General features: G+C 53.1%; 41 protein-coding genes (1 of these 41 running past the window's edge). 33 read left to right on the top strand and 8 right to left on the bottom strand.

What is annotated here, in order from left to right; genetic code table 11:
• Positions 1 to 56, bottom strand: partial view of a PBP1A family penicillin-binding protein gene (locus tag OXH16_05215; protein ID MCY3680774.1) — the 5' portion only. The gene continues 1,999 nt to the left of window position 1, outside the view; only the first 56 of its 2,055 coding nucleotides appear in the window; it begins with the start codon at positions 54 to 56; the stop codon falls past the left edge of the window.
• Positions 57 to 67: 11 nt separating this feature from the next.
• Positions 68 to 922 (bottom strand): hypothetical protein, encoded by an 855-nt coding sequence (locus tag OXH16_05210; GenBank protein ID MCY3680773.1) that lies wholly within the window; start codon positions 920 to 922, stop codon positions 68 to 70.
• Between the two features lie 212 nt (positions 923 to 1,134).
• Here OXH16_05210 and OXH16_05205 point away from each other — a divergent pair, with 212 nt between their 5' ends.
• From OXH16_05205 to OXH16_05130, 16 genes are all read left to right on the top strand, one after another.
• On the top strand, positions 1,135 to 1,806 hold the full coding sequence (locus OXH16_05205; GenBank protein MCY3680772.1) for a hypothetical protein: 672 nt from the start codon (positions 1,135 to 1,137) through the stop codon (positions 1,804 to 1,806).
• A gap of 15 nt (positions 1,807 to 1,821) precedes the next feature.
• Complete coding sequence (locus OXH16_05200; protein MCY3680771.1) at positions 1,822 to 3,060, top strand: enolase; 1,239 nt, start codon at positions 1,822 to 1,824, stop codon at positions 3,058 to 3,060.
• A gap of 21 nt (positions 3,061 to 3,081) precedes the next feature.
• Positions 3,082 to 3,894, top strand: coding sequence for a sugar phosphate isomerase/epimerase (locus OXH16_05195; GenBank protein MCY3680770.1), 813 nt, complete (start codon positions 3,082 to 3,084; stop codon positions 3,892 to 3,894).
• Positions 3,895 to 3,896: 2 nt separating this feature from the next.
• Positions 3,897 to 4,970 carry an amidohydrolase family protein gene (locus tag OXH16_05190; GenBank protein MCY3680769.1) on the top strand — a complete coding sequence of 358 codons (1,074 nt, stop codon included), beginning with the start codon at positions 3,897 to 3,899 and terminating at the stop codon, positions 4,968 to 4,970.
• A 34-nt stretch (positions 4,971 to 5,004) separates the two neighbouring features.
• Complete coding sequence (locus tag OXH16_05185; protein ID MCY3680768.1) at positions 5,005 to 7,317, top strand: GWxTD domain-containing protein; 2,313 nt, start codon at positions 5,005 to 5,007, stop codon at positions 7,315 to 7,317.
• Positions 7,318 to 7,355: 38 nt separating this feature from the next.
• On the top strand, positions 7,356 to 9,785 hold the full coding sequence (locus OXH16_05180) for a GWxTD domain-containing protein (GenBank protein MCY3680767.1): 2,430 nt from the start codon (positions 7,356 to 7,358) through the stop codon (positions 9,783 to 9,785).
• An 8-nt stretch (positions 9,786 to 9,793) separates the two neighbouring features.
• Complete coding sequence (locus tag OXH16_05175; GenBank protein ID MCY3680766.1) at positions 9,794 to 10,675, top strand: hypothetical protein; 882 nt, start codon at positions 9,794 to 9,796, stop codon at positions 10,673 to 10,675.
• A 34-nt stretch (positions 10,676 to 10,709) separates the two neighbouring features.
• A complete protein-coding gene (locus OXH16_05170; GenBank protein ID MCY3680765.1) occupies positions 10,710 to 11,648 on the top strand; it encodes a cyclase family protein in 939 nt (312 codons plus the stop codon).
• Between the two features lie 61 nt (positions 11,649 to 11,709).
• Positions 11,710 to 13,173, top strand: coding sequence for an Nramp family divalent metal transporter (locus OXH16_05165; protein MCY3680764.1), 1,464 nt, complete (start codon positions 11,710 to 11,712; stop codon positions 13,171 to 13,173).
• Between the two features lie 10 nt (positions 13,174 to 13,183).
• Entirely contained in the window at positions 13,184 to 14,002 is an 819-nt protein-coding gene (locus tag OXH16_05160) for a phytanoyl-CoA dioxygenase family protein (protein MCY3680763.1), read from the top strand.
• Positions 13,995 to 14,843, top strand: a complete 849-nt coding sequence (locus OXH16_05155; protein MCY3680762.1) for a phytanoyl-CoA dioxygenase family protein — start codon at positions 13,995 to 13,997, stop codon at positions 14,841 to 14,843. The genes OXH16_05160 and OXH16_05155 overlap by 8 nt, the downstream gene beginning before the upstream one ends.
• A gap of 43 nt (positions 14,844 to 14,886) precedes the next feature.
• Positions 14,887 to 16,086 carry a Gfo/Idh/MocA family oxidoreductase gene (locus tag OXH16_05150; protein ID MCY3680761.1) on the top strand — a complete coding sequence of 400 codons (1,200 nt, stop codon included), beginning with the start codon at positions 14,887 to 14,889 and terminating at the stop codon, positions 16,084 to 16,086.
• An 18-nt stretch (positions 16,087 to 16,104) separates the two neighbouring features.
• Positions 16,105 to 17,166, top strand: a complete 1,062-nt coding sequence (locus tag OXH16_05145; protein ID MCY3680760.1) for an oligogalacturonate lyase family protein — start codon at positions 16,105 to 16,107, stop codon at positions 17,164 to 17,166.
• 106 nt (positions 17,167 to 17,272) lie between these two features.
• On the top strand, positions 17,273 to 19,015 hold the full coding sequence (locus tag OXH16_05140) for a phytanoyl-CoA dioxygenase family protein (GenBank protein MCY3680759.1): 1,743 nt from the start codon (positions 17,273 to 17,275) through the stop codon (positions 19,013 to 19,015).
• Positions 19,016 to 19,031: 16 nt separating this feature from the next.
• On the top strand, positions 19,032 to 21,452 hold the full coding sequence (locus OXH16_05135; protein MCY3680758.1) for a tetratricopeptide repeat protein: 2,421 nt from the start codon (positions 19,032 to 19,034) through the stop codon (positions 21,450 to 21,452).
• A gap of 7 nt (positions 21,453 to 21,459) precedes the next feature.
• Positions 21,460 to 24,075 carry a GWxTD domain-containing protein gene (locus tag OXH16_05130; GenBank protein MCY3680757.1) on the top strand — a complete coding sequence of 872 codons (2,616 nt, stop codon included), beginning with the start codon at positions 21,460 to 21,462 and terminating at the stop codon, positions 24,073 to 24,075.
• A gap of 61 nt (positions 24,076 to 24,136) precedes the next feature.
• Here OXH16_05130 and OXH16_05125 read toward each other — a convergent pair whose 3' ends face one another.
• Complete coding sequence (locus tag OXH16_05125) at positions 24,137 to 24,826, bottom strand: dockerin type I domain-containing protein (GenBank protein ID MCY3680756.1); 690 nt, start codon at positions 24,824 to 24,826, stop codon at positions 24,137 to 24,139.
• Between the two features lie 318 nt (positions 24,827 to 25,144).
• Here OXH16_05125 and OXH16_05120 point away from each other — a divergent pair, with 318 nt between their 5' ends.
• The 4 genes from OXH16_05120 (at position 25,145) to OXH16_05105 (ending at position 32,897) form a co-directional block, all read left to right on the top strand.
• Entirely contained in the window at positions 25,145 to 25,888 is a 744-nt protein-coding gene (locus tag OXH16_05120; GenBank protein ID MCY3680755.1) for a hypothetical protein, read from the top strand.
• A 27-nt stretch (positions 25,889 to 25,915) separates the two neighbouring features.
• The gene (locus OXH16_05115; GenBank protein ID MCY3680754.1) at positions 25,916 to 29,263 is read left to right on the top strand and encodes a TonB-dependent receptor; all 3,348 of its coding nucleotides are present in this window, start codon (positions 25,916 to 25,918) and stop codon (positions 29,261 to 29,263) included.
• Positions 29,264 to 29,326: 63 nt separating this feature from the next.
• Entirely contained in the window at positions 29,327 to 31,825 is a 2,499-nt protein-coding gene (locus tag OXH16_05110; protein ID MCY3680753.1) for a hypothetical protein, read from the top strand.
• Between the two features lie 58 nt (positions 31,826 to 31,883).
• Entirely contained in the window at positions 31,884 to 32,897 is a 1,014-nt protein-coding gene (locus OXH16_05105) for a PorV/PorQ family protein (protein MCY3680752.1), read from the top strand.
• Positions 32,898 to 32,938: 41 nt separating this feature from the next.
• Here OXH16_05105 and OXH16_05100 read toward each other — a convergent pair whose 3' ends face one another.
• Entirely contained in the window at positions 32,939 to 34,771 is a 1,833-nt protein-coding gene (locus OXH16_05100; protein ID MCY3680751.1) for an ammonia-forming cytochrome c nitrite reductase subunit c552, read from the bottom strand.
• A gap of 148 nt (positions 34,772 to 34,919) precedes the next feature.
• Here OXH16_05100 and OXH16_05095 point away from each other — a divergent pair, with 148 nt between their 5' ends.
• From OXH16_05095 to OXH16_05075, 5 genes are read left to right on the top strand one after another with little or no spacing between them, the layout of a single operon-like run.
• Positions 34,920 to 35,261 carry a hypothetical protein gene (locus tag OXH16_05095; GenBank protein MCY3680750.1) on the top strand — a complete coding sequence of 114 codons (342 nt, stop codon included), beginning with the start codon at positions 34,920 to 34,922 and terminating at the stop codon, positions 35,259 to 35,261.
• On the top strand, positions 35,240 to 36,409 hold the full coding sequence (locus tag OXH16_05090; protein MCY3680749.1) for an ABC transporter permease: 1,170 nt from the start codon (positions 35,240 to 35,242) through the stop codon (positions 36,407 to 36,409). The genes OXH16_05095 and OXH16_05090 overlap by 22 nt, the downstream gene beginning before the upstream one ends.
• A gap of 1 nt (position 36,410) precedes the next feature.
• The gene (locus OXH16_05085) at positions 36,411 to 37,073 is read left to right on the top strand and encodes an ABC transporter ATP-binding protein (protein ID MCY3680748.1); all 663 of its coding nucleotides are present in this window, start codon (positions 36,411 to 36,413) and stop codon (positions 37,071 to 37,073) included.
• Between the two features lies 1 nt (position 37,074).
• Complete coding sequence (locus OXH16_05080; GenBank protein MCY3680747.1) at positions 37,075 to 39,453, top strand: FG-GAP-like repeat-containing protein; 2,379 nt, start codon at positions 37,075 to 37,077, stop codon at positions 39,451 to 39,453.
• 18 nt (positions 39,454 to 39,471) lie between these two features.
• On the top strand, positions 39,472 to 41,424 hold the full coding sequence (locus OXH16_05075) for a hypothetical protein (GenBank protein ID MCY3680746.1): 1,953 nt from the start codon (positions 39,472 to 39,474) through the stop codon (positions 41,422 to 41,424).
• Positions 41,425 to 41,426: 2 nt separating this feature from the next.
• Here OXH16_05075 and OXH16_05070 read toward each other — a convergent pair whose 3' ends face one another.
• Positions 41,427 to 43,043 carry a CRTAC1 family protein gene (locus OXH16_05070; GenBank protein MCY3680745.1) on the bottom strand — a complete coding sequence of 539 codons (1,617 nt, stop codon included), beginning with the start codon at positions 43,041 to 43,043 and terminating at the stop codon, positions 41,427 to 41,429.
• Positions 43,040 to 45,058 carry a tetratricopeptide repeat protein gene (locus OXH16_05065; GenBank protein ID MCY3680744.1) on the bottom strand — a complete coding sequence of 673 codons (2,019 nt, stop codon included), beginning with the start codon at positions 45,056 to 45,058 and terminating at the stop codon, positions 43,040 to 43,042. The genes OXH16_05070 and OXH16_05065 overlap by 4 nt, the downstream gene beginning before the upstream one ends.
• A gap of 170 nt (positions 45,059 to 45,228) precedes the next feature.
• Between OXH16_05065 and OXH16_05060 the strand changes: the two genes are divergently transcribed.
• The 4 genes from OXH16_05060 to OXH16_05045 are packed head-to-tail and all read left to right on the top strand — an operon-like array spanning position 45,229 to position 51,059.
• Positions 45,229 to 47,646 carry a GWxTD domain-containing protein gene (locus tag OXH16_05060; GenBank protein ID MCY3680743.1) on the top strand — a complete coding sequence of 806 codons (2,418 nt, stop codon included), beginning with the start codon at positions 45,229 to 45,231 and terminating at the stop codon, positions 47,644 to 47,646.
• A gap of 8 nt (positions 47,647 to 47,654) precedes the next feature.
• The gene (locus tag OXH16_05055; GenBank protein MCY3680742.1) at positions 47,655 to 48,524 is read left to right on the top strand and encodes a UbiA family prenyltransferase; all 870 of its coding nucleotides are present in this window, start codon (positions 47,655 to 47,657) and stop codon (positions 48,522 to 48,524) included.
• Positions 48,525 to 48,538: 14 nt separating this feature from the next.
• The gene (locus OXH16_05050) at positions 48,539 to 49,495 is read left to right on the top strand and encodes a fatty acid desaturase (protein MCY3680741.1); all 957 of its coding nucleotides are present in this window, start codon (positions 48,539 to 48,541) and stop codon (positions 49,493 to 49,495) included.
• A gap of 13 nt (positions 49,496 to 49,508) precedes the next feature.
• Positions 49,509 to 51,059 (top strand): tetratricopeptide repeat protein, encoded by a 1,551-nt coding sequence (locus OXH16_05045; GenBank protein ID MCY3680740.1) that lies wholly within the window; start codon positions 49,509 to 49,511, stop codon positions 51,057 to 51,059.
• A 1-nt stretch (position 51,060) separates the two neighbouring features.
• On the opposite strand, the gene OXH16_05040 is transcribed toward OXH16_05045, so the two are convergent.
• A complete protein-coding gene (locus tag OXH16_05040) occupies positions 51,061 to 52,053 on the bottom strand; it encodes a hypothetical protein (protein MCY3680739.1) in 993 nt (330 codons plus the stop codon).
• A 101-nt stretch (positions 52,054 to 52,154) separates the two neighbouring features.
• Here OXH16_05040 and OXH16_05035 point away from each other — a divergent pair, with 101 nt between their 5' ends.
• Genes OXH16_05035 through trmB form a run of 4 tightly spaced genes read left to right on the top strand, consistent with a single transcriptional unit; the run spans position 52,155 to position 57,061 of the window.
• Positions 52,155 to 53,942, top strand: a complete 1,788-nt coding sequence (locus OXH16_05035; GenBank protein MCY3680738.1) for a HEAT repeat domain-containing protein — start codon at positions 52,155 to 52,157, stop codon at positions 53,940 to 53,942.
• A gap of 30 nt (positions 53,943 to 53,972) precedes the next feature.
• Positions 53,973 to 55,181 (top strand): Tm-1-like ATP-binding domain-containing protein, encoded by a 1,209-nt coding sequence (locus tag OXH16_05030; GenBank protein ID MCY3680737.1) that lies wholly within the window; start codon positions 53,973 to 53,975, stop codon positions 55,179 to 55,181.
• 17 nt (positions 55,182 to 55,198) lie between these two features.
• Entirely contained in the window at positions 55,199 to 56,029 is an 831-nt protein-coding gene (locus OXH16_05025) for a phosphoenolpyruvate hydrolase family protein (protein MCY3680736.1), read from the top strand.
• 3 nt (positions 56,030 to 56,032) lie between these two features.
• Positions 56,033 to 57,061, top strand: a complete 1,029-nt coding sequence (gene trmB, locus OXH16_05020; GenBank protein MCY3680735.1) for a tRNA (guanosine(46)-N7)-methyltransferase TrmB — start codon at positions 56,033 to 56,035, stop codon at positions 57,059 to 57,061.
• A gap of 66 nt (positions 57,062 to 57,127) precedes the next feature.
• Here the strand turns inward: trmB and OXH16_05015 are convergent, their stop codons facing one another.
• Positions 57,128 to 57,520, bottom strand: a complete 393-nt coding sequence (locus tag OXH16_05015) for a hypothetical protein (protein MCY3680734.1) — start codon at positions 57,518 to 57,520, stop codon at positions 57,128 to 57,130.
• Between the last annotated feature and the right edge of the window lie 151 nt (positions 57,521 to 57,671).

Raw genomic sequence — 57,671 nt, 5'->3', positions numbered from 1 at the left:
ACATCGGCAATGAGTAAAATGATGAGGAAAAGACCGCGATGTACGATTAATTTCATAGGATATGCCATTACTCCACAATTTCGGAAACAGCACCCGCCTCAATTTCAAAAACAACGGGCACCTGACTTCCCTCGCGGAAAAGTTCACCGCGAAAACGCCCAAGATCGCGATACAGGAAAATTTTTGCGATCTGCCCATTTTGATACGCGTCAATCAGAGCCTCTTTCTCGCGCCGTCTCAAATCGGGAATAACCGCGGCAGCGAGTTCGGAAAAAACAGCAGCCTTGAGCGAATCGGGATCGGTTACGCCCAGCGTGTCTGGCGCAACAGCCTCAATATCGCCGACCTGGGCGTAGAGATAATCGATCTGTCTGCGCACCTCCGCGTGGAAATACACATCCGGCAAATACAATGCCTTGACAATCGCAAGCCCCTGGCGGTAAACGCGCAAACTGGCAATCACATCGCCGAGCGGTCTGGTATTGAGATCAACGCCGGGCAGTGGTATCTTGTAGATCGCGACATAGCCTGGAACACCAGATTCGGGCACACGCGAACCCTCAAAACGACTGTATGTAACAGCATCGGGCAAACCCGCTCGTGGCACAGGCAAAGGATCCGAGGCATCAATAGCTTGTCGGGTTCTCACCTGTGCTTGAATATCTTGCCAGAGCGCACCCGACTGAGGGCGCAGTGCATTGATCGAAAGCAAAAACGCCCCAAGGCGTCGCGCAAACCAATTGGTCTGATATTCGCTCCAGGCAACGCCTGCACCGAGCAAAGCGATGAGAACCAGCGTCACCGCCAACGGCCGCAAATACTGTACTCGCCCCAAAGCCGCGCACGCAGATCTGATCCAGCGCTGAAAACCCGCACAAAAATGAAAAAATGCCGCCTTGATATTTTCGGGAAATCGAATCATGTGAAAACTAAAATGGCACTCGAAAGTCAGCAAGTCAAAGAAAATGTAGCATAGTACAATGTCTTGCTTCAAACCAAAGATGTATTACATTACGTCATACGTGGTTTTAGGAAGGAGAAACTTACTGCTAACAATACCAATTAAGGGTTGAAATCACATCAGTCAGCGGGCGACCACAAGGGTCGCCCCTACTAACAAACAGGAGCCATACCATGATAAAAATAGCAAAGGTCGAAACATGTTTCAAGAGTCCGGGACCGCAGCCAAATGGATTGCAAGCCGCGCCGGATGGCCTGTGGATTATCGACCAGGTAGATCTGAAAATATACAAAGTAGATTGGGAAACGGGCGACGTATTATTTGAAGCGCAAACGGACACAGAGCATTCGAGCGGGATAACAATCGGTGGCGGATATGTGTGGATCGCATCCACATTTGAATTGCAAATAGCAAAACTCGATATAAAAACCGGCAAAACCATTGCAAAATACGATTCTCCCGGCGTTGGCGTCGCATCCTGGCGCGAGGGCATGCCAGGAGCCTCAGAAACCGGCGCACACGGATTGGAATGGCGCAACGGCAAAATTTACATTGCGTCGCCCCCCTCGCAATTTGTACATGTGGTAGATGCCGAAACCTGGACAGAAGAACACGCATTCCGAACACCTGGCCTGCGCAACCACGGCGTGGCCTGGCAAGACGACAAACTATGGGTGGCGGACACATCTGCAGGCACGGTAAACTTACTCGGCACAGCAGATGGCCGCGTGTACGACGTCATCCGCGTAGAAGCACCCGACGAAGTACACGGCATGACCATGCACGACGGCGTCCTGTGGTACTGCGACGCTCACAACTGCGATATCGGCCGGTTAATCGTATAACAAAGAGAGTTCAAAATGACCTCCAAAGACTGCGAAGTTGCGGATATTGAACACATCCTTCTGCACGTCCCATTTCACCCGCGGTGTGCAAAAGTAAAACAAACTCGAGTACCATTTTGGTCACTTGTGGATGTGTGCAAAATAACCACCTCTGCGGGCGTAACCGGATATGGCGAAACCCTGACGCGATATACGTGGGGACAATCCAATGAAAAGCAATTTGCCCGCGTGCGCGGAAAAAACATATTCGATCATTTGTGGGACGACAGCCTGGGCGCGGGCTTGCAAATGGCACTCTTCGACGCAGCGGGCAAAACACTCGGCGTGCCGTGCCACAAACTGATGGGCGTACAATATCGAGACGCGTGCCCCGTATCCTGGTGGTCGCAGGACCGCACCCCCGAAGAATGGGCTATGGAAGCACAGGCAGCAATAGACCAGGGATTCACCACAATGAAAGTAAAGACACGCCCCTGGTTTTACCCCGAAGAACAATTCGAAGCCATAAAAAAATCCGTACCGAATTATTTCAAAATCGATGCGGACTTCAATGGCCTATTGCTCGGTGTAGATCATGCAGCACCCTTGATCCGACGGTTAGAAGACACATATAGCCAACTGGCAATAGTCGAAACGCCAATCCCGCAAAACGACGTAGCGGGCAACGCCTTATTGCGACAAAAAATCGCCAGTCCAATCGCCATGCACTTTGGCAATCCACCCTTTATGACAGCAGTGCGCGAAGGCGTATGCGACGGATTTGTCATAGGGGGTGGCGCGAGTCGCGTAATGAAACAGGGCACCCTCGCCGCCGAAGCCAACATGCCATTCTGGCTACAACTGGTGGGATCGGGATTGACCACCATGTGGGGCGTACATCTGGGCGCAGTATTATCTCACGCGCGCTGGCCCGCGATCCCCTGTGTGAACATCTGGACGCATCCACTCGTCAAAGACTTCAAAGTAGAAGGCGGGCATATTCGCGTACCCAATACACCCGGACTGGGCATTGAACTGGAATGGGACGTCATTGAACGCTATCGCGTCGATCCAGATTTCAAACTCGAAGAAAAGCGACAGATTCACACAATATGCTGGCCCGACGGACGACGAACGCATTATCCAGACGGAAGCTATCGCGAGGACTTTTTGGCGGGCAGACTAACGGGCTTTCTACCCGGCATTCGCCTGGAATTAAAACTGGATGACGGAACGGAAGAATACGACCGAGAATATCGGGAATTATTTGGATAAAGCGAGTAAAAGGAGATTACCATGTCATTTAAACTCGGATATTGTGCATTGCGATGGAGAAATCCAGACCTGGAGCCTGCCCTTGAAGCCCTCAAAAAGTCGGGATGGGATGGCTGGGAATGTCGGTTGCCGCTGGACTGGTTGGGACCAGCGAGTCGAATTCGACAAATATGCGACAATGTGGGATTGCCCATGGCGGTGTACACAGCGCAGGGATCGCCCGAAATATCTGGTTGGGAACACCAGGAACGCAACAAACGGCGAATCGATTTTGCCGCCGAAATGGAAGTGGATTGTTTCATGTACATGAGCGGTCCCAAACCCAAAGACCGGGACATCACCGAAGACGATATCAAACAGGCGGCTGAAGCAGCGGACAATTGGGCTGATTACGCGGCGCAATACAATTTGGAATTGAGTTATCACATCCACACCAATCTGCTGGTAGATTCCAAAGAAGACTGGACGCTGTACATGCAACACCTCGAAAAAGCAAAACTGTGTATCGACGTATCACACGCACAACTCTGGGACTATGACGCCGCGCAATCATTGCGCGACTTTCAACACCAGCTCAATTACGTACATTTACAGGACTGGGCAGATGAAAACATCACGCGGGATGCAGAGGGACGATTTACGCCCCAATGGGTCTCTGTAGGCGTCGGCGAAGCCCTGGACTTTCCCGACCTGGCAAACGTACTTGAAGACACGGGATATAACCGGTGGGTAACAGCCTGTCCCGGCGCGCCGATTTACGAAGGCGAAGACGCGATAGATGAAGCGACCCGAAGTGCCAAAATGTATCAGTATTGTCGCAATGCGGGATATTAACCATGCCGCGCAATACACCAGACAACCCCTTTTATCACCCCATCATCGATTGCGATATTCACAACGAACTGCCCAATTTAGATCCACTGATTCCATACCTGGAAGAACACTGGGTTGCGTACATCAACGAATCGGCATTTGTGGGACCCAATGCAAGTGATTATCCCGCCCGAGCGCCCACATCTGCGCGAAAAGGCACAAAACCGAAAAACGGTCCCCCGGGATCCAATTTTGAATTGCTAAAAAAACAGACACTGGACGCATGGGATGTCGAAATCGGGATCTTAACCTGCGCTTACCGCGTACAAAGCGTACACAACGAAGACCTATCTGCATCGCTTGCAACCGCGGTCAACCAGTGGCAAATCGACGCGTGGTTAAACCGGGATGACCGATTGCGCGCCTCCCTCGTAGTGCCCAGTCAAAACCCGGTACTCGCCGCGCGCGAAATCGAGCGATTCGGCGACCACCCGGGCTTTGTTCAGGTCATCGTGCCGGTTAGATCATATCAACCTTATGGCAAGAGCTTGTACGACCCATTATTTGAAGCAGCCGTAAAACGCGACCTCGCGATCGGGATACACTACGGTGGAGCATCCAGTCTGCCGCCCACACCCGTTGGTTGGCCTTTGACCTACGCCGAAGAAATGGCCGACATGGCGCAAATATTTCAGTCTCAGGTCATGAGTCTGGTTGTGGAAGGCGCGTTTGATCGGTTCCCCGAATTGCGCGTAGCACTCATCGAAGGCGGCTGGACCTGGATGCCCGCATTAATGTGGCGCATAGACAAGGAATGGAAGGGCTTGCGGCGCGATATCCCCTGGGTCAAACGCCCACCGTCGGAATACATCCGCGAACACATTCGGATGACGCTGCAACCCATGGACGCCCCACCCGAAGCCGAATACCTGTTGCAAATTATGGAACACCTGGAATCGGATGACATGCTGATGTTTTCCACAGACTATCCACATTGGCATTTTGACGAGCCAATAGACGCAATCCCCAAAGGCTTATCGGACGCATTACTGGGAAAAATTCTGTACGAAAATGCAAAGACATTCTACAGATTTTAAGACCCCACCAGCATCCACCACAAGGAGCCTCCCCATGAAAGTCCTCGTACTTTTGATCCTCACCTGCCTGATCGCAGCACCGGCATGGACCAGCGAAGTAGATTCCCTCTATCACGCAGCCCTCTCCCGCATGAACGAGATCGAACCCAAAGAAAGCGTGGAAGAATTCAAGCAAGTACTAAAAAAAGACGGCAAACACGCCCCGGCACTTGCACAACTGACTCGCCTCTACATTCGCCTGGACACACCCGAGTTTCGACGCCGCGCAGTAGAAGCCAGTGAAAAGGCCATTAGGAATGAACCGGAAAATCTGCAATATCAGCTCTTGCACGGTGAGGCATTGTGGAACAGGGGGTTTCAGCGCGAAGCAAAGGCGCACTATGAAAAAGTCATAGAAAAATTTCCCAATGCGGCCGTGGCAGCTTATGACGCCGGTCGTCATATATTCGGCGAATACATGATCACGAGAGATCGGATCATTCAGCGGCGAGGTGCAATTCGGACCTTTGCCAAGAACGAATACGACCAGGCCGTGATGCTATTGGAAAAAAGCCTGGAGGTTGATGCGGACTATCAGGACTCCTATTATCTGTTGGGACTGGCGCATCTGGAACACAGAAGAATCCCCGCCATGCAACGGGTGATGCGGCGAATGATGCGAAGATTTCCCGGTGACATCAACGCACAATTGTTCATGGCCTACTCGCATCAGCTTCAGGGAGAGCTTTTAGAAGCGAACAAATTGTATGAAACAGCCATTGCAGCCATGGATCCCGAACAGCGCAAAATGATGGAATCTGTAGATCTCATCGCATCAAAAGAAGACAGTGCGCGCATCGCAAAAGCCATGCAGGTCGGCGACGATGGCGAATGGAAGGACTCTGCGGCACTGACGCAATTCTGGAACAAGAACGATCCGCTATTTTTGACCAATCACAATGAGCGGCGCATGGAGCACTACGGCCGTGTGGCCTATGCCAATTTGCGCTTTAGCGTACCCGCGCGGAATATTGAAGGGTGGAAAACCATCCGCGGCCATACCTATATCAAATACGGAAAATATAATCGTCGTGTAACAGGCGTATATCCCCTGTTTAAGGAGGCGTGGTACTACGACGGATACCACTTCGTCTTTCAAAGTGTGAATGGCGTTGACGGTTGGGGATTTGCAGGCGAAGTGGGCCCCAGCAGCACGGTCGATGTGACACGAGCAGCCAGCAGAGGCTCGTTCGGAAGCAGCCCGAGGAGGTCGAGAAGCTCGAGGCCGAGAAGTTCGATACCGAGGAGCCAAAGAATTCTCGACGAGTATTACGACATACAAAATCGAGCGGCATTTAAGAAAGTGGAAGCGCGATTTGTCGATCCATTCCACAGTCGGAAATACACCCTGCCGCACCAGATCACCGCCTTCCGCTCGGGCAAAAATATGCGCCTGGAAATCGCTTATGCCATTCCCACGAACAAACTAAAAGCAAACGACGACCAGATGATCGTCATGGACGACGGGCTATTTATGTTCGATTACCGGTGGCGAGATATTTATCGCAATGTGCGACCTCTTGGACAAAAAAGACCATCGGGGAGAAATGCACAGCAATATCTATTAAGCCAACGTCCCCTGGAACTTCCCCAGGGCATGTATAATATCGTGGTCGAAGTGGGAGACAGGATCAGCGGCTCCATCGGCACATTCCGCACAGAACGCCTTTTGACAGTATCTGAATCAAGTCTGGACATGAGTGACCTGTTACTCGCCCAAAAAATTGAACTGGTCAATCCCTTTCCCGAAAAGCGAACCGATCTGCGCATTGCCCCCAATCCACTCCGAGCGTATCGCACCGGACAATTGGCATCGGTATATCTGGAAATTTACAACCTGAAAAAAGACGAATTCGGACGCACCCAATATCAGATAGTCTATAGCATCAGCGTACCCGAAAAAGGAGAAGTAGATCCTGCGATGTTCGGTGCCATAGACCTCACAGAGTTGGACGGATTGCTAATTGTATCGCCGCCTGGGCAATCGGCCAAAGGACAAGAAAGTTCGGACAATGCAAAGAGCGGCAATGCACAAACGCGCACAAGGCGAGCGAATTTGAGAGTCCGATACGTACTGGCCGAACGCAATCAGATGGCCGAATCCCTCGAAGAACTGCGCCGAGCCGGACAGCAGAGCAGCACATCGATCAGTTCCGTATATGCCGGCGACAAATCCGACGACTTTACCTTCCTGGAAATCGACCTATCTACAATGCCGCGTGGCATTTACAAACTCGAAGTCGCAATAACGGATTTGAAGGAGAAAAAACAAGTAAAGCGCAACGCCGTGTTCCGAGTTCGCGAGTGAACCACCACTCACCAGCATCCACCACAAGGAGCCTCCCCGTGAAAGTCCTCGTACTTTTGATCCTCACCTGCCTGATCGCAGCACCGGCCTGGTCCAGCGAAGTAGATTCCCTCTATCACGCGGCCCTCTCCCGCATGAATGAGATCGAACCCAAAGAAAGCGTGGAAGAATTCAAGCAAGTGCTCAAGAAAAATGGCAAACACGCCCCGGCACTTGCACAACTGACTCGCCTCTACATTCGCCTGGACACACCCGAGTTTCGACGCCGCGCAGTAGAAGCCAGTGAAAAGGCCATTAGGAATGAACCGGAAAATCTGCAATATCAGCTCTTGCACGGTGAGGCATTGTGGAACAGGGGGTTTCAGCGCGAAGCAAAGGCGCACTATGAAAAAGTCATAGAAAAATTTCCCAATGCGGCCGTGGCAGCTTATGACGCCGGTCGTCATATATTCGGCGAATACATGATCACGAGAGATCGGATCATTCAGCGGCGAGGTGCAATTCGGACCTTTGCCAAGAACGAATACGACCAGGCCGTGATGCTATTGGAAAAAAGCCTGGAGGTTGATGCGGACTATCAGGACTCCTATTATCTGTTGGGACTGGCGCATCTGGAACACAGAAGAATCCCCGCCATGCAACGGGTGATGCGGCGAATGATGCGAAGATTTCCCGGTGACATCAACGCACAATTGTTCATGGCCTACTCGCATCAGCTTCAGGGAGAGCTTTTAGAAGCGAACAAATTGTATGAAACAGCCATTGCAGCCATGGATCCCGAACAGCGCAAAATGATGGAATCTGTAGATCTCATCGCATCAAAAGAAGACAGTGCGCGCATCGCAAAAGCCATGCAGGTCGGCGACGATGGCGAGTGGAAGGACTCTGCGGCACTGACGCAATTCTGGAACAAGAACGACCCGCTATTTCTGACCGATCACAACGAGCGGAGGATGGAGCACTACGGCCGCGTGGCCTATGCCAATTTGCGCTTTAGCGTACCTGCGCGGAACATCGAAGGATGGAAGACCATTCGCGGTCAAACCTACATCAAATACGGAAAATATCAGCGACGCACAACGGGCGTATTCCCCATGTTCAAAGAAACCTGGTATTACGGCGGATACAGATTCACATTTCAAAGTGTGAACGGCGTTGACGGTTGGGGATTTGCAGGCGAAGTGGGACCCAGCAGCACGGTCGATGTCATAGTCGGGGACCCCAACGCCCTGAGAACGCGCAATGTGGATTCAAGACAAGTAGCTCAAACGCTCTTCAGAAAATCTACTAACCCGCAATGGGCGAGTGACAAAATGCGCGAAGAGTATTTTGAAATACAAAACCGCGCGGCATTTAAGAAAAAAGAAGCGCGATTTGTCGATCCATTCCAGAACAGAAAATACTCCATGCCGCACCAGATCACCGCCTTCCGCGCAGGCAAAAATATGCGCGTGGAAATCGCCTATGCCATTCCCACGGGCAAATTAAAAGTAAACGACGACCGGATGATCGTCATGGATGAGGGTTTATTCATGTTCGATTACCGGTGGCGAGACATCTACCGCAATATCCGACCAATTGCGCAAGAAAAACCCAAAGGGGGCAATGCCCCGCAGTACTTGTTGAGCCAACGCCCCATAGAACTTCCCCAGGGCACGTATAATATCGTGGTCGAAGTGGGAGACAGGAACAGCGGCTCCATCGGCACATTTCGCACAGAACGCCTTTTTTCTGTATCCGAATCGCGCCTGGATATGAGCGATCTGCTACTCGCCAAGAAAATTGAACTGGTCAAACCCTTTCCCGAAAAGCGCACAGACCTGCGGATTGCCCCCAATCCTCTCCGCGCGTATCGCAGTGGACAATCGGCATCTGTATATCTGGAAATCTACAACCTGAAAGAAGACGAATTCGGACGCACCCAATATGAAATCACCTACACCATCAGCGTGCCCGAACAAGAGGAAGTCAATCCCGCGATGTTTGGCGCCGTAGCCCTTAAAAAGGTCGGCGGATTGCTAATTGTGCCAACCGCTGAAGAATTGGCGCAACCGGAACCAGAAGATGATCGCTCCAGCAGTGATATACTCGCCGCAGGCGACGCGCTCGACGGTTTAGATAGAGAAACTGCCGAAGGTGAAATGCCAGATCAAGAAGACCTGTCAGGCGATGCCATGACCGGCGGTGAAGAAAATCTCAAAGCCAAAACTGTGGATTTTGAAGTGCAATACATGCCAGCCGAACGCAATCTGATGGCTGAATCCCTCGAAGACCTGCGCCGAGCCGGACAGCAAAGCCGCACATCGATCAGCTCGGTATATGCAGGCGACAAACCCGACGACTTCACCTTCCTGGAAATCGACCTGTCCAAAATGCCGCGCGGCGTCTATAAACTCGAAGTCGCGGTAACGGATCTGCACGAAAAGAAAAATGTCAAACGCAGAGCCATATTCCGCGTACGCAACTAAACGATCACATGAATAACAACACGCTGGCAATAGCGGAACAAAATTTGTCTGCTGTCTCATGTGACAATGTATTGCGCAATCTCGAGACATTCTCGTCGCAACGAGAAGAAGACAATATCGTTCTGGATCTATCGCAATTGGGATTTGTCGATCCCTATGGTATGGGAATGTTGTGTTTGATAGGCCGACACCTGAGTGCCAAATACTGGGATATTACATGCCGACTGCCCGAAAATTCAGACGTCGAGCGCTATTTGACCCGCATGAAAGTATTTGATGCCCTGAAGACTTATGTAACAGTGGCGCGCGTACCGCAAACGGGACGGTCGAGGACACACAACGAAAGTTTGCTGGAAATCACGACCATCGAGCAGAGAAGCGATATCGAGCAAGTTCTAAGCGTAATTGAATCGCGGGTCGGCGCCATCTTGAGCGAAGAACTGCACTATACCGTAAGGGAAATTACGGGATTTAAAAATGTCGTAGCCGAATTGTGTCACAATATCCTGGACCACAGCGGAGACAAAGGGTTTGTGGTTGCACAGCGCTATACCAATCACAGATTGAACAGAAAATTTGCGATCATCGGCGTATGCGACCTGGGCATTGGCATTCGCGAAAGCCTGTCAACGGGACACGATACAGCGCACTGGTCGCACGGACAGGCAATAAAAATGGCGATACAAAAAACCGTCTCGCGAGGCAACACGCGGGGACTGGGTCTATACATCGTGAAACAAATCTGCCAGGAAAACAGCGGGCGTTTACACATTCGTTCGGGAGATGAAAGGGTGTACATTCGAGAAGACGAAATGTGGGTGTACCCATCTGCACGATTCCCCGGCACACAGGTAAGCATCGCGCTATATGAGAAGCAGGCTGATCGCTGATCGCTACATAATCATCTTTTTCAGGGAGGAAATCATGAAACGCATTTTTTGTATAACACTACTGATCACTTTGATGCTGGTGCCAGTATATGCCCAGCAATCGCCATCGGAATGGGGTCCCGAAGATGAACGGGGTGCTGCAAACCGGTTGACACCTGCCAAAGTCCTGGAAGCGACCAAATTGATCAAAACCGGCAAAGTCTATCAATTGGGAAAAGTATATGAACACGGAATACCGCTATTTGGTTCCCGGCATTACAGTCTCACAATCGTAGGCAACCCAAGTGGTGGACCACTCGGAGAAAACAAACTCGTGTGGTACGATGAAATGTTCAGTGGTGAAATCGGCCAAATCGGTACACAATTCGATGGATTGGGGCATATTGGCACGCGGGTAGGAAACGAGGATGTGTATTACAACGGCTTCAAAAGCTCGAACTTCAGCAAACCCTATGGCCTGGAAAAATTGGGTGTAGAAAAGGCGGGGTCATTTTTCACGCGCGGCGTACTGATAGACATCGCGGGATACAAAGGTGTCGAGCGATTGGAAGTCGGATACGTAATCACAGTGGCCGATACCGAAGGCGCGCTCAAAAAACAGAATGTATCCGTGGGAGAAGGCGATGTAGTAATCTTCCGCACGGGACACGGCACCCTGTGGATGAAAGACAATGAAACATTCAATAAAGGCCAGCCGGGCATTGGAATGGCTGTGGGCCAGTGGCTCGTAAATAAAAAAATTGTAATGGTCGCAGGCGATACCTGGGGCCTGGAAGTCGTACCCGGCGAGGACGCCGCGCTGGCTTTTCCCGTACATCAACTGCTCATCGCCCAGCACGGGATATACATATTAGAAAACCTGGACCTGGAAGAACTGGCAAAAGATCAGGTATATGAATTTGCATTTGTATTTTCGCCACTGCGCCTGAAAGGCGGAACGGGTTCTCCGGGAAATCCAATAGCCGTAAAATAGCACTCCGATCCCCAGTCCTCCGTAAGATCGGTTGGACTGGGGTTTTTCGATAGGAGAAATCATGGCAGAAACAAAAAAATTGGAATTTCCGGAACTGGCGGCAGCATTGCGCTCGCGGAAAATCGGCGACTTCTTAAAATTCTTTGGACCAGGTGCAATCATCGCATCGGTAACCATCGGCAGTGGAGAAACCGTATGGGCATCGCGCAGCGGGGCGATCTTTGGCTATGCGATGTTCTGGGCATTCAGCCTGTTTTGCATCACAAAAGTCGTTCAGGTGTATTCCGCAGCGCGATATATGACACTAACCGGCGAGCATCCCATGGAGCGCTGGGCGCAATTACCCGGACCGAGGGGATTATTCCCAGCAGTTGTAGGTGTGGTAATGGTCGTGAGCTTTCCATTTTATCTGTCCAGCTTACCCATCATGCTCGGCACAATCTCGTCGTGGATATTATTTGACGACCCGGCGCGATATCCGCATTTAATCGCCCTGATATTTATCGCATTTTTGATAGCATTAACTCTGAAACAGAGTTATGGCTTGTTGGAAAAAGCGCAGACCTCACTCGTGGGATTGATGTTGCTGGTCATGTTAATCGCGACAATAGCGGCAAACCCCGATTGGATCGCCGCGCTAATGGGTGCAGTAGTACCCACATTCCCGGTATATCCAGAATGGGTATCGCGCAATCCGCTATTTGCAGACCGCACGCTAATCGTCGAAATGGTCGCGTACATGGGCGTAATCGGCGGTGGAGTACAGGACTATGTGGGATATGTGGGCATGCTGCGCGAAAAGGTGTGGGGAATGATTGGCAGACGCAGCAATGAGAAAGAAACAATCCTGGAAACTCAGGAAAATCTCGAACTGGGAAAAGCGTGGTTAAAAGCACCATTGGTCGATACACTCGTATCATTTGCCAGCGTATTATTATTTACAGCGGCCTTTTTGATACTGGGTGCCGCCCTATTGCATCCGCAAGAAATCGTACCATCCGGCATGGACCTCTACAATCACCAGGTCGTATTTTTAACCGCATTACACGAAAGCTCGGGCGTCAAGACATTTCTCGCGGGACTGTACAAACTCGGCGTATTCTTCGCAATTTTTGGCACCGTGTACGGCGCTTATGAATTATACGTCCGCACCGCGCATGAAAGCATACGCGCAATAACCCCCAAATGGCGCAACCTATCATTGAACGACGTGCGAAAATGGACACTGGGATACACCGCTATTGCGGGTGGCGCGCTGGTACTATACGCCTGGTGGACAGCCACCCAGGACCCGAATGGCGTAGGCTGGAACCCAATTTCAATTATGACAATCCCCCTGCACATCACCGGGGTACTTCTCGCTGGACCCTGGTGCTTTGCGATGATCTATATCGACCGCAAATACGTCCCACCCCCATTGCAAATGGGCTGGTTCCTCGTCGCACTCAATATAATCTCGGGCCTCGCCTTTACCTATTTTGGTGGCCTTGCCGTATATGAGGATATATTGGGATTAATAAAATAGTGAGATAACAATGTACACCACAAACAGCATAATCGACAAAAACGCCAAACCTTATGACGCAGACAAAACCCGGGACCTCGTCGTGCAATTTCAGCGGGATGGGTATTTGTTCTTAAAAGGCGTATTAAACGAAAAAGAAGTACTGGCATTGCGGGAAGTAATGGAGCGAAAATATCAGGACCCGAAAATGCACGAAGCCGAAGGAGACCATATTCGGGGCATCAGTATGATGCGAATGTATGAATATGACATCAACTTCCGGGACCTGATCGCGCGGGAGCCCTTCGTGAGCCTATCAGAAGCGATCCTGGGTGACGATTGCCATATGATGTCGCAAAATGCCCTGCGTTACGAACCCGGTCAGGGCGGAGGATGGCATCTGGATGACCGCATAATTTTCCCATTACCAGACAATATCCCCCGGCACAACAAAAAAATCCCGTTACCGTGTTTTGTGTTAAACGTCTTATTCCCCCTGAGCCGGGCCGACGCCATCGAATACGGCGTCACAGAAGTGGTCCCCGGCAGCCATTACGCGGGCAGGCGACCGGACAAAACAGAAGCCCCCGAGTTTGACGGCCAGGGTCCAGTATCCATGATTGCCGATCCGGGTGATCTATGCATGTTCCACAATCAAGTGTGGCACCGGGGATCGCAAAACAAATCCGATCAAGTCCGCTATGTAGGCTCCGTCGTGTACAGCCAGCGGATCATCGCACAGCGATTATATCCATTCATCGATTACCGCATGCCCGAATACGTCTGGGCAGGAACCAACGCGCGAATGCAGCGGTTATTGGGACGGCATGAGAAAGGTGCTTATGGATAATTCTGACCAGCAATTACAGGATTATTTATTCGACTTACAGGGTTATCTGCACCTGGAGAACGCGGTATCGAAAAACGATGTGCAAGAAATGAACCAATGGGTAGATGACCATTGGGAATATGTACATGGCAAAAGGCGTCGGGGTGCGGGTGATGATACGGGTGCGTGGATCGGCCATGTGGAAACGCATACCTACCGCGAAAAAGACGGATTGAACTTTCAGAACATCATCGAAGCCGGTGCGGTATTCGAGCGGTTAATCGATCATCCATCCTGGATTGACCTGGCCAAACGCTACATCAACGACGACGTAAACGGCATCTCGATCCACGAAAATTTTTTAACCGTACGCGGACCCGGCGGATTTATCTATATCCACAGTGGCGGTCATGCGCCCCGGTGCTATTTCACCTTTCGGCAACACAACACAGGCGCGTGGATGGTGGGTCAGATCAACGTGCTGATTGCATTGACAGATATAGAACCGGGAGATGGACCAACAGTCCTCGTACCCGGCAGCCATAAAAGCACAGAAATACATCCCAAATTGCTTGTCGATGACAAGGGCGTGGTGAGTTCTGGCACAGAACCCGCTGGAACTGCTGTAGGTATGAAAGAAATGTACATGAAAGCGGGCGACGCGTTATTTTTCACAGATTCGGTCGCACATGGATCAGCCGAACGTATGAACAAAGGGTATCGCCGCACCGTGGTCTATCGATATTCCCCGAGATTCATCCGCACGCGGTTTCACTACGTCCCATCGGACGGATTATTGGCGCGATTGACCCCCGAACAGAGAAAAATTATTCAACCAATACCACCGCGACTACCGCCGTAGGTCCATTTACACAAACCCTTCAATCCGATGAGAAAGGACCGCCATGGCCGCAAAAGAAAAATTGAGAATCGCCCTCGTGGGCTGCGGTGGCCGTGGGCTGGGGGTGCGACTCCCCGCAATCTTGTTGATGTCGGATGTATTCGAACTGGCGGCGATATGCGATGTAGATGGGGAAAAAGCGCGAAAAATAGGCGCTGAACACGGCGTACCCGCCTATTCTCGGTTACAGGACCTGGTCGCACATGAAAAATTGGACATCGCGGCAATAAGCACACCCGCCGACTCACACCACGCCATCGGTGCATATCTGGCTGAACACGGCGTAAACCTGATCGTAGAAACCCCCATTTCACCCACCCTGCAAACCGCAGACGTATTGATCAACGCGGTGGCACGCAACGGCGTAAAACTCGAAATAGCAGAGCAATACTGCCGGGACCCTCTTCACCTGATCAAACGACAAGCCATCGACGCCGGAGCCATTGGAGACGTACTTCGGGTTTTTGCCCTATTTCAAACCGGCGGCTATCACATCGTCAGCAGCGTGCGGATGATGGTAGGCGATGCGGCGCCCATTCGAGTAACGGGATTGGTGATGGATTCGCCAATTCCACGCGTGAATGTAAGCGAAATTCGGCAATTCACCACCGAACACTGGACAATGGACCTCGTCGAGTTTGAGAACGGCGCACTGGCGATAATGTCCTACTCCTCGATGTATCACGGTCGGGCGCTCGGGCGAAAAAGCCAGACATTATTCCAGGTGGACGGCACAACTGGAACCATTGTAGAAAATGAAATACATATAACCACACAAGCACAGCGATTGAGCGGAGGACGAGCCACCGCCTACCCCATCCACACAGAAACCCGTGAAAAAGATGGGGTACAAGTACTGGAACGAATGGTAATCGAAACCGATCCCCCACTGACGTGGGAAAATCCATGGCCCCAATACAAAACATCGCCGGGAAGACTGGCGATTGTAGAAGAAATGGACAGCATTGCCCAGGCAGTTCGGGAAAACCTGCCCACGCGCTATGACGCGCAAAGAGCGCGACGGGACATCGAAGTCCAGGTCGCAGTAGAAGAATCCGGACGCATAGGGCGAAAACCGGTCGATCTGCCATTAAAAAAACCGACAATACACGAAATAGAACACCTCGAAAAATTTAAACGGGAATATGGATGTGACCCATTTGATGTGGAAGCGTGTGTGGATGTGTTCTTTCCAAAGCGATGACCAATGGAGGCATCAGACATGGCAAAAGGACAGACGTATTCTTCGGAAGCAAAAGCATTAAAAGACAAAAAAACAGGCGCGGCGATCCGGCAAATGACGGACCATCCCGCAGTCAGTCACAACCTGTACTTTTCAAATCCATCCTGGATGCCGGATGGAAAAACCATTGTATTCACCTCATACCGCTCTGGACACCCCAACCTCTTCAAAATGGATGAGAACAGCGGAGAAATGACGCAATTGACCGACATGGAGGGATTCGGTGGATTTTCCGCCTGTCCTGCCAAAGACGGACACCGGGTATTTTACAACACAGGTGGACAGGTTCGCGCCGTGAATATCGAGACACTGGAAGAATCCATCCTGGCCGATTTTGGCGAAGGCCGCGTGGGTGGATGCAGCCTCTCGGCAGACGGAGAACGGCTGGTGACCCCCTTGCAACACAACGGGCATTCGGCAGTCGTAGCGGTGAACACAGACGGATCGGGACACCGGATCGTCCGCGAACCCCCTCGCGCTGTGGGCCATGTGCAGGTCTGCCCGACTGATTCAGACCTCATCCTGTATTCCAGCGATATCAATCAGCGAATGTGGGAAGTGCGAATTGATGGGAGCAACGAACGCCCGCTATTCAAACACGACAAAACCGTGTGGATTACCCACGAAACATTTCTGGGACACACCGACGAAGTCATCTTCGTACACTGGCCCTACGCGTTGCGGGGCATTCGGGTGGGCGAAGACAAAGATCGAAAAATCGCCGAATTCAACACCTGGCATCCATCGCCCAGCCCAGATGGATCGCGCATTGTATGCGACACCACATGTCCAGACATCGGGCTGCAACTGATCGATCCAGAAACAGGTGAACACAAAACCCTGTGTTATCCCCGTAGTTCCAATGGGGGAACGCAATGGGCCGAAACAGTGCCCGAGGACGACGACAAAGTCCAGGCCGATACCTATGGACCCCAGTGGTCTCATCCGCATCCATCGTTCAGCCCAGATGGAAAACGGGTCATCTACACATCGGATCAAACCGGTAGCAGCCAGATTTACGTCGTAGAAGTGCCCGATTAGACGGTATTTCTCTTGTTTTTTAATATAATTTAACACATGTTTTAGACTAATTAATGACTGATACTCTGTTTCGTCAACAGGCATTCCAACCTGACGGAGGTTTGAAATGGATCAGGAACTCATGAGCAACGAAGAAAATTACTGTTTTGATATAGCTGGCTATCTCCATGTGCCGGGCGTATTGAACCGCGGCGAAGTCGTGCAACTGAACCAGACCATTGACAAAACCGGTCAACTATCGGGCATGCTGGGATGGGAAGGCGAATTGAAAGAACCATTCCGGGAACTGCTCATCCATCCGCACCTCGTGTGGTATCTCAATCAAATTGTAGGAATCGGCTTCCGCCTGGACCGCGAGCCTGAAATCTTGTGCGATGAGACCAGCGATACCACAGCACCACTAACAGGCGGCAACGAACCGAGAATGCCGGGCATTGCGTATTACCACCAGAACGGTCGGCGCTATTGCGAAGGCGTGCGCGTAATCTGGGCACTGGAAGACGTAAACGAAGGAGATGGCGGCTTCGTACTGCTCCCCTGCTCGCACAAAAGCAATGTGGCATCGCCAGAAGACATAACCACGGGCGAAGACGACATGGGCCTGACATACCAGCCCGTGCTAAAGGCAGGAGATCTCCTGATAGTAGCACTATCCGCATTACAGGGAATGCGCCCGTGGCAGGGAGACGGACAGCAGCGACTGCTATCTTATGAATACGTGGGCAGAGGCGTGATCCGATCTGCCGGAACAGGCCCAATGACTGAGGAAGAGCCACATCCAGAATGGCACGACGCTTTAAGTGAGGAACAGCGCGCATCGCTTTACAAGCCCGGTTACAAATCCACGACACCTGCGCCGACCATTGTGACAGATGGAAAAACAGTAAAGATGGACGAATCGCGCGAGGTCTTTCATCCCTCAATTTACAAACTGGACCCGGACTCGGGAATTGATTACAAAGAATTTTATTTCTGGGACTTGAACGGATACCTGGTACTTCGCGGGGTAATGGACGAAGAATGGCTGGCAGCAGCCAACGAGACCATCGACAAATTTGAAGATCGCATTGTAGTCGGCGAAGAACTCGCACGGGGATCGAAAAGCCTGGCTGGCACGGGGCGACCGCTCCTCTCTGGATTGCTCGAATTGCCAGAACCGTATAGCGACCCATTCCGACGGATGATTGCCCATCCAGTAGTCGAACACCGCTTGAACTGGATGGGCACCAGCGGAGGGCGGTGCGGAGGCGCCACGGCATTTTGCTCGGTCCTGGGCGGCAGCGGACACTCGCTCCACAGCAACAACGAACCGCTCTATCCGCCGATGGGCTATGTGTTTCAAAACGGGCGCAGCTATGATCAGGCAGTAACCGTAGCCTGGCAACTTCGAGACGTAGAACCCGGTCTGGGTGGATTCGCCTGCGTACCGGGCAGCCACAAAGCGTTTTATCCCATGCCGCCGGGCATCCGCACCTGCGACGACGACATGGGGCTTGTGGTACAGCCAGTGATGAAGGCGGGCGATGTGCTCTTTTTTGGGGATGGAGCGACGACCCACGGTGCTCTCGCCTGGAAGAACCCCATCTCGAGACGGGGTATCCTGATCAAATACACATCCCGGAACTTCCACCGCAGCGGAGGCGACATGGTACACCCAGAAAGCCGGTGGGGCGGCCTGATAGCGGGCATGAGCGATGCACAACTCGCTGTAATGAGAGGTCCAGACCGCGATGTCGGCACCAACAATGTACCCCGTTTACAGGTGGAAAACGGACAGGTGGCAGTATCCTACGAGCGGGGAAGCGCGCTCTACAGCAAAGAAGCACCCACGGGACCGCTGGCAAAATAAACACAGGCGATTGAGCATGTCAAAAAAAGGCTGGCATATCGGGTGCATTGCACTCGTCCTGAATTTTGGAATATTCTGGACGAGTGCACCAATTTGGGCGGATCCTGCTGCTGTGGACTCTCTCTATCTCCTGGGTAATCAGGCACTCAAAGCAGGAGAAATAGACCGCGCGAAAATTTTGTTTGAGCAATCACTAAAAACAAATAAAAAACACGCCCCAACCCACTGTGGATTGGGACATGTGTATCTGACCCAGGATCAGCTTAGCAAAGCCAGAAAAGCCTTTCGAAACGCGGAAAAATACCGGCGAAAAATGCCCGAAGCCTACTTTGGCATGGGCCTCGTCTATGCCCGTGAGAAAGGCCAGTGGGTGCGTGCCATTGATTATTTTTGTCGTGCCCTGGCCGAAAAGCCCGACTATGTAGAAGCCCAATACCACATTGGCCTGACGCACCTGAATCTCATGAATCGCGATGCCATCAGAGCTTTCGAACAGGTGGTCGAGATGGACCCGGACCATCCAGATGCGTATTATCGCCTGGGCTTTATGTATGAATACGACCTATTAAAAAAAGACGGCGCAATAGAATATTACGAAAAACAACTGGCGGTCAATCCCGCACACAAAGACGCCATGTGGCGACTGGGACAACTCTACCGCACCTTATCTCGTACGGACCAGGCCGCGCGCACCCTATCGCGGCTCATGCAAACTCAGGGCACAAACCAGCGACAATACATGCTGGAACTCGCCGAAGTCTATCTGGAACGAAAAAATTACGAAAAAGCCGAGACCCTTTTCGAAACCTATATAGCTGGCCTGAGCACCAGAGAGCGGACGCCTTATGAAGATATTTCCCTACTCGCCTCAGAAAGGGAAACAGAGGCATTTCAGCAGGCAAAGGACAGACAAGTACTACTGCAACAATTCTGGAAACGCCGAGACCCCACACCCATTACAGACGTCAACGAGCGAAGGGTCGAACACTTCCGCCGGGTAGCTTATGCACGAGAGCATTTCGGGACAGCGGTTTTTCCGTGGGATCGACGGGGTGAAGTCTATGTGCGCTATGGCACGCCATCCCACAAAAGCGCGTCCGAGGATCGGCAACGCGAATCCCATCCCGAAGATTGGGATGTCAAACAGCGGCTATTAGACCGCGTAGATTGGGCAGCCGAAATACTGCTATCAGATTACGCCGCTGATAGCGACAGCGCCAATGTGACCCACCGCGGAGCCGGCGCAGAACAGGCACAACGCCAACTCGAAAGGCAGTTCCAGAGACTGTACAACCGATCATCCGAGCGGAATCAGAAAAGCGAACAGATCCGAAAGCGGGCCGAATCGGCGATGGCCGTGGGAGGACTGGGTGCATTTCTGGGACGCCCCATCTTCCCGATCCAGGATCGCCGGGCGTGGGAATACTGGATCTATCCGGGATTGGGAGAAGGCGTGGAAATCGCGTTTCGCCAGATGCCCGGCGCGCCCGATGGCGTTTTTGACTACGCCGTATTACCCGCGGAAATGGCGACCAAAATGCGCCACCTCTGGGAGCCTCTCATACCCGAACAAATTATAAGCCAGGCTCCCAGAGAAATCTACGTACCCGCATTTCTCGCCGAACCCCTGTATTACGCGGCCTATCCCGCCACATTTCGGGGACTGGGCGACAGCACGCGCCTAGAGATCTACTATGGATTTCCCGCCTCCGCATTGACGCGAGATGGCGGGGATGTTCGGATAAATCGGGGAGCCGTTCTCTACAATGCAAAAGGCGATCCGGTATTTAAAGCAGCACAGCGAGCAGTGCTGCGGGTAGATGGAAAAACCGGGATCATTCCCGATGTAATCGCACTGGATGTAAAACCCGGATCGTACTACCTCGCCGTACAGGCCATCGAAGAGCGATCTGGACGCACGCAGGTCTATGGCATGCCCTTGCGGGTCCCGTCTTATCGGCACGGCAAACTCTGGCTGAGCGATATCGAAATGGCGGCTTCAATTGAACAGACCACCGGAAAAGGACATTTTGTCAAACAGAATTTGGAAGTCATTCCACTGGCCACGCGGCATTATACACAGCGGCATCTAATTTATCTTTACTACGAAATTTACGGACTGAGCCAGGACGCATTCGGACAGACGGACTACCAGATATCCTACCGCTTAAAACCGCGTTCCGGACAGTCGTTTGGCGCAAAAGTACTCGGTGGCCTGGGAAAACTGGTAGGCATAGACCAGAACGAAGAACAAATTGCGATTTCTTATGATCAGACGGGCGATGCCGACAACGTAGTCAACTATCTGGCACTTGACCTATCTGGTTCCGAGCCGGGGGAATACGTCATTGAGGTCGCTGCAATGGACCGCAAAGACGGACAAAAAGTGACCAAAACCGCGAGCTTTAAATTGGAAACACCCGACGAGATCGAGTGAGGACACCATGAAAAAATGCGTTCGGTTTTTTGCAATTCGACTGATTCCCATATACATCTTTCTGATTGCAAGTGGATCAAAGGCAGAACAGCCCTTCATAACCCTGATGACCCGGCCGGACTCTCTCGTGATGGCTGCAGATGTGAGGATTGAGATGGACAGTGCGCGGCACGCGATAGACCTATTGCAAGAAGCTGTACACCTGGACCCGGAATTGGCCGAAGGCTACGCCCGCCTGGGCACGGCATATCTGGAATCTCGCGAGCGGAAAAAACAATGGAAAAAAGCCAGACAGGCATTTGAAAAGGCACTGAGCTTAAACCCAGACCTCGCAGAAGCGCACGACGGACTGGGACAGATCGCACTCTACCAGAAGGAAGATATCCGCGGAGCCAAAACACATTTCGAAAAAGCAATCGCTCTCGCCCCCAAATCAAAAAAAATACGCTACCACCTCGACCTCGTGCGACTCATGGAAGAAGACCGCTCCTTGAAAAGGGCATCCGAACGGGCACTTGAACGGGACTCAACAGATATCGCAGCCAGCAAAATCATGGCGGAACACCACAAAAAAAAGGACGAGTGGAACCGGGTAATCGACCTGTACAAACGCTGTGTATGGCAGGCTCCTGAAGACCTGGATATCGCCTATCAATTGGGCGTAATTTACGCCATGAACGAACGCTTTGCCGAACTGCGAGACCTGTTTACCTATTTGGGCAATGCAGTCGAAACGCGACGTTTTTTACCTCTGATAGCCCAGGTCTTTCTCTATGAAGGCAATGGCGAACGGGCCGTACGCATCTTTCGCAACTACATCACCCTCCTCGATGCCGCAGAAGCAGCACTTTACCGGGACATCTCCCTATTAGCCTCCATACCCGAACTGGAATCCCTTTCCAGAGTCACATCGGCTATCGAGCGCGAAGCCTTTCTGCGCCGCTTCTGGATTCGGCACGACCTATCGCGCGTATCCGGTGGATTTTTGCGCCAGGCCGAACACTACCGTCGGGTCTGGCACGCACGCACACACTTTTCAAAAGCGATATATCCCTGGGACCGACGGGGCGAAGTGTACATCCGCTACGGTGAACCCGACTATCGCTCAACATCCGACCGCCTGAATGCCGACATGCCGGCCAAAGCACAGCGCATCAAAGAGCGAATGGCCGTAGATCTCTACGGCCCGGACGCCGTGGGTGAATTTTTCACAGGACCGGTATATCCCGTTCGAAGCAACCGGGCTTTCAGCACCAAAGCACCCGATCCCCAAGACCTGGGCTTAACCTCGGACGAGATCCAACTCATATTTGTGCTGGAAGATGCCCAGGATGCCGAACGCACCGAATTGTCAGAACGGGTGCAGGCTGCAGACGCGGGTGAAGGCGACCAGGTGAACCGAATTGTGGATCAAGAGCAAACCCTCGCCGCACTGGGCGATGTGAACACGGGTGACCTGAGCTTCTCCCCGTCGCGGGTGCGCCAGGAGCGGTTTGTCGAGCAGGCGATGGGCCTGTTCATGCCCGTAACCAACCGCGAAGACGCCAGCATTGTACCCTGGGAATCCTGGGTATATACCATGGTCGCGGAGGGCCTGGAGGTCACATTTACCGACGAGTATTTTCAGGGCAATTTCGAGTTTGCCCCCGTACCCACGCATGTACCCAACGAATTAAAAGAGCGCTATGTCGCCGTGCGAGACCTCACGGATTTTCTGTACCATTCTCCAGAACTGGTACTAAACAAAATGGCCGGGCGGATACCCGACTTTCACGACTTTGCCCGGGGTGCCCAACCCCTGGATTTCTGGTACCGCACCGCCAGCTTTAAGGGAAAAAACGGCAGCACGCGCCTGGAAATCTACAGCGGCATCCCGCCGGATTCGCTACTCAAAAAGCAGGAGGGCACATGGGTCATACGCAGTGCCGCACTAACAGATCCCGAAGTGGATCAAACCTACCGGGACGAGCGAAAATTTTTCCTCGATGAAACCTTTTTACAAGCCTCCGTCGATACATCCAGAGGATGGCAAAACCTGGTATTGGACATGGCCGCCATAGAAGCACCGCCGGGAACCTATGAACTCGGCCTGCGGGTTCGGGAGGCGGAAACGCGGCGGTTTCAGATTTACAGACAACAGGTGGTTTTGGAAGACTATGCCAGAGCCGACTTGAACTTGAGCGACATCGAGTTGGCCTGGTCAATCTCAGATGAGACACCATCAGAAGGGGTTTTTGTCAAACAGGGATTAAACATAATGCCCATGTCGGTATGGGCATTCCCGGAAAAACATCCGGCCTTTCTCTATTTTGAGATCTATCACCTGAGTAAAAATGAATTTGGACAAACGCATTACCGCGTGTCCTATGACATCCGATCTAAGGACCAGAAGGGCCAGGGTGCCCGCGTCCTCGCCGGACTGGGGCGTCTGCTGGGAAAAGAGGAAGGGGAACAGGGCGTGAGCGTAACCTATGACCAGACCGGAAATACCACAGACGGTCTCTCTTATGTGGAACTAAATCTCGACGGAGCCGGAAAAGGCGACCATGAAGTGCAGGTCACCGTAGAAGATCTGGTAAGCGGCGTGCAGGTCACGAAAAAAACGACCTTTGGGATTCGGTAAGCGGGAGATGTTTGATTTATTAAATGATATTATTTAGATCAAGTTCATATTCTACGAACCGCTACCCACCAAACGCAGTGACAAAGAGTAAAAAGTCGAACATATCAACGGTCCCGTTGCGATTCATATCCGCCAGCACATTGTATTTGGCATCTCCCGAACGGGTATTAAACGCAGCAACAAAAAATAAGAAATCGGTCATGTTGACAATCTCGTTACCGTCAAAATCGCCGGGAAAAAGGGGAGTTTCCATAAAGGATATCGCCGCGTCGGACGCATCCATATCTTGAATCCCATCCCCATTTGCCCATGCTGCTGCTTGAATAATCAGAACAATATCTGAAGTTAGCGGATGTGCCACGTTCAGTGTAATCTCGCCTAAGTAGCCGTTCTCCGGAATCGTTACCGAGGCGAGAGACAGCATAGCTAAAGTCGGATTGCCCGACCTGGCGCGAGCAAAACGCATATTTTTTTCAGTCCATCCAATTCCGTTGATATCGCCGATATAACTGTCAAACGCTTTGCCCGGCAAAGCCAGTTCAACGACGTAACCGTGACTCTTGTGCCCTGCAGCATCAGGCGCGAAAATCTGAAATTTGATGGTATCACCCGGTTGTTTCTCTGTCACCTCCTGTAAGTTATTGTTATACGCGGGAATTTCAATCAGCGTATCGAGATAAAGCCGTGGGGGGTCAGCCGAGGCAGAGGTTACAAATACCAACAACGCAAATACGACAAGCACCCTTGACATACCCAAATCTCCTGAACCGGTAGTGGGTGCTCTGATTCCCTTATATTTATTATACTAAATAATCGCAAGCAGATACAAACATTTTATTATAAGTGCATATATCTATACTATTCTGCCAAATGGCAGAATTTTTTGTATCGAAACCGCTTGACATCTGAGTACAGGCGTTTTAAATTTTGGTAAGCTAATACTTACTATTACCTCAATTATTATTAACATTTATTTTTAAGTCTTACTTTTATTAGCTATGGAAATATTTGTCTTTTCACAGCAATTAACCCCACTCGCATTGAGTGGGCGTCACAAGGAGGGTTGCGTATGAAACGAGTGATAATTTCCGCAATTTGTTTGATGTTCTTCGCGCTTCCGGGCAATAGCTATGGCGATGCCCATGGGCAGGACACAGGCGTGGTGGGGAAAGTCGGCCTGGGCTTGAGCGGAAACTTCAACTTTCCCGTATTCGGCATGAAGGATCGTTTCCGCGCGCAGGAAGCATTCGGGCTGTATTTCACCTATGCGCGGGATGCGCGCAATACCTTAGAGGTGGAATTTCACCGCACGCGCTTTGATCCTGGCAAAATCGAAGACGCCACCTTTTACTGGCCCGAAGACAAGCCGGAAGAGTGGCAGAAAATCACAAGTCCGCTGGCGCGCAATTACATGACAGTCAATGCCTTTACGATCAACGGCCTGTATCATCTGAAAGCGCGAACAGGTGGTTCGGATGGCGTGACCGGAGGTCCCTTCATCGCCTATGGCGGTGGGTTTTACCACTACAAAAATTCGGTATCTGGCCTGATCTTTGCGGGACAACCGAACCTGGGCGGGGGGATCGATACGACATTGGAACTGGCGCCGTTTGACGACACGGATGTGGCGTGGGGACTCAACGTGGGTTTGGGTATAGAGGTATTGGCAAGTGATCGCGCAGCAGTGGATGCGCGGGCGCGATGGAACTTGCTGATCGGGGAATTGCGCCAGATGGAATCTTATGGCGTCGCGCGGACCTTTCCGCTGCACTATTTCGAGATCGGACTTTCGGTCAAGTACTACGTGATGTAATAACTCTTTATATAAGGAGGCATAGAGATGATAAGAAAGTTAGCATTTTTGTCCGTTTTGCTGGTTTGTGTCCTGGGTGTGCAGGACTGGGCACAGGCGGCAACAACGGGTAAGATAGCTGGCAGGGTAATGGATATCAAAGGCGATCCATTGCCCGGTGCCAACGTCGTAATCACGGGAACAAACCGGGGTGCGACTGCAGATGCAGAAGGATATTATATCATCTTGCTGGTTCTGCCGGGAACGCACAGCATGGAAGCCTCGTTGGTGGGGTATCAGAAGGTGGTGCAGCAAGATGTAAAAGTGGTGGTGGGCTATACCTCCACAGTGGATTTCAGGCTCACCGAGACAGCACTGGAAGCCGCAGAACTGATCGTGACGGCAGAGCGTCCACCCGTAGAGCCGGACAAGACCGCGAGCAAATACTATGTAACGGCTGACGAGATTGACTTGCAGCCCGTGGTCAAAGATGCTCGGGCGTGGGCGGGCTTGCAGCCGGGCGTACAGAAAGACGGACGGTCGGTGCGGCAGGGCAACTTTCAAATGGACGAAGGCGAACGCCGTGCGGGCTGGTACACGACAACGCCAAAGCCCATTTCACTCACCTATACTGTTGACGGTGTGCGAATGGTGAATAATGACCGCCGCGCGGCAAATATGTTCACGGGTGTGAACCGCGCATCTATCCAGGAAATCTCTGTAGTAACAGGTGTGCCAGAAGCCGAATACGGCAATATGGACGCCGGAATCATCAATATCGTGACGCGAGAGGGTAGCCGAGATTATCACGGGTTTTTCGAGTATCGATATACAGTTGCCGGAAAGCGGCATTACGGCTTCAATGCCTATGACCCGATCATTCACCTGAACCAGGGTACGGGTAGAAGCCGCATCCGCCTGGACGATCCGGCCTGGTTGCAGGAAAAAGAAGATATTGGTGCCGATGGATTGCCCGGCACAGCGGATGATTCGGGACGCCTGGTGCATATCCAGCCGGACGATTACACAGATGTATCGGGACATCGCGTTGAAGGGTCTATTTCAGGTCCCATAGGGGACAAGACCTCGTTCCACGTGAGCGCGCAGACAGATCGCCAACCCGTGCAACGTCCCGACCCCGCACTTCGGAGCCTGCCCAATTATCAGGTAACGGGCAAATTGACATTTGGCGTAAGGCCCAATATCAACCTGAAGTTGGGTGGTGTGTATGGAACGAACCAGAATTTCCGCAACACGCGGGAGTCGGCATTATCAGCCGGTCGAGACCTGTATTTGCCCGCAGGCATAGATGGTGCGGGCAAAGAGATCGAGTGGAACTCGATGTTGTATGCATATTTAACGCATTCCCTGTCTTCGCGCACCCTGTACGAGTTGCGTATCTCGCGTTCAGACAGCGAGCAAGACACATCGGGGATGCCTATAGAAACGTTCAATGTAGTTCGGGACCACGACAAGTGGTTTACGGCAACACCTCGTGAGGTTCGGGACTACCGATTGAATCGTCAAACGCGCCACAATTTGAAATTTGATTTCTCCAGTCAGGTTACAAAGGGAAATTTCTTTAAGGCAGGAGCCGAAGCAACCTGGTTCCGGACCTACCAGTGGGAATCACAGAGCCGTGGAACATCGGGCAGTTATCGGGTCTGGACGATGTACGACTACTATGAATCGGCTCAGAACCGGTTGGGTGCAGATGGTCAGATGGACTTTGTGCCCGCCACGACTGTGAACGGCGTTAAACTCCCCGATTTAAGAGGGGCTGGCAATCTCGACGACCCGGCCTGGAACGCCTTCCGGGATTATCCGAGAGGGGCATTCCAGCTTGGAGCTTATGCACAGGACAAGATGGAGTTTGAGGGCATGGTCGTAAACGTGGGCGTGCGCCTGGATGCGTATGATCACGGCGGTCAGACGCGTCCCGAACCCGTGTGGTCAGTACTGCCCCAAAACCGCTGGTTTGCCGATGCAGATGCGTCGTTGGCGCGACAGGGTCAAACGCCCTATCCCAACAATCCGCAGTCATTCCCGACTTATGATGGTCTAAATATGTTCAAACTGTCGCCGCGCTTTGGGGTATCTCACCCGATTACCGCGCGGTCTGCGATTCACTTCTCCTATGGCCGGTTCTTCGTCCTCCCGATTTTCTATGCGATGTACGGACAGACCTGGCAGGCAGCTTCGGGCCGAAGCATAGCCGAAGACCTGAACGCAGACAACAGATACAGTTCTTATGAGTATTACGGCGGCCTGGAAATGGGCTCGACCAAGCGCGGATCGACCAATTCGCGTCCGGGCAGTACGGTGAACTACGAAGTGGGTGTCGATTGGAACTTTGTTTCGGACTACACGGCCAATGCGACGATGTTCTACCGCCGCACAGAAGACTATCTCCAGCAGAACAACACGTTTTTGCACGATCCTGTAGAAAAGCAGATCAAGCGCGCGCACTGGTATCAGAACGCGTATAGTGGTGAAACGCGCGGTCTGGAATTAGCCGTGAGCAAGCGATTCACCAATTTCTTCTCATTCCGCGCGACGTGGAGTTGGTACTGGGAGCAGAACAACTTCTACGGCGGTCGGGAGTGGGTGGGGCGCTGGTTCGTGGATTCGGACTTCCTGGCCAAAGATGCGTATCGCTTTAAGTTTGCAATCGACGAGACCACGGGTGAGCGCATCTGGCAACCCCTGTCGAGTGCCGAGGTCAATGCCATTGGCATGTTTGCCGACCAGTTGGTGCAGCAGGAAATCGACGCCAACCGGGAATTGTGGATCACCGAAAAATTCGCCAATCAGGTGCCGGATGCACAGGTTGGATTCCCCTGGACTGACGAGCGGAATATTGCGGCTCGTATACACACAATAGGAGGTGTGCGCGGTCCTGCCAACATGCGCGATGCCACGGGCGATGGAAGCATCACATTTTTGTTTGCCACGCCCGAAGGCTATGGTCCAGAGGTGGGCGGGAGCAAGGTGCTGAGCGATTTGAATGTGAACCTGGTGCTGCGAATCGAACCGGGCACATTCTTCCGCTACAGCCAGCCCACGCCATCTCCCTCGACGGCCAACAAGCTGATCAGGAACCAGCTGCTGTTCACCAACCCAACGGCATTCCGTACGGACCTGGGCATTCAGAAGGGATTCCGGATTGGAAAATTGCGTCCGACCGTATTCTTTGAGGCGACCAATTTGTTCAATGCCAAAAAGCCGCGTCCGATCCGCAGGTGGAATTTCTTCCACGATATACCCAAATACGGTCTGGCAGAGAACCAGCCCACACCAGTGGTGGTGCGGGACAACAACCAGATCTGGGATCAGTGGAACAGCTACACGAATCGCACCCGCGAGATCTATTTCGGCGTGCGCACGAGCATGTAAACCGGTGGATCGGGGAATCAGAACAGGTTCCTCGATCCTGGCGCCTCTATAAGGAGTGAATTTATGTTTAGACAAATGATTGGTAAGGCGCTCGCTGGCATTTTTCTGACTGGGCTATTTGTGACAGGGGTTCAGGCAGTGGATGAGCCAGTGCCAATGAAGCAGATCGACCGGTCAAAGCTGTCGGAATCATTTCGCAACACAGGACAGCAGGGCGGGACATTTGCCCTGGGTTCGGAAGGATATGTGGCGCGAGAAAACGGTTCAATGACATATCCGTATATTTATACGGGGTCTTCGACATCGGGCAGTTTTGGCGGTCGAGACCAGGACTACGACAATTCAAAAGGTCAGGGGGTATGGATACTCGCGCGAGATGCGAGCGGAAATACCTTTGTCACATCCTCCGGACCGGTATCCAACACAGGGGATGTGGAGCAGGTCGTGCCAGACCTGACGCCGGGATCGGGCAATTTGCGCTTGCGGAACGGACAAGACCCACCGATCGTGGCAGCCCGACTGGGGTATGATACCCAGGATGCCAACGTGTGGTTCAATTCGGACCGCGGCGGGATCACCGAGCAATCCAAGCCGATTTCCGACGAGCCAGTGGAAGTGGATAATTACCGCGAGAACGGATCCTATACGCTACCCCAGTTCGATCACTTTCCAGAAGAGACCGTAATTACGAGATGGCGCAGCAACACAAATATCGAACCGAGCGGGACGGGGATGACGATTACGCGGACCGCGTATGGCTGGAGCCATCCGGATTACGACGATTTCTTCTTTGTAGAACTGGTCGTAGAGAATACCTCAGGCAGATCCTATGAAGAAGTGTATATGGGGTATTTGAACTATTTCAGCGTGAACAAACCCGGGCACTCCTATCGCAAGTGGAACGGCTACTGGTTTTCCGAGCCGGGGCGTCGGCTGGAAGACGACCGGTATCAGTTTACCGAGGCCGCCAATTACGGTGGGAAGTATCAGGGCAAGAAAGTATCGTATCAGTACGATGGCGATGCGCCCACCAGTTCAAATAACGACATGGGCGAACCCCGATTCGGCGCAGAGGCCATTGGCGTAATCGGGTATCGGGCAGAGCAAGAATTGTACTCGCCGCAATACATAGGCTGGGGACCTGTAGATGTGACACCGCCCTTTATCAACGACCCGGACGTCTATGTGCCGATTACGGGCACGGCGATGGGGGGCGAGGATATTCCCAACAGTCAGCCTGCGTACGCACATTGGTGGAAACGCCGAAGCCGCACGAACATCGAGTTTGAACCCCATGAGACAATTGATACGGTTGAAGAGTTGTGGAAGAAGTTCATCACGCCGGGCAAGCCCTATGACGACAACCCGATTGAGGGTGGTCCAAATCCCGGTGAGCGAGAGTTGCAGGAGCAACTGCACTCGCAGATGTTCGGTCCCTGGAAGTTGGTACCGGGCGACAAGGCAAAAATCGTAGTGGTTTTTGCCGCGGGTATGGCCGCCGAAAATGCGGGTCCGGGCGGTGAGCCGATGGACTTCCGCCTGTGGGCAATGACGCCAGGCGCGCAGGCACAGGTGCCAGGCGGTGAGGATATTTTGTTCAACCACATCGACCGCGCGCGCCAATTGTACGCAATGGGATTTGACCTGCCCAATCAACCGCCAGATGTGGAATCACTTGCGCGCGCCGAAACCGACCGTCCTGTTTTGCTTCGCAGCAATGCAAATGGCAACGTAGAACTGTCTTGGAGTGACGGTGCCGACGATGCGGTGCATCCGGATTATACGGGCGGCGAGGCGCAGGATGTGGCCGGTTACAAAATTTACGGGAACACGGCGCTGATCCAGACGGATCCCGTGCAGCATGCCGGCGCGCCTTCAGGCCCGTGGAATCTGATCGCCACAATTCAGGCAAAAGACCCGAGGTATTACGATGCATCGACCGGGCTTTATACTTTTGCCGATGAGAACTCTGTTACGGGATTCGGGTATCGGTACAATATCGTGACCTATGCCAATGGGCACGCGAACTGGGAGAATCTGAACGCGCAGAAAAATGCGATTTCAGGCGCGCAGATGCCCGTCCCGACAACACTTGCAGATCTGCCCCCCGTGGTTCAGAACCACATCCGCACGGGAACCGAGTCGAGCCATATTGTAACGGCCGCACGGCACAACACAGTCGGTGGTCAGTTTACACCTGTCGTGGCTGCCTCAGATGGATTCGACGCCCTGGATGAAAAAGTGCTCGTAGTGCCAAATCCGTGGAAAGACGACGGAATGCATTCCTTTGGGGCGCAGGGCGACAACAACAAGCGCATGCGGTTTACCAACCTGCCGCGCTTGGCCCGCATTTCGATCTTCACGGCTGCCGGAGATCTGGTTATGGAAATAGTACACGATGGAACGCGCGGGGCGCAGCACACGGCAGAAGTGAGCTGGACTCAACGGGCGCGTTCTGGCACGTCGTATGCGTCTCCGGGGATTTATTTTTTCGCCGTAGAATCACTGGTGCCCGGACAAGAGGGCAAGGTTCAAACAGGCAGTTTTCTGATAATCCAGTAAGACCGACGGGAGGGGCGGGCGCTTTGTTCCGCCCCTCTACAAACAAAGGAGAGTAGATGTGAAACGATTAACTATTTATACGATGCTCCTGGCCGTCGGGCTTTTGGGGTCAGACGCCTGGGCGCAAAATTATCAGTTGCCGTCCGGCGTGCGCGCGGGTCAGCATCGGACAAAAGAGTTCCACGGAACCGGGCGGGCTTCGTTCCACGCATTGAAGGTGGGGCAAAGCGCGCGGGCAGCAGCAATGGGCGATGCGTTTACAGCCGCAGCCGACGACATCAATGCGATGTTCTGGAACACGGCGGCATTGACCCATATCGAGCGATTTGAATATGCCCTGGGATATACCCGCTGGATGGTAGATTCGAAATTCTTCAACGGTGCGGTCGCCTGGCGATACGGCCAGCAGACCTTTGGGCTGTCGGTCATTCAGTTTGACGGGGGCACTTCCCGAGAGACCACGCCTCTGGATCCGCAAGGGCGTTTCACGAGGGATATATCGGCTGGCGATATTTTCATAAACTTCGGTTATGCGTACAAGATGACGGACAAATTGTCGCTGGGTGCGTCTATAAAGTGGATTCAAGAGACCCTGGATCAGGATAAGATCAACAGTGCCTCATTCGACTTTTCCAGTGTTTTTTACACCGGATTTGGCAGTTCGCGCCTGGCCATGACGCTTCGCAACTTCGGCAAAGACCAGGAACTCGTGATTCCCGGTTCTCTGCCGCAGGGCACTTCGATTGCCCAGCCCTTGATCTACACCATTGCCCTGGCAATGGAGCCGTACGGACGCAAGGGAGACCCCACGTATCTGACCGTGGCAGCAGAACTCGTACACCACATTGACGACCGCGAACGCTGGCATGTAGGCGGCGAATTGTGGGTAGCCAACACGCTGGCACTGCGGGCCGGTTACCGGGGGCGTTACGACCTGGGTACCTTGACACTGGGCGGCGGCGTCCAAAAGGATCTGGGTGTGGGACGGAGGATCGGCGTCGATTTTGCATATATAAATTTCGGCCACTTATTTGATCCGCCCCTGCGCGTATCCATAACCGGATCGTTCTAACGGACGCTCCAAAACAAAAAAACGACCGGTGGGTTTTCTACTCATCGGTCGTTTTTTTCTAAGTTGTGTATCTGCGCCAGACCTCTGGCCGCATCCTCAATACCGGGCCAAATCCGCAGTGCCCGCTTGAAAGCGCGCTGGGCCAATTCCGTATTCCCCCGCCTCACATAAGCCCATCCGAGAAACGCATGCACATAGGGATCAGTCGCCCAAACCGCTTTACTCGCCTGTTCGTACTCGGCAAAAATGGCCTCATAGCGCTCGTAGTCCTGATCCTTGAGATGGTATGCACCCAGATTTTCAATAGCTGGCACGAGGGCAAACCGCACAAGCCGAACCGGATCGTCTAACATTAGAACCAACGCGGGCACAACCCGCGCCTGACCGATCAAACCCAGACCCTCTACCGCCTTTGCCCGCACAAGCGGGTGCGGATCTTTTAAAGCATTGAGGAGCGTGGGAACAGCCTGTGAGGACCGTGTACGCCCCAAAAGCAGAGCCGCAGAAGCTCGCCGCGTGGGATTATTGGACAGATCGACCAACTCGTCTTTCAGAGGAAACACAGCCATCGGATTGCCCTGTCGTCCCAGAGCAACAGCCGCCGTTTGCAAAAGATAATCATCCTGTTTCCCCCACCAGGCCTCTGTTTTTTCTACAGCCCATTCGGGTGTGCGGTCTCCGTGGCATTCACCGCAGGCATTTGGAATGCCAAAACGCACCGTATTCGCCGGAACCGGGGATGCAATGCGGTGGTCAAACACGCGCACCCGGCGCACTTCTGGAATCGGGGGCATGTGGCAATCTACACAGGCGATGTGCTGCTCGTGGCGACTGTGTTCACGTGGCTCTATATCCCGGTGACACTGCATACATATACCGTCGAAATCTGCCCGTGTCTTCTTTTTCCCCTCCGGACCATGGGACGGGTGACAGGTCAAACACGTCACCCCGCCCTCTGTATAACAGGGACTGAGCGTGAGCGCCGTATAATTATACGCGAGATGCCGGTAGCGACCATTGGGCCACATACCTTCAAAATCCAGAACAACAGGTTCGTAAAAATCGTAAAAATTGTCGCCGGGTCGATAGCCCAGCTTCAAAATGCGCTTCGTCGCGTGGCACTGCGCACAAAGCTCTACGGATTGTTCTGCGGAGAGCATTCTCAAATTCACCAGCGAAGTATCCTGCATACCGGCAGCATCGGCATCTGTCAGCGCTCTCTCCCAAAACGCGACATGCCCCTGCCCGGAACCGTGACAGGTCTCGCAATTGATGCTCAAATCTACCCAGCGGGAATCATAAGTACCCGCATCGGGATCGTAATTGACCGCAATCTGACTCGCGTGACAGTCAAAACACTGCGCGCTCCAATTGCGCCCAAAATGCATCCAGAACGACGTATCGCGGGGATCTAAAGGCCGTTCGGACGGCGAGGCAATAATACCTTCAACGGGATTGTACCAGGCATTTCTGCGAACATCGAAATAAACCGGAAGAATCTGCAAATGGCCTCCGGAAAGCTCGGTGATGTACCACTGCGTATCCCGATCGCCAATCGTGTAGAGCACCTCGTGGATACCTTGCGCCCCATCGGCCCCTGGCGTAGTAATGTAATAGCGACCATTTTGAAGACTCATCGTTGAGGTAACACCGCCAAAAGTATAGGTATTATTTTTTGTGAAATCGCCCTTAACAGTCTGCGGAGTCGCTTCTTGCATAGACGTCGCATGGGTCGTGCGCTGCCATTTTTGATACGCTTCCAGGTGGCAACTCACACAGCGATGTACACCAACGAACTCCGTCGATACATCGGGTTGAGATGGCTTGCACGCCAGACAGACGCCGATCAGAAGAACCCCTATGATTTTTTTCATCGGCATATTCCCGTCACAAAAAACAGATGGGAGAAACCCTTGATTTTATCCCCTAAACAAAATATCATCTCATATGGCAGACGTCACGCAAAAACTGAAGATATACCTGATAATACTAATCCTGATAATCGGATGCGATTCCGCGAAAATGCATCAAGTGGGCGAAGCCGTACCCGCCAATCGCGCGACCCGGATCAAAGAAATCCTGGAACGTCCAGCCGCATTTTTGGAACAGCGAGTCGTGCTATCGGGTCGCGTGGGACAGGTATGCCAGCACATGGGATGCTGGTTTGTACTACAAGACGGCACGCAACATATACTGATTGACCTGGAACAGGGGCGGACCATAACCGTCCCCCGCAATATCTCTGGCGACTCCCTGCGCGTCGTAGGCGTCGTAAAACGCATCACAGGCGATCTGCGCCTGATGGGAAAAGGCGTAGAAATCCATAGCAAAAGGGCAAAAATTTGGTCATTTTTCAATTTATAAGCGTCACCCTGAAAGAACTGCGGCGACACCGCACGCGAAGTGCCCTGACCATAAGCGGCGTGGCCCTATCCGTATGCGTCCTGGTCAGCCTCCTGGGCCTGGGAACCGGATACCGCACATCCCTCATCCACAGCATCGACCGCCTGGGTTATCACGTACTGGTCACCTCAAAAGGATGCCCCTACGAAGCCGCGACCCTGTTGATGCAAGGTGGGGTAATACCGATGTACATGGACGAAGCCATCCACCGGGAAATTCTTCGAGACGCCGATGTGGCGACCACGACGCGGTTATTCCTCGGATCGCTTCCCGTACACCGGGAAGGATTTTCCCTGATAACGGGAATAGAAAACAGCTTTTTGGAAATGAAACCCTGGCTCACCTTCCAGCGTGGCGAGTGGTTCAACGAAGGCGCGACCGACGAGGTAATACTGGGCTACAGCGTAGCGGCGTATTATCGGAAAAACATCGGGGACGACTTTCCGCTCAAAGGAATGGGACAAACATTTCGCGTGCGCGGGGTTTTTGACCGCAGCGGAACGCAGGACGACGGCACCATCTTCGTCCCACTTGGAGTAGCGCAGCGCCTCTTCGACAAAAAGGAGAAACTCACAGGCATCGGCGTAAAATTAAAAGACCTGTCCAGAATAGACGTATTTTCGGAACGCGTATTCGAAATACCCTCGGTACAGGTTATCACCATGGCGCAGGTCCAGCGAACCCTTCTCGACCTCCTGGGCACCGCGCGGTTTTTCATCGGAACAGTCGCCATCGTAGCCGTGGCAATTGCAGTACTCGGCGTAATGAATACCATGCTAATCGCGGTCTTTGAACGAACGCGAGAAATCGGTGTAATGCGAGCAATTGGCGCATCCCGTGGCGACGTATTTGCATTGATCTGTGCAGAGGCATTGACAATCTGCACCATAGGCGGAATCGCAGGTGGCGGAATCGCGGTCCTGGGCAGCCGCCTGGCATCTGAAGCCGTGCGCGCGATCCTCCCATTTGCCCCCCCAGGCGTACTGGTGCAAATTGATGGCGTACTACTAATCGGCGGGATTGCAATGGCAGTCGGCATGGGTATACTGGCCGGAGTCATACCGGGGTGGCGGGCTTCCCGCCTGCATCCCATTGCGTGGATGCGCTGAAATGTCGGCTATTCTCGCACAGGGCCTCACCCGCATATACCGCCGTTCAGTCGAAGAAATCGCGGCATTATTCGGTGTAGATCTGATCGTAGAACCCGGCGAATTTGTAGCCATCACAGGCGCGTCGGGCGCGGGAAAAACAACCCTATTAAACCTTCTGGGATGTCTGGACCGCCCTACATCGGGCCTCTTGAAATTGCTGGATCGAGACGTGAGCACTTTGCGCGGCAAAGACCTGGAAACCATACGTCGGCAACACGTGGGATTCGTATTTCAAGACTATTGCCTGGTCCCCACATTGACCGTCGAAGAAAATGTGGCACTCCCCCTCCTCTTTTCCCGCGCCCTACATCAACGCGACCGGGTAAAAGACTTGCTCGCACGCGTGGATTTGCAGCACCGATCAGATCACCTGCCCCACGAACTATCGGGGGGCGAACAGCAACGGGTAGCCATTTCACGCGCACTCGTAAACAACCCCGAAATCTTGCTCGCAGATGAACCAACTGGCAACCTGGATTCAAAACGGGGGAATGAGATTGTGGCATTGTTGCGGGATATGAACCGCACCGAGAGATTGACAATCGTGCTATCCACGCACAACCTGGATCTGGCAAATCGAGCAGACCGCCAGATAAAACTCGTAGATGGACGGGTAGTCTGACATGATTGTACTCCTTCTGCTACTGATTGCCCTGTCAATCGGATGCGGTGAGCAAAAAACACCTTCTCCGAGCATGCGAATAGATTATACCACGCATCTCCAGCAGGGAATAGAAAGCATGCGGCGGGCGCAGCACGAAGCGGCTGAAGCCGAGTTCCGCCGATGTATTCAAATCGACTCGACGCGAAGTGCGGCCTATCTCCACCTGGGCAAAGTACTCGCAATCCAAAACCGCTCCGAAGCGATAACCGCGTTTGAGCGAGCAGTAGCCCGCAATCCGGATGCAGTTGAAGCGCGAACCTGGCTCGCGCGGCTTTACCGATCACAGCGGGAACCCGCCCGCGCAGCAGCACAATTTGAAGCGGCCCTTGCGAGACAACCCCTCATGCTGGACGTGCGAAAAGAATACGTCACCTATTTGCTGGGCGGGGAAACCATCTGGTTTGAAAATCAAAAAATGGGAAGCAGCGGACAGATCCTGCCCCTGAACGACTCCCGCATCTTGCTGGAACGCGCATTTCACCACGCCGATAAATTATCCGATAACGCCATAAACGATGCAGAAGCGCGCTATCTGGCTGGCCTCGCCCTTCTGAGAATGGGAGATTACGAAGCGGCAATTGAACGCTTGAAAGTAGCGATGCAAATGCAAAAGGACCGCCTGGACCTCCGCGTACCGGATCGGCTGGGCGTAGCCTATTACCGCGCGGGACAGTATCGAAAATCAGCCGAAACATTCTTAAATTTGCTGCGCGCCCTCCCCGAAACAGACGAATGGTTTTTCCGCACCCAGTGGAATCTGAAACAAGCCTATGACAAACTCGGCGGTTATCCCTGGTCGTTGTGGTCCTATTATCGCTTTGACCAGCGCCCCGAATCCACAGACACACCCCAGCCCGTGCGCTTTACAGATGTAGCCCGCGACCTGGGCGTAGCCAAATTGGACGGAGCAGGACCGAGTGCCTGGGGAGACATCGACGGCGACGGCGACCTGGATCTGCTGGCTCAGGGATGCGACACATACCTCGCATTTTACCGCAACGACGGAACGCGATTTGTGGATATCAGCAATCAGATCGGCCTGAAAGATGTGGATTCGGGATTCTCGGGAAATCTCGTCGATTACGACAACGACGGCGACCTGGACCTCTACATCGCCCGCAGCGGGTGGTCCGGCCCCGGTCCAAACGCGCTCTACCGCAATGATGGCGACCAATTCACCGATGTATCCGCAGCTTCGGGCACAAATGATGGGGGATCGGGATTTGTCTCCCTGTGGGGCGATACCGACAACGATGGCGACCTGGATTTATTTATAGCAAATGGCATTGCCGGAGACGGCTCCTCAAACGCGCACTACCGCAACAATGGAAACGGAACATTTGTCGAAACTACCGATGAGGCGGGCCTTTATTTTGACCTGGGCACAGTGGGCGCAGCCTTCGGCGATTACGACTTAGACGGCGACCTGGACCTCTTTATAACCGGCTTTGAGACGCCCAATGCCCTGTATCGAAATCGCGGCGACGGCACATTTGTCGATGTGGCACAAGCCTCCAACGTCGCCGGAAGCGGCAAACTTCGGGGCTATGTATCCTTCTTCTTCGACTACGACAACGACGGAGATCTGGACATCCTGACCACCTGCCTTGCCGGATTCAAAGAGAGCTTAGAGGGACAACAGGTCGGCTATACCGCACCCACAGACCCGGCCTACCCAACGCCCAAGCTATACCGCAACGAGGGCCCGGCCGAAGGCTGGCGCTTCACAGATGTATCCTACGAAGCGGGATTCATCTATGCCCACGGCGTAATGGGCGGCAATGTGGGAGATATAGATAACGACGGGTACCTGGACATATACTTCGGGACGGGCGATCCGGACCTGGGACGCCTGGAGCCAAACCGGTTTTATCGCAACAACGGAAACGGGACATTCACCGACCTGACCGAATACGCGGGAATGGGACACCTCGGCAAAGGACACGGCATCACATTTGCCGATTACGACGCAGATGGCGACCTGGATGTGTACGCACCGCAAGGCGGATGGTACCACGGGGACCTATTCGAAAACGCGCTTTACCGCAACGAATCGGAAAATCAGAATCGCTGGTTACAGATCGCACTTCAAGGACGTCAAAGCAATCGATCAGGCATAGGCGCAAAATTGCGCCTGACAGTCGGAAACCGCACCCTGTTCCGGGAGGTACCCGGAAGCGTCGGATTCGGGTCAACCGATCCCTATGCCATCCATTTTGGATTGGGAGACACCGACCACGCAACGCGACTAAAAGTGATCTGGCCCAGCGGAACAGTGCAGATCGTAGAAAATCTGTCCGCGGGACAAATTGTGAATGTCACAGAACCCATACCCTGAGAGATGGGATTTGCGAATATGGCTTCGGCACCGGAACCTGAAAGAAAAGTATCAACAGCATCTGAATCGCTCACCATTCGGGCTTTTGTACTGGGGCTGATCACAATTGCGGGCATGTGTTTGTACGCGACCTACTTCGGGCGAAATCTGATGAAAAGCTTTGTGCCCGTTACCGCGTTGCTGCCCCTGGTATTGTGGGTGGGAATCAACACAATTTTAAAGCTAATTTTGCCTCGCTTTGCCCTATCGCGCACAGAAGTAATGGTGATTTTTGGCATGGTCTGGATGGTGGGCACCGCACCGGCAGTGGGCTGGGCCGGGTACTTGATCACAGATATTTCGGCACCATCCGCTTTTTCTTCACCGGAAAACCGATTCTGGGAGGTCGTGGGAGCCTATATGCCCCGCTGGCTATTTTTTGAGCCGGGAGATATGGTGGTAGAAAAGCTGTACGTAGGACTGGGATCAGAGGAATCGATTCCGTGGCGCAACTGGCTAACCCCGCTGTTCTGGTGGTTTGCCGGAACTGTGGCACTGGTAATGGCTGGCTTTTTTGCCAGTGTGTTGTTTTACAAACAGTGGGTGGAGCGGGAACGGTTGACATTTCCCCTGGCAACCATGCCCCTGGAATTGCTCCGGGAAGAACCTTCACACCGATTGCCCATCGTGTTCCGAACGCCCGTTTTCTGGATGGGTTTTGCGTGTACAGCCGGTGTGATTTTCTGGAATATTGCCGGATATTTTATTCTCACAATTCCGCGCATTGGGATCTACGATCACTATTTGACCAAAGCCGTACACATCGGGCGCGATTTTCCAACCTTATACCTGAGGATTCAGCCCCTACTAATGGGGCTGGCCTACCTGTGTCCGCTAAATATTCTGCTGAGCGTGTGGACCTTTTTTGTCCTCAATATTTTCAAACAAGCACTGATGGATCGAACGGGCTTTACAGTGGGCATGCAGGGGCAGGCGGCAACCTCGGGAGAAATTCGGATGCTGGAGGCGCACGGCGCACTGGTATTTCTCGTGATCTGGTCCGTCTGGGTGGCCCGCGGACACCTGAAAGAAACCCTGCAAAAGGCATTATCAGACGACCGGAGCAAAGACGATGGAACGCCCGTGACCTACCGCACGGCCTGGCTGGGATTCAGCGCGGCATTCACATTTCTCACAGGCTGGATGATATCTCTGGACATGCGACCCGTCGCGGCACTGCTACAGCTTTCACTATTTTTCGTGATCTACTTTGGCGTGACCAAATACGCGGCAGCCACGGGATTCGTATTTCTATCTCCCCAGGGGCAGAAAGGAGGACCGATACTAAAGACGCTTCTGGGAACAGCCAATTTTTCTCCCTCCGACCTGACGGGGATAATGGTGTTAAACCGCGGCGGACTGGCCGCGCATTCGGGTCGAATGCTGTCGATACCGGCCATTCCACATTTTTTTCGGCTATTGCAACAAGCCCTGAAGCGCCGTTTTCTGGTCGTATGTGCTCTGCCCATCTCTCTGCTCGCCGCCTATGCCATAGCCTGCGGTGCCCAGCTTTATTTGTGTTATACGGAGGGCGGCCTGAACGCGGCCTATATGTACGACTGGACTGTAATGCTGGGACAAGTAGGCATAATTGAAGGGACAGAACCCACATATTTTGACTTTCAAAAACTGCTGGTCTGGCTATTCGGAGTCGGAGAAGCGGGCCTGCTGACAGTCTTGAATACCCGATTCGCTTCCTGGCCGATTCACCCGGTGGGACTCGCCTTCCCGAGCCATACGTACGGATTCGCTATTTTTGTCGTATGGCTCGTCAAAGCACTAACGCTCAAATTTGGGGGCGTGGGACTTTACCGGCGATCGATGCCATTTTCCTATGGAATAGTAGTGGGATACCTGTTGGGGGTGGGAACATCGAGTGTCGTGGATGCGATCTGGTTTCCCGGAAGTGGACACTTTGTACACGGGTGGTAAGCCTATTCCTCAATGACCAGAATCTGATTCGGAGCCAGATTGTTCAGAGTTTGGGTGCGTCCAGAGGGCCACCAGATATCGAGACGATCAATCTGTTCGGCATCGCCCAGACCGAAGTGGAGACGCGGATCTCCAGAAGAGAGATACCCGGATTGACTTCGCACCTCTCGAGATTGGGTACGCCCACCTGCCGTAAGGGTGACGCGAGCACCAATCGCACTGCGATTCGCGCTCTTTAGCTCAACAATAACCCATGGATAGGCAGACGGCGTATCATTCCTGTAGAGATGCGGACGGGCATCGGCGACGAGCACAACCAGATCCAGATCCCCATCGGCATCTATATCGCCCAGTGCCGAACCCCGGCTGACAGCGGGCAATGTGAAACCCGCCGATTCGGAAACGTCTTCAAAAACACCTGCGGTATAGCGGAAAAACTGATCGGTCTGAGGGTAGGACTCGGCAGAAGAGAAATCCGATACATTGGGAAAAATATGACCATTGGCCACAAAAAGATCCAGATCCCCATCGCTATCCGCATCAAAGAAATGTGTGCCAAAACCCAGAGGAAGAGTACTCGGTCCCACAAGACCCAGGCGGACACTGGCCTCTGCAAAAACACCCAGTTCTGTGTGGTGATAGAAAGCATTTGACTCATAGGAAAAATTGGTAACAATAAGATCCGTGCGCCCATCGCCATCCACATCTCCAGCATCCACGCCCATGCCGGCCTGTGGACGGCCCGAGGCACTTAAACCCACACCCACTTTGTGACCGACCTCAGTAAAGCGATCGCCGTCATTTCGATAGAGAAAATTGGGCGTCGTATCATTGGCGATATAGAGATCAATATCGCCATCCCGGTCGTAATCCAGCGAGAGCACGCCCAGCCCCTTGCCCCGGGGATCGGCGATACCAGCCCGCTGAGAAATATCTTCAAATATGCCGTCGCCACTATTCAGATACAACAAATCGGGAGCACCCCGAAACCGGTACGGCGCGCAATAGGTCCGCACACCACTGCGTTCGCAAACCGGCTCGCGGGCGGGATTGTACGCGAGATAGCGCACCACATAGAGATCCAGGTCTCCATCGGCTTCAAAATCGAAAAAAACCGCACCCGCGCTCCATCCGCCTGCGGTCACATTCGCCTGCTGTGAAGCGTCTTTGAAAGTAGCATCGCCATTGTTCACATACAAAATATTTTCGGGATAGCCGGTAACGTAGAGATCCAGATCGCCGTCATTATCCGCATCGCCCACAGTACACCCCATGCCATAGCCTCGCCCGGACGCACCCGAAGATTCGGTAATATCAGTCAGGCGAATCGCTTTAGTCGTATCATTGCGATACAGCGCATTGCGACCCCGAACCGGTTGCCCGGGCAGATTGGCACCATTGACCAGATAGAGATCCAGATCCCCATCGCCATCCGCGTCGAAAAGCGCACAGCCAGAACCCATCGTCTCGACATAGTGCCATCCGCCCCTGGCCCCGGTACTGTGGACAAAATGGATCCCCGCCTTCTCCGCTATCTCAGTAAAACGGATAGCATCAGCGGCGGTAGAATGGGGCACACAAAGCAGGAACAGGAACAACGCAACGCGAATCATGGTCATTGTCCCTCTTCCATGCGGCGGATAAAATCACGGATGAGATTTGCATCGGGATGATCTGGACGAAGCCCGAGAACCTTCCGAAAAGCGAGCAGCGCGTCTTCCGGACGGTTCGCCCGCAGGCAGGCCATGCCCAGGGCGTGTTGAATATCGGCATTATCGGGACTGAGACTGGCGGCTCTGCGGTAGGTATCAATCGCTTCGTCCAAAAGCCCGGCATTCTCAAAAGCGCGGGCGCGGTTCAGATAAGTACTGACCTCCTCAGGCCGCTTCTGCAACCGCGCGATCTCGCGGGCAATAGCCAGAGAATCGGGGTGCCCGGGACTGAGTCGAAGACCCGTTTTGAGAGCGGATGCAGCCGCAGTTTTTTGTCCAGCCTGCAAATAGATCATACCCAGACTGAGATGGGCGTCTCCATCGTCGCCCTTAAGCTCAATGGCTTTTCGGAAAGCCTGAACCGCATCCGGATACTGTTTCAAATAAGCCAGAGCCTCGCCCAGATAGCGGTGGGCATCGGCATTTTTGGGCGTCAGGCGCACAGCCTCTCGAATGGATGAAAGACCCTGCTCATAGCGCCCCATATCCAGTTGCAGGCTACCCAGAGACAGGTGAATATCAGCCAGATGGGGATTGAGACGGAGCGCTTCTCGAAAAGCATTTTCCGCCTCTTCAAAACGCGCGGCATTTCGATACGCAATACCCATATTGTGATAGATAAGCGGATCTCGCGGATAGATCCGGCGGGCAGTGTGCAGGGTGCGAATAGCCTCCTCAAAACGCCCGGCCTCGGTATGGGCAATACCCAGATTAAAGTGCAAATCGGCATAATCGGGATTGAATTGAGCCGCCTGTTTGAAGGCAGCGACCGCTTCATCATAGCGACCCAGTGCCTCATAAGCGCGCCCCAGATTAAAATGGGCATCGGCGTGCTCTGGATTGTGCGAGATAGCCTGCTCTAAAACTTCGGTAGCCTGATCGCCATGCCCCATCTCGATATAGACAACGCCCAGATTGTAGTGCGCATCGGCATTTTCGGGAGACAGGCGAATCGCCTCTTTCAGCGCATCTTCTGCGCGGGTGAGGGATTGCGTATTCGCCAGCGCAATGCCCAGCGTCAAATAAGCAACCGCGAAATCGGGCTTGAGACGAACCGCCGTCTGCAAAGGCGCAATAGCGGCCTCGTGATTGTCCTGAAGATGGTATAGAATACCCAGATTGTAGTGAGTAATGGGATCATCAGGCATGAGGCGAATCGCGTCCCGAAACGCAATAGCTGCATTATGAGGCTGCCCTAAACTGGCATAAGTCACCCCCAGGTTGTAGCGGGTCAGAGGATCATCAGGCTTGAGACGAACCGCCGTCTGCAGAGCATCGAGCGCCTCTTTGAACCGGCGTTGCGCGACAAAGAGCAAACCCAGGTGGCTATGGGCATCGGCATAATCGGCATCCTCGGCAAGGGCGCGACCGAGATAATCGCGCACAACATCCGGGTCCTCGGCATTGCCAGTCAGCATACGCCGGGCGCGCACCCAGTGGGCATAAGCCCGAACAGATCGGGTGGGTCTGCGAAGAATCGCCTCCCATTCGATGACGGTGGAACTGAGATCAACACCGTCCAGGAAGCGGTATATCACACTGTCCTGCAGGGCAAAAAGGGACTCAAGAGGACCGGACACCTCTCCCAGTTCCATAATATCATCGGTATCAACCCGCAAAACGCGGGCGGAGATCTGGAGCTGGTCTCTCTGCAGCCGACAGGCACCGTACAGGACCAGTGTTGCACCTGCCGACTGGCCAATTTGCACAGGCGTCTGATATTTAGACAAAGCGGCATTCAGCCGATCAGCATCGACCATTTGCAGCCCCGACACGCGGCGGAGCTTATCCGACAAACTCCAGGCCATACCCTCCGAGAGCCAATCGGTATTCGCCTCTTCAAAAGGCAAAACCGCGACCACCGGACGACTGTGAGCCGACAGGGGCACCAACAAAATAAAAAATAGAATAATGACGCGCATGAAAAGCTCCTGGACAGTTCAATCCACAATCTAAGGCGTGTGAGAAAAAAATGCAATTGCAGCCTTACCCGCAGAGATACCACCCGGAAAAAACAGCGATTCCATTTTGTTTTTTTGTTATACTCTATAAACATCTTGCAGAGAATCACATCTCTGGTGAACACAACACAATGAAAAATTATCATTTTTATCTCGCGATCGGCCTTTTTCTGGGATTATGCGGGACCGAAACGGTACACGCCCAGGACGCCGAGTCGATTTATACCCGGGCATTACAGGCCGCGCACAAAGACAGTGTAAAACAGGCCATTGACGACCTGGAAAAAATCGCCGAACAACAACCCCAGCCTGCGCGGGTACTGACCTTGATCGGACAGCTTCACCTCCAATCTAAACAGGCCGACGACGCTATCAAAGCATTTCGCAAAGCAGTACAGGCCGATTCGGGATGGGTAGAGGCGCACCTGGGTATGGGACTGGCCTACCTGGACCTGAAAAACGACTGGCGGGGTGCCCGCCCCCATTTGCAAAGAGCCGTAGCACTGGATTCGACCCGGGCAAAAATGTACTACCATCTCGCCCGCCTCTATCGAATATCCGAAACAGGGGATGCCGTAAAAGCGGCGGGACGGGCGATCCAGATCGACCCCGAATACGCACCGGGATACCTGCTTCTTGGCCAACTCTACAATGACGACAAATTGGACCAGGTAGCGGTTTATTATTACGACCAGTACCTCAAGCGCCAGCCCAAAGACCAGGAAGCGGCCTATTTGTTTATCCGCAGCCTGGCCGAATCGGGCAAAAAGACAGAAGCCGAACGCCTGCTGGGCAGACTGGAAGATCCTCGAGGCTATGCGATCCTGAGCCAAATACTCATGGAGCGGGGCAATTTTGAAGACGCGCTCATCGCTTTTGAAGAGTACATATCCACACTATCCGAGGAGGAGGGAGGACTCTACTGGGACATATCGATAGTAGCAACACCCAGAGAAGCAGAGACCTATCGGCAGACCCCACCAGAGCGGCGTAGAGATTTTTTGCGCCGATTCTGGCTGAGAAAAGACCCCCTGAAAGCCAGTGGTGGACTGATGCGCTGGTGCGAACACTATCGACGGGTACTCTATGCGCGGGAAAACTACGGACGAAAGCAATTTCCCTATGATCGGCGAGGGGAGGTCTATATCCGCTACGGGGAGCCAGACCACCGCTCCACATCCCGCTCATTAAACCTCAACATACCCCAATCTGTCGGAATCATCCAGACAGAACTCGCCCGCCGGCTCTATGGCCCCGATGGTGTACACCACACATTTCTGGGACCTGTATATCCGGTGCGAACAGAACGATTTATAAACATCATCGACGAAGACAACCCCGAACTGGACGACCTGCCCCGCATGCCCTTTGAAGGCTCCATGCAAGCCCGCGCGGGCATGGCGGCTGAAGACACCCTGGGATTTTACGGGTACAAACCCGTGACAACGGGCATTGCCGGAATGACCGTAAAGTGGGAAGTGTGGTTTTACACCCGCATCGGCGGAGGCATCGAAGTGGTATTTACCGACGAATTTACCTCCGGGCGTTACGATTACGCGCCGCCGCCCGTTCTGACCACAGAAGATCGAGACCGCCTGGAACGGGTTGGGCACGACCAAACCCTGCGGATATCGCGACTGTTCTCGGAATATTCGCCTGCCACCTTCATGCCCCGCATCACCCGGGATATACCCGAGGTCTATAACATCAGTTATTACGAACCACTGGATTTTCATTTTGATACAGTGGATTTTAAGGGAACAGACAACAATACAGAAATTCGGGTATTTATGGGAGTACCCACCCGCAACCTCTATGTACAGGATGCCAGCGACACGGCGCGGGTGCAGCGGCGGGTAGCCCTGATCGACGAGCGCTCTGGAAAAGTCTATCGCGTACAGGGCAATGTCGAAGTCATGGCACCGCGAGGTAGCAGATCCGTACTGGTAGAAGAATTTCCACTGGATGTACCTCCGGGCGATTATATGCTCGCCGTTCAAGTCTGGCGCCCAGAAGCGGACTTGATGGGCGTTTATCAAAAATCTGTACCGGTAGATTCATACAACAGGGATACACTGATGGTCAGCGGCATTCAAGTAGCCCGCGCAGTGGCTCAGGTAGATTCGGGAACCACGGGCCAGTTTGTGAGATCGGGCTTCCGGGTAGATCCCTCACCGGGTCGGATATTTTATCAGGAAACATCATTTTTTATTTATTTTGAAATCTACAACTTGTTGCGCGATTCATTTGGACAGACGCGCTACGAAGTCGCCTATACAGTGCGGGACGCCAACCATACGCCGCTGCTGATCCGCGCGCTGTCCGGACTGGGCCAGATGCTATCGGGCGGTAACAGAGAAGAAGTGACGATTCGGTATGAGCAGACAGGCACGCAAACGAAAAGTGAGAATTTTGTAGAACTGGATTTGGGAGACATCGCACCTGGCCAACACGAAGTAGTCGTCGCCGTAAAAGATCTAAACCGCGACATTGAAGTGTTCAAAACAGCTCGTTTTTACGTCGTGGAAGCAAAGGCTCAAAGCCAATGAGCAATTCTATGGAACAAAATGGATTCCGCGCCTTTGTGGTACTCGCGAGACCCTTCACACTACTGGCACCTGCCGTGGGATTTCTCGCGGGATCGGCAATGGCTACCGGCGGAGAGATCCCAACAGCAGGCCTGGTAGGCACACTGGCTGTTACAATCCTGAATGCGGGATCAAACATCATCAACCAGTGCTGCGACCTGGAAATTGATCGGATCAACAAACCCACCCGCCCCATGCCTTCGGGAAGCGTATCCATGCGCGGGGCAGCACTGCTGGGAACCGCGTGCTATATCATCGCCCTCGGTCTCGCCTATCTCGTCCATCCCCGGCTGCTGGGCATCTTCGCGGTGGGCGCATTGCTCACACTGGCCTATTCAGCTCCGCCCTTGCGGCTGAAACGACACGCACTCTCTTCGAGCCTGGCACTGGGATTTGGACGGGGGTGTTTGCTACCCATAGGGGGATGGGCGGCTGTGGAACCTATATGGCACCCGGCACCCTGGTTTGTGGGCCTGGTATTCGGCCTCTATGTATTTGGAGCCAGCAACACCAAAGATTTCGCAGATGTGGAAGGAGACCGCGCCTACGGCATGAACACCCTACCCGTACTATTGGGACCTCGGCGAGCAGCGTGGATGATACTGCCTTTTCTGGTATTGCCTTTTGCGCTCATTCCCATTGGCGCGATGTGGGAATGGGTGCCATCGAGCGCGCAGTGGCTGGGCTTTCTGGCACTTTGGGGAGGGTATGTCGGCTGGTTGATGTTGAAGCGCCCCGAAGCATTGACATTTGAATCCAATCACATTTCTTGGAAACACATGTATTTGCTATTGATGGCGGGACATGTGGGGTTTGTGTGCGTATTTGCAATCGGATAACGCGGAGGTTTGCAATGGCGGAACCGACGTATCACGACCATGCGCGAGACTTAAACCGGGAACTGCGAGCGGCAATACCAGAGGAACGGCTAACAGACCTGCACCGGAGGCGGCCCTGGCGACACTTCTGGATCGCTTTTCGGCAGACAGCGCTGCTGGTCGGGCTACCCATCTGGATTTACCACGTCGATTCGTTCTGGGCCTGGTTTCCCGCAAGCGTACTATTGGGATTCGCGATTTTCAGCTTCTCCGTTTTACTACACGAATCCGTACATCGGTGCATTTTCCGCAAGAAGCCCCGCCTCAACGACCTCCTGGGACTCGTGTACGGATGGATTTCCGGACTGGCATTTTCGCAGTTCAAGCGGTGGCATCTGGACCACCACGACCACCTGGGTTCGACGCACGCCGACCCCAAACGCGCGCACCTGTCCCCCCGCATCAATTCGCCGTGGTTCAAACTGCTTTACTGCACGCCAATGCTATTCCCCATTTATTTTCGGGCAGTAGCCGAAACCTTCAAAAGCTATCCAGAGCAACTATGCCGCCAGATCAAACGAGAACGCACAGTGGGAATCATCCTGCACCTGGGAATCCTGACGTGGTTCTGGACGCTGGACCCGTGGTTTGCTTTCAAAGCGCATCTCGTTCCAGTATTTTTTATCTTTCCCATTGCATTTACTGTCAACCGGTTGGGACAGCACTATGTGATAAACCCGGATGAAATCGCCAACTGGACAACCCTCATGCGATCCAATTGGATGTGGAATTTTCTCTATCTGTTTTCGACATACCACCTGGAACATCACTACTTCCCGGGCGTGCCATTTTACAACCTGCGGAAATTGCAAAAAGAACTGAAACCCTTTTTTCAACGAAAACAGATGGTATTTTTTTCCTACAGTCAGGTGCTCTATCTCTGGTTTATCAAAAACCACGCACCCCATACGCAGTCGAATCTCATAATATAAAACAAGAGGCGCCATGAAAACGCTTCTGCTTTTTGTGCCCTCTGCCGTGGCAATAGCCCTGCTGATGTGGCACGCCTGGTCCCATCGAGGTCGCCGCATTGCGCTGAGTTTTTTTATCTCGGCATTTCTATTTGGCGTCGTGCGGGGAAATGTGATTCACTGGATCACAGTCGAATCGCAGGGGGGCGTGATGCCCTATGTATTCACGCAGCCGGTAGTGCAGATATTTTCAGCGTCTTTACAGGCGGTAATCGGATGGATTTTTGCCCTCTATGTGAGCTGGTGGCTCGCTGAGCGGGTGCTGGCGCGAATACCCGCACTTAAAGGCGATTTGATGGCCACGGTGGGAATGACCTGCGTGGGAATGGCGGCAGTTGGATATGGGGTAGAAGGCGGAGCGGCAGCCGCGGGCTGGTGGCTGTGGAGCATACCGACGCACAATCGTTTCTTTGCAGGTGTGCCCACTGTGGGAATAGCGGAGTGGTTTGCGGTGGGATTCGAGTTCTTTATCCCCTTTTTTCTGGTATTCTGTACGCCCCATCGGCGCAGGGTCTGGGCGCACGCGCTGTGGGGCGTATTTCTTTTTCACATGTTCTTACACCTGTTTTCCGAGCCGATTTCACGCGCGGTACCCACACAACCCTTTGTACTCTGGCACTGGATAAGCATCCTGACGCTGGGCGTACTGGCGCTGACCGGTACAGCCTCCACAACCGTGGAAACAGCCGAAAACAGGCGCAGGTCGCGGCACGAATTGATGTGGGTGTGCATAGGACTGTTCACAGCGGTGATGATCGTAGCGCAGGTGGGCATTGGCGGACGACCAGACCTGCTAATTTCGCTGATCCCCCTCGCCCTGCTATGTCTTATGGCATTGCCAAAAGTATCCATGCCATGGATTCTGGCCTCTGCGGTTGTCGCCTGGATAGCTGAGGGATTTGGTGCGGGTTTTGTCACATCACCGGTAGCCGCAGTCTTATTCCTGCAAGGCCGTGCCTGGTGGGGTGATCAATGGCTTTTCCGCATCGGCGTGGTCGCATTATTTGTGGGCATCGGATTGGGCGTTTATCGCTCGGGAGTGGCATTGAGCCGACAGTGCGAAGTCTATATGATGCACCTGGAGCGAGCAGCACGCCATGCGGGAAATAATCGGATGGATCTGGCCGCGAGAGAGCAAGCAGCAGCCGACGCGCTGGCTCCCGGAGATGTAGAAGCCTATTTGCAAATCGGATATGCACTGGACCGGCGGGGATTTCTCGGCCTTGCCATTGCCCAGTTTCGAAAAGCCCTCGACCTGGAACCCACGCTTTTCACAGCGCATTACGATCTGGGGATGGCTCTGGAAAGATTCCGGGATACGACAGGTGCAGAAGCGGCATTTCGCCGATCAATCGAACTGGCGCCCCGGTTCTACGATGGCCATGTGAGGTTGGGAACGCTATTGCTCAATCAGGGCCGCACAGACTCGGCACAGGTGTATTTCGAACGCGCGGTTCAAATCGACCCAACCCATCCGGACGCACGGCACGGCCTGCAAATGATTCAGAACAAAAAGGTCAGATAAATCAATTCTTAATCACAAAAATATCATCCGCGACCAGAAAGGGTTCGCCCTGACCAATAATCGGTGCAGAAATAACCGTGCGATCGCCAGTATTGATATCCACGCGGTAGATAACGGTGCGATCAGCCACCAGGAGTTGGTCAAGCGCATTAAAAGCGAGACCAGAGGGAATATCGGGCAACTCACCCCCACCCATAAAAGGGCTTGAAATAATGGTGCGGTCACCACTGAGAGGATCAACTCGGATAACAGCGGCCTGGCCGATATCCGTGACAAAAATGGTGTTAAGGGTGCTCAGAACAATCCCTTCCGGATCCATCAATCGGGGTCCCTCACCCATTTCTGGACCAGAGACAACCGCGCGGTCACCACTATTGGGATCAATGCGGAAAATACGCCCCTCGCCTCCCTGCGAAACTGAGCCAACCACCAATAGGAGATTGCCATCGGCATCCAGGGCAAACTGCTTGATGCGACCAGTAAAGGGTGGTCCATCACCTCGACCGGGACCAGAGACAACTGTGCGATCTCCACTATTGGGATCAACGCGAAAAATAGTAGCAGATGGCTGATCGCCGACCAGGAGTTGTCCAGATGATTCGCGCACCAGACCGACCGGTCCCAAAAACGCGGGACCTGAACCGATAATCGGGACATTGGGATCAACGGGGCTACCGCCTGAAGACACGATAAAAAGCTCGGCCGTTCGGACATCGAACCGCAGGACAATGGGCAGACCGCTTCCAGAGAGAGCCATCAGAAGGTCGCCATTGGCATCCCGGGCGATCTGCCGGGGAACACCGCCGATGCGGTCATTGACAACGGTGCGATCTCCAGTACCGGGATGGATGCGAAAAAGCGCGCGCTGGGCGGCATCTGTGAGCAAAATATCGCCTTCGGAAAAAGTGGGAACTTCTTCGGGATCAAGACCCTTATCGGACGAACCACAGGCGACCGCGAAACAGACCAACCAAATCTGTAAAAACCGATTCATGAACGCATTCCCCATCGACAAACAGTTTGTGGATACCCAATGATACCGCAGCGGGTAGTCGCTGTCAACATAAGACACTAAGCCTTTTTCAGGAGACTTGTGTGAACACTAAAAGCAGTTTATGGCTGATTATTCTGGTCTTCCTGGGCTGCGCTTCCAAAGCCGACGAATGGGTACAAATTTTGGAGCATCCCAATGCTGCAGAGCGCGCCCGCGCAGCAATACAGATAGGAGAAATAGGTGATCGACGCGCGGTCCCAGCCCTCATCCAAACTCTGAAAGACCGAGAACCACAGGTAAGATTGGCCGCAAGCGAAGCCCTGGGTAAATTGGGAGATCGGCAGGCAGTGGATTCGCTAATTGCGATTGTTCACGACCCAAATGTCATGGTTGGCCTGACCGCAGTCGAAGCCCTGGGCAATATCGGAGGCGAAAAGGCTGTAGAAACCTTGCTGCGGATCGCGCAAGAGCGAGAAGGGCCCCTGAGCCTGGGCGCAATTCAAAGTCTGGGTACCGCAGGAGGCGACCGATCCGTAAAGGCACTGACCACCGCGCTGACCGATAGAACACGCGACATGCGGTGGGTAGCCGCACTGACCCTCGCCCGCACAAAAAATCCACAGGCTCTCGCCCCTCTGATTAACGCCCTGCCACAGGCGGATGGAGAACTGCGTCGGGTAATGGTGGGAGCACTCAACACCATCGATCCATCGTGGCAAACTTCTGCACCGGCTGAAGAGGCGATCAATCGCCTGATTGACGGATTGAAAATGCCAAACCAATCGCGCTACCAGGTAGTTCAGGTACTATCGGAAATGGATGCCGAATGGAAAACGCGTGCGGGTGCTACCATGGACTTTTTTGTCGCACAACTGGCGAACGGAGACCTGATGGCGCGGATACAGGCTGTCGAGGCCCTGGGACAGATCGGAGACGCCCGGATAGTACCATCCCTGCTCGAGACACTAAAAGACCCAAATATCCAGATGCAGTACATCACTATAAAAGCACTGGGCGAACTGCGCGATACACGAGCCGTCGAACCACTGGTAAAAGCCCTCGAACATCGTGATCCCGGCATCGTTTCAACTGCTGCACTGGCACTGGGCGAACTGCGCGATATACGCGCCGTCGAACCACTCATGACCATCCTGTCCAATACAGAACAAGGCGTATTTCGCCTGGGAACAATACAAACTCTGGGTGTACTGAAGGACCCCCGTGCAACGGCTTTGCTAACTGAGCAATTAGACGATACATCGGTACAGGCTCGGCGCATTGCGACCGAGGCCTTGGGAGAGATTGGAGACCGCGGTGCCATCGCTCCCCTGTTGAAAATGCTGAATGATCAGTCAGCCGAAGTGCGCTGGGCAGCGGCCGATGCCCTGGGATCAATCGGCGATTCGTCTGTGGCGGATTCCCTCATCTCGATTATCGGAAAAGGACGAATATGGGCGCGACGAATGGTGCGGGTGCTGGACCGCCTGGATACCAACTGGCGGGAACGAGAAGCGACTCTCCAGATAGAAACCTATTTTCTGGAACACATCGACCATCCCGAGCCAGAAGTGCAATGGCGCTCTGCCGAAGCCCTGGGAGAGATTGCCACGCCAAGAGCGAGCCAGAAACTCCTGCAAGCCATGGAACATAAACGCACGATGATTATAGCAGCCGCGCACGCCTTCTTCATCCGAAATGGGATATCCGAAGCAGAACCCCTGCTCGTCCAGGCCCTGCATCAGTATGGCACCGAGGAAATAGCTCTAACATATCTAAATGCCGACCACCCCGCGCTCGCCAGAGCCGCACACAATTGGGCGCGCAGGCAGGGAATGATATTGCTATCTTCTCCCGAACCGGGTAATATACGATGGAACAACAGCAGCTAAAAAGCCACTTATCAAATTGAGGAGAGTATCATGAGCAGTATTTACGCAATAGCAACAATGGATACCAAAGGTGAAGAAATCGGATATGTCGCCGAATGCATCCAAAACGCGGGCGCAGAGGTAACAGTCGTAGATGTAGGCACGCAGAGCGACGCACAGGGCGGAACGCCGGATGTATCGCGGGAAACCATAGCCGCCTGTCACGCGGGCGGAACGGGCGCAGTAATCGGACATACGGACCGGGGCGAAGCCGTAACAGCGATGGGAGAAGCACTGTGCGCCTACTTACTACAAGAATACGCCAAAGGCGACGTAACGGGTATTATTGGCATCGGGGGCAGCGGGGGCACAGCACTCATCACGCCAGCAATGCAAGCATTGCCCATTGGCGTACCCAAAGTCATGGTATCCACCGTCGCCAGTGGCAACACCGAGCCTTATGTGGGGTGTTGCGATATAGCGATGATGTACTCCGTGGTAGATGTAGCCGGAATCAACCGCGTATCGCGGCAAGTACTGGGCAATGCAGCGCATGCAATAGCGGGAATGGTCGTAAACACCGTTGCAGAGGCCGAAGACAAACCCACGCTTGGAATGACCATGTTTGGCGTAACAACGCCGTGTGTAACCATGGTCCGCGAAGCACTGGAAAAAGACGGATATGATTGCCTGGTATTTCACGCCACAGGAACGGGTGGACAGGCAATGGAAAAACTGGTCGAAAGCGGAATGATCGACGGCGTTCTGGATATCACCACAACCGAAGTGGCCGACGAAGTAGTGGGCGGCGTATTCCCCGCCGGACCTGAGCGAATGGATTGCATTCTCGCCCGCGAAATACCTTATGTCGTGAGCTTGGGCGCGCTCGACATGGTAAATTTTGGTGCCGTAGAAACCGTCCCCGAACAATTTAAAAACCGCACACTCCACGTACACAACGCACAGGTCACATTAATGAGGACAACAGCAGATGAAAACCGCCAATTTGCCGAATGGATAGCGAACAAATTGAACCGATCAACTGTCCCAATTCAAATACTAATTCCAGAAAACGGCGTATCGTTAATCGACGATGAAGGACAGCCCTTTCACGATCCGGATGCAGATAAGGCATTATTTGAAACCCTGGAAGCGCGCATCGAACAAACGGAAAATCGACAGACCAAACGGCTGGCGAACAATATCAACGACCCGGAATTTGCAGCAGCACTGGTAGCGAGTTTCCAGGAAATACGATAAAACACAAGGAGACAACAATGGCAGCAGAGAGCCGAACATCAATATTAGAACGCCTGCGAAAAAAAAATTCAGATGGACTGCCGATCATCGGCGGTGGTGCTGGCACGGGAATCTCGGCAAAATGCGAAGAAGCGGGCGGCATTGATCTCATTGTAATTTACAACTCGGGACGCTATCGCATGGCGGGACGAGGATCGCTCTCGGGCGTCCTGGCCTATGGCAATGCCAACGAAATAGTCAAAGAAATGGCTTATGAAGTCATCACAGCAGTAACACACACACCCGTACTCGCCGGGGTGAATGGAACAGACCCATTCATGTTGCGGGATCACTTCTTGCGGGAACTGAGAGACCTGGGCTTTGCGGGAATCCAAAATTTTCCAACCGTAGGACTCATTGACGGATTATTTCGCGCCAATCTGGAAGAAACCGGAATGGGCTACCACCTCGAAGTGGAAATGATCGCGGCTGCCCGTGAAATGGACATGCTCACAACGCCCTATGCGTTCAATGTCGAAGAAGGACAACTCATGACAGAAGCAGGTGCCGATATCGTCGTGGCGCACATGGGATTGACAACCAAAGGCACAATTGGCGCGCACACGGCAAAAACCCTCGACGACTGCGTGGAAGAAGTAAAGGCAATTTGCAATGCCTGCAAGTCAATTCGAGGCGATGTCATCACGCTTTGCCACGGCGGGCCTATTGCCGAACCAGAAGACGCCTCTTATATCCTCGAACGGGTCCCCGAAGTCGATGGCTTTTACGGCGCCAGCTCAATGGAACGTCTGCCGACGGAAGTGGCTATGACGGCTCAGGTCAAACGCTTTACCGAAATCCGCAGGTAAATCATGTCGCTACCGCTGAGCGAGGAAATACAAAAATACACAGTCCCATGGCTGCAACTGGATTGGCCGATAGACTGGCCGCAAATTTTTGATCGGCCAGGCGACCTCGTCCTCGAAATTGGATTTGGCAATGGACATTTCCTATCCGATATGGCAGCGTCGCGTCCCGATGCGTGTTTTGTCGGGATCGAACGCGCCTGGGGATCCATGCGCCGATTGTTCAAGCGATTAAACGCCCTGAAATTAAATCACGTGCGCGCAATAGAGGGCGATGCCGCATATTTATTACAACACGTATTTGCCCCGCAATCCCTATCGGAAATATGGATCAATTTTTCAGATCCATGGCCCAAAGAGCGACACCACAATCGGCGTCTGATTCAAGATGCGTTTATAAAAATACTGGCCGAACGATTAAAACCGGGTGGCGCAGTAACCATAGCGACAGATCACGCAGATTACGCAACGTGGGTCACCGACGTACTGTCGCGACAATCGCACCTGCAATCCATTTACGAAACCCCATCTGTTCACCAGTTACCCGGACGCACCCCAACCAAATACGAACAAAAAGCCATAGATGCGGGCGTACCCATCCACTATTTTGTCTGGCGTCAAAAATCGGAACCATCAGTCGAAACGCACATTCAAAAGGTAGGGAAAATGCCAAATATCGTATTAGAAGGCGAATACCATCGCGAAGAAATACTGAGCCTTATCGAACACGCCACAGATCAAGTGTGGCGCGAAACCCATCGGAATACACAGGTCGTGATCAAAATGACAGACCTCTACTGCCAACAGCCCGACAATCACGGCCTCATCTCAGTTATGGTACGCGAAGGAGAACTCGCCCAGTACTTCGGCATATCCCTCTTATTTCGCAAAAACAATCAGCTATTGATCAAACTGGCGCCGATGGGTCAGCCGCGCCCCACCTGGGGGGTGAAAAAAGCAGTACAAAAAGTGGCAGATCTGATCCTGGAAACACATCCCCATCTGTGGCTCGCATCGAGTACCGTAGGTCTATGAGGAGAATGGTAGCGCAGCAGAAACACCGATACTTTTCGCACGGCGTGATGGTCTGATATTGGAAGACTAAAAAACCAGAACCGCTTCGCGAAACTGCCCGAGTAAACGCCCATCATAGGTCACTTCTATCGGAATGATCAGACGTTGGGACCGGGCGTGATTTCCCTCCGGAATAGGTATGGTGAAATTGATATGCCCCTCTTGTTTGGCGGGAATTGTTATCTCTTGTTGCGGCAGGCGGATATCCCACGATTCCGGCAAGACGGGGCAACACCCAGTTCGCCGCGCCTCTTCGGAATGGTTGGTGAAATAGATCTGCAAATTGACGGAGTGCTTTGACCCCACTTCCTGCTCATAGGGATCAGCCCGAATCCAATGTTCATCGAGTCCGTAATTCGCGTGGTCCCAGGCGCACAAATCGGTGTAGAGTGTCTCCCGTTCGGCGAGATTTTCCCGCATCAGTCGAATCTCTTCAGAGGTAAAATCGAAGGCACAGTTAACGTGGCAGGTGACTACTCCCACGGCTAAAGCCTGTGGGCTTCTTGGCGGTCAATCCGCCTGACGTTGTAGCCCCAACGTCAATATGTTTATCGCAGCATTGTGGTCTCTG

It is taken from the genome of Gemmatimonadota bacterium (assembly GCA_026705765.1).
In the GTDB taxonomy this organism is placed as follows: Bacteria; Latescibacterota; UBA2968; order UBA2968; family UBA2968; genus VXRD01.
Note: the sequence above shows the minus strand (reverse complement) of the source record. Positions and strands in the feature narration are given on the sequence as shown.

What these genes read in the sequence shown, in the direction of transcription:
- OXH16_05135 (MCY3680758.1), top strand. Translation starts at nt 19,032, where the DNA reads ATGTCAAAAAAAGGCTGGCATATCGGGTGCATTGCACTCGTCCTGAAT.
- OXH16_05205 (MCY3680772.1), top strand. Translation starts at nt 1,135, where the DNA reads ATGATAAAAATAGCAAAGGTCGAAACATGTTTCAAGAGTCCGGGACCG.
- OXH16_05150 (MCY3680761.1), top strand. Translation starts at nt 14,887, where the DNA reads ATGGCCGCAAAAGAAAAATTGAGAATCGCCCTCGTGGGCTGCGGTGGC.
- OXH16_05110 (MCY3680753.1), top strand. Translation starts at nt 29,327, where the DNA reads ATGTTTAGACAAATGATTGGTAAGGCGCTCGCTGGCATTTTTCTGACT.
- OXH16_05015 (MCY3680734.1), bottom strand. Translation starts at nt 57,520, where the DNA reads ATGCGGGAAAATCTCGCCGAACGGGAGACACTCTACACCGATTTGTGC.
- OXH16_05040 (MCY3680739.1), bottom strand. Translation starts at nt 52,053, where the DNA reads ATGAATCGGTTTTTACAGATTTGGTTGGTCTGTTTCGCGGTCGCCTGT.
- OXH16_05130 (MCY3680757.1), top strand. Translation starts at nt 21,460, where the DNA reads ATGAAAAAATGCGTTCGGTTTTTTGCAATTCGACTGATTCCCATATAC.
- OXH16_05165 (MCY3680764.1), top strand. Translation starts at nt 11,710, where the DNA reads ATGGCAGAAACAAAAAAATTGGAATTTCCGGAACTGGCGGCAGCATTG.
- OXH16_05050 (MCY3680741.1), top strand. Translation starts at nt 48,539, where the DNA reads ATGGCGGAACCGACGTATCACGACCATGCGCGAGACTTAAACCGGGAA.
- OXH16_05200 (MCY3680771.1), top strand. Translation starts at nt 1,822, where the DNA reads ATGACCTCCAAAGACTGCGAAGTTGCGGATATTGAACACATCCTTCTG.
- trmB (MCY3680735.1), top strand. Translation starts at nt 56,033, where the DNA reads ATGTCGCTACCGCTGAGCGAGGAAATACAAAAATACACAGTCCCATGG.
- OXH16_05095 (MCY3680750.1), top strand. Translation starts at nt 34,920, where the DNA reads ATGCATCAAGTGGGCGAAGCCGTACCCGCCAATCGCGCGACCCGGATC.
- OXH16_05210 (MCY3680773.1), bottom strand. Translation starts at nt 922, where the DNA reads ATGATTCGATTTCCCGAAAATATCAAGGCGGCATTTTTTCATTTTTGT.
- OXH16_05070 (MCY3680745.1), bottom strand. Translation starts at nt 43,043, where the DNA reads ATGACCATGATTCGCGTTGCGTTGTTCCTGTTCCTGCTTTGTGTGCCC.
- OXH16_05120 (MCY3680755.1), top strand. Translation starts at nt 25,145, where the DNA reads ATGAAACGAGTGATAATTTCCGCAATTTGTTTGATGTTCTTCGCGCTT.
- OXH16_05085 (MCY3680748.1), top strand. Translation starts at nt 36,411, where the DNA reads ATGTCGGCTATTCTCGCACAGGGCCTCACCCGCATATACCGCCGTTCA.
- OXH16_05060 (MCY3680743.1), top strand. Translation starts at nt 45,229, where the DNA reads ATGAAAAATTATCATTTTTATCTCGCGATCGGCCTTTTTCTGGGATTA.
- OXH16_05195 (MCY3680770.1), top strand. Translation starts at nt 3,082, where the DNA reads ATGTCATTTAAACTCGGATATTGTGCATTGCGATGGAGAAATCCAGAC.
- OXH16_05140 (MCY3680759.1), top strand. Translation starts at nt 17,273, where the DNA reads ATGGATCAGGAACTCATGAGCAACGAAGAAAATTACTGTTTTGATATA.
- OXH16_05145 (MCY3680760.1), top strand. Translation starts at nt 16,105, where the DNA reads ATGGCAAAAGGACAGACGTATTCTTCGGAAGCAAAAGCATTAAAAGAC.
- OXH16_05185 (MCY3680768.1), top strand. Translation starts at nt 5,005, where the DNA reads ATGAAAGTCCTCGTACTTTTGATCCTCACCTGCCTGATCGCAGCACCG.
- OXH16_05190 (MCY3680769.1), top strand. Translation starts at nt 3,897, where the DNA reads ATGCCGCGCAATACACCAGACAACCCCTTTTATCACCCCATCATCGAT.
- OXH16_05055 (MCY3680742.1), top strand. Translation starts at nt 47,655, where the DNA reads ATGGAACAAAATGGATTCCGCGCCTTTGTGGTACTCGCGAGACCCTTC.
- OXH16_05175 (MCY3680766.1), top strand. Translation starts at nt 9,794, where the DNA reads ATGAATAACAACACGCTGGCAATAGCGGAACAAAATTTGTCTGCTGTC.
- OXH16_05155 (MCY3680762.1), top strand. Translation starts at nt 13,995, where the DNA reads ATGGATAATTCTGACCAGCAATTACAGGATTATTTATTCGACTTACAG.
- OXH16_05115 (MCY3680754.1), top strand. Translation starts at nt 25,916, where the DNA reads ATGATAAGAAAGTTAGCATTTTTGTCCGTTTTGCTGGTTTGTGTCCTG.
- OXH16_05075 (MCY3680746.1), top strand. Translation starts at nt 39,472, where the DNA reads ATGGCTTCGGCACCGGAACCTGAAAGAAAAGTATCAACAGCATCTGAA.
- OXH16_05125 (MCY3680756.1), bottom strand. Translation starts at nt 24,826, where the DNA reads ATGTCAAGGGTGCTTGTCGTATTTGCGTTGTTGGTATTTGTAACCTCT.
- OXH16_05065 (MCY3680744.1), bottom strand. Translation starts at nt 45,058, where the DNA reads ATGCGCGTCATTATTCTATTTTTTATTTTGTTGGTGCCCCTGTCGGCT.
- OXH16_05080 (MCY3680747.1), top strand. Translation starts at nt 37,075, where the DNA reads ATGATTGTACTCCTTCTGCTACTGATTGCCCTGTCAATCGGATGCGGT.
- OXH16_05170 (MCY3680765.1), top strand. Translation starts at nt 10,710, where the DNA reads ATGAAACGCATTTTTTGTATAACACTACTGATCACTTTGATGCTGGTG.
- OXH16_05025 (MCY3680736.1), top strand. Translation starts at nt 55,199, where the DNA reads ATGGCAGCAGAGAGCCGAACATCAATATTAGAACGCCTGCGAAAAAAA.
- OXH16_05045 (MCY3680740.1), top strand. Translation starts at nt 49,509, where the DNA reads ATGAAAACGCTTCTGCTTTTTGTGCCCTCTGCCGTGGCAATAGCCCTG.
- OXH16_05160 (MCY3680763.1), top strand. Translation starts at nt 13,184, where the DNA reads ATGTACACCACAAACAGCATAATCGACAAAAACGCCAAACCTTATGAC.
- OXH16_05100 (MCY3680751.1), bottom strand. Translation starts at nt 34,771, where the DNA reads ATGAAAAAAATCATAGGGGTTCTTCTGATCGGCGTCTGTCTGGCGTGC.
- OXH16_05030 (MCY3680737.1), top strand. Translation starts at nt 53,973, where the DNA reads ATGAGCAGTATTTACGCAATAGCAACAATGGATACCAAAGGTGAAGAA.